The 55741-nt window shown below is 73.5% G+C and carries 57 protein-coding genes (2 of these 57 cut by a window edge); 24 read left to right on the plus strand and 33 right to left on the minus strand.

Features of this window, described 5'->3' with window-relative positions; translation table 11 throughout:
• The 3 genes from ACSMXO_RS23895 to ACSMXO_RS23905 all read left to right on the plus strand — a co-directional run.
• Positions 1-690: the 3' portion of a S1C family serine protease gene (locus tag ACSMXO_RS23895; RefSeq protein WP_455413843.1), read on the plus strand. It extends 219 nt beyond the left edge of the window; only the last 690 of its 909 coding nucleotides appear in the window; its start codon lies beyond the left edge, outside the window; it ends in the stop codon at positions 688-690.
• Between the two features lie 9 nt (positions 691-699).
• Complete coding sequence (locus tag ACSMXO_RS23900) at positions 700-1380, plus strand: response regulator transcription factor (protein WP_455413844.1); 681 nt, start codon at positions 700-702, stop codon at positions 1378-1380.
• Between the two features lie 77 nt (positions 1381-1457).
• Positions 1458-2684, plus strand: coding sequence for a sensor histidine kinase (locus tag ACSMXO_RS23905; RefSeq protein WP_455413845.1), 1227 nt, complete (start codon positions 1458-1460; stop codon positions 2682-2684).
• A 102-nt stretch (positions 2685-2786) separates the two neighbouring features.
• On the opposite strand, the gene ACSMXO_RS23910 is transcribed toward ACSMXO_RS23905, so the two are convergent.
• From ACSMXO_RS23910 to ACSMXO_RS23925, 4 genes are all read right to left on the minus strand, one after another.
• Positions 2787-3527 carry a D-Ala-D-Ala carboxypeptidase family metallohydrolase gene (locus ACSMXO_RS23910; protein ID WP_455413846.1) on the minus strand — a complete coding sequence of 247 codons (741 nt, stop codon included), beginning with the start codon at positions 3525-3527 and terminating at the stop codon, positions 2787-2789.
• A gap of 190 nt (positions 3528-3717) precedes the next feature.
• Positions 3718-5814: an MMPL family transporter gene (locus tag ACSMXO_RS23915; protein ID WP_455413847.1), complete on the minus strand. Its 2097-nt coding sequence runs from the start codon at positions 5812-5814 to the stop codon at positions 3718-3720.
• A 128-nt stretch (positions 5815-5942) separates the two neighbouring features.
• Positions 5943-6665: a response regulator gene (locus ACSMXO_RS23920; RefSeq protein WP_455413848.1), complete on the minus strand. Its 723-nt coding sequence runs from the start codon at positions 6663-6665 to the stop codon at positions 5943-5945.
• Positions 6666-6892: 227 nt separating this feature from the next.
• Positions 6893-8014 (minus strand): sensor histidine kinase, encoded by a 1122-nt coding sequence (locus tag ACSMXO_RS23925; protein ID WP_346256381.1) that lies wholly within the window; start codon positions 8012-8014, stop codon positions 6893-6895.
• Positions 8015-8167: 153 nt separating this feature from the next.
• On the opposite strand from ACSMXO_RS23925, the gene ACSMXO_RS23930 reads away from it, so the two are divergent.
• The 3 genes from ACSMXO_RS23930 to fmdA all read left to right on the plus strand — a co-directional run bounded on the left by ACSMXO_RS23930 (position 8168) and on the right by fmdA (position 10108).
• Positions 8168-8452, plus strand: coding sequence for a DUF427 domain-containing protein (locus ACSMXO_RS23930; RefSeq protein WP_346256380.1), 285 nt, complete (start codon positions 8168-8170; stop codon positions 8450-8452).
• Between the two features lie 100 nt (positions 8453-8552).
• Positions 8553-8834 carry an FmdB family zinc ribbon protein gene (locus ACSMXO_RS23935; RefSeq protein WP_346256379.1) on the plus strand — a complete coding sequence of 94 codons (282 nt, stop codon included), beginning with the start codon at positions 8553-8555 and terminating at the stop codon, positions 8832-8834.
• Positions 8835-8854: 20 nt separating this feature from the next.
• Entirely contained in the window at positions 8855-10108 is a 1254-nt protein-coding gene (fmdA, locus tag ACSMXO_RS23940) for a formamidase (RefSeq protein ID WP_346256378.1), read from the plus strand.
• Between the two features lie 17 nt (positions 10109-10125).
• Here fmdA and ACSMXO_RS23945 read toward each other — a convergent pair whose 3' ends face one another.
• From ACSMXO_RS23945 to ACSMXO_RS23955, 3 genes are all read right to left on the minus strand, one after another.
• Positions 10126-11085, minus strand: coding sequence for a hypothetical protein (locus ACSMXO_RS23945; protein ID WP_455413849.1), 960 nt, complete (start codon positions 11083-11085; stop codon positions 10126-10128).
• A 169-nt stretch (positions 11086-11254) separates the two neighbouring features.
• Positions 11255-12310 (minus strand): SPFH domain-containing protein, encoded by a 1056-nt coding sequence (locus ACSMXO_RS23950; protein WP_346256376.1) that lies wholly within the window; start codon positions 12308-12310, stop codon positions 11255-11257.
• A 134-nt stretch (positions 12311-12444) separates the two neighbouring features.
• A complete protein-coding gene (locus ACSMXO_RS23955) occupies positions 12445-13146 on the minus strand; it encodes an SDR family oxidoreductase (protein ID WP_455413850.1) in 702 nt (233 codons plus the stop codon).
• A gap of 91 nt (positions 13147-13237) precedes the next feature.
• On the opposite strand from ACSMXO_RS23955, the gene ACSMXO_RS23960 reads away from it, so the two are divergent.
• On the plus strand, positions 13238-13816 hold the full coding sequence (locus ACSMXO_RS23960; RefSeq protein ID WP_346256374.1) for a TetR/AcrR family transcriptional regulator: 579 nt from the start codon (positions 13238-13240) through the stop codon (positions 13814-13816).
• Positions 13817-13986: 170 nt separating this feature from the next.
• Here ACSMXO_RS23960 and ACSMXO_RS23965 read toward each other — a convergent pair whose 3' ends face one another.
• From ACSMXO_RS23965 to ACSMXO_RS23975, 3 genes are all read right to left on the minus strand, one after another.
• Positions 13987-14742: an ABC transporter permease gene (locus ACSMXO_RS23965; protein ID WP_455419296.1), complete on the minus strand. Its 756-nt coding sequence runs from the start codon at positions 14740-14742 to the stop codon at positions 13987-13989.
• A 178-nt stretch (positions 14743-14920) separates the two neighbouring features.
• Positions 14921-15904, minus strand: coding sequence for an ATP-binding cassette domain-containing protein (locus ACSMXO_RS23970; protein WP_455413851.1), 984 nt, complete (start codon positions 15902-15904; stop codon positions 14921-14923).
• Between the two features lie 114 nt (positions 15905-16018).
• Positions 16019-19378: an AfsR/SARP family transcriptional regulator gene (locus ACSMXO_RS23975; RefSeq protein WP_455413852.1), complete on the minus strand. Its 3360-nt coding sequence runs from the start codon at positions 19376-19378 to the stop codon at positions 16019-16021.
• 209 nt (positions 19379-19587) lie between these two features.
• On the opposite strand from ACSMXO_RS23975, the gene ACSMXO_RS23980 reads away from it, so the two are divergent.
• The 3 genes from ACSMXO_RS23980 to ACSMXO_RS23990 all read left to right on the plus strand — a co-directional run bounded on the left by ACSMXO_RS23980 (position 19588) and on the right by ACSMXO_RS23990 (position 22060).
• A complete protein-coding gene (locus ACSMXO_RS23980; protein ID WP_346256370.1) occupies positions 19588-20109 on the plus strand; it encodes a 2Fe-2S iron-sulfur cluster-binding protein in 522 nt (173 codons plus the stop codon).
• Entirely contained in the window at positions 20106-21095 is a 990-nt protein-coding gene (locus ACSMXO_RS23985; RefSeq protein ID WP_455413853.1) for an FAD binding domain-containing protein, read from the plus strand. The genes ACSMXO_RS23980 and ACSMXO_RS23985 overlap by 4 nt, the downstream gene beginning before the upstream one ends.
• A 125-nt stretch (positions 21096-21220) precedes the next feature.
• On the plus strand, positions 21221-22060 hold the full coding sequence (locus tag ACSMXO_RS23990) for an aldo/keto reductase (protein ID WP_346256368.1): 840 nt from the start codon (positions 21221-21223) through the stop codon (positions 22058-22060).
• A 65-nt stretch (positions 22061-22125) separates the two neighbouring features.
• Here the strand turns inward: ACSMXO_RS23990 and ACSMXO_RS23995 are convergent, their stop codons facing one another.
• From ACSMXO_RS23995 to ACSMXO_RS24005, 3 genes are all read right to left on the minus strand, one after another.
• A complete protein-coding gene (locus tag ACSMXO_RS23995; protein WP_346256367.1) occupies positions 22126-22593 on the minus strand; it encodes a hypothetical protein in 468 nt (155 codons plus the stop codon).
• Between the two features lie 70 nt (positions 22594-22663).
• Complete coding sequence (locus ACSMXO_RS24000) at positions 22664-23278, minus strand: FMN reductase (RefSeq protein ID WP_455413854.1); 615 nt, start codon at positions 23276-23278, stop codon at positions 22664-22666.
• The gene (locus ACSMXO_RS24005) at positions 23275-24375 is read right to left on the minus strand and encodes an LLM class flavin-dependent oxidoreductase (protein ID WP_346256365.1); all 1101 of its coding nucleotides are present in this window, start codon (positions 24373-24375) and stop codon (positions 23275-23277) included. The genes ACSMXO_RS24000 and ACSMXO_RS24005 overlap by 4 nt, the downstream gene beginning before the upstream one ends.
• Before the next feature lie 216 nt (positions 24376-24591).
• Between ACSMXO_RS24005 and ACSMXO_RS24010 the strand changes: the two genes are divergently transcribed.
• The 4 genes from ACSMXO_RS24010 (at position 24592) to ACSMXO_RS24025 (ending at position 28948) form a co-directional block, all read left to right on the plus strand.
• Positions 24592-25947 carry a sensor histidine kinase gene (locus tag ACSMXO_RS24010; RefSeq protein WP_455413855.1) on the plus strand — a complete coding sequence of 452 codons (1356 nt, stop codon included), beginning with the start codon at positions 24592-24594 and terminating at the stop codon, positions 25945-25947.
• Positions 25948-26020: 73 nt separating this feature from the next.
• Positions 26021-26752, plus strand: a complete 732-nt coding sequence (locus ACSMXO_RS24015) for a response regulator (protein WP_455413856.1) — start codon at positions 26021-26023, stop codon at positions 26750-26752.
• Positions 26753-26921: 169 nt separating this feature from the next.
• Entirely contained in the window at positions 26922-27806 is an 885-nt protein-coding gene (locus ACSMXO_RS24020) for an ABC transporter ATP-binding protein (RefSeq protein ID WP_455413857.1), read from the plus strand.
• A gap of 59 nt (positions 27807-27865) precedes the next feature.
• A complete protein-coding gene (locus ACSMXO_RS24025) occupies positions 27866-28948 on the plus strand; it encodes an ABC transporter permease (protein ID WP_455419297.1) in 1083 nt (360 codons plus the stop codon).
• Between the two features lie 19 nt (positions 28949-28967).
• On the opposite strand, the gene ACSMXO_RS24030 is transcribed toward ACSMXO_RS24025, so the two are convergent.
• From ACSMXO_RS24030 to ACSMXO_RS24055, 6 genes are all read right to left on the minus strand, one after another.
• The gene (locus ACSMXO_RS24030) at positions 28968-30065 is read right to left on the minus strand and encodes a CapA family protein (protein WP_455413858.1); all 1098 of its coding nucleotides are present in this window, start codon (positions 30063-30065) and stop codon (positions 28968-28970) included.
• A gap of 100 nt (positions 30066-30165) precedes the next feature.
• Positions 30166-30792 carry a bifunctional 4-hydroxy-2-oxoglutarate aldolase/2-dehydro-3-deoxy-phosphogluconate aldolase gene (locus ACSMXO_RS24035; RefSeq protein ID WP_455413859.1) on the minus strand — a complete coding sequence of 209 codons (627 nt, stop codon included), beginning with the start codon at positions 30790-30792 and terminating at the stop codon, positions 30166-30168.
• Positions 30789-31541: an IclR family transcriptional regulator gene (locus ACSMXO_RS24040; protein WP_346256360.1), complete on the minus strand. Its 753-nt coding sequence runs from the start codon at positions 31539-31541 to the stop codon at positions 30789-30791. The genes ACSMXO_RS24035 and ACSMXO_RS24040 overlap by 4 nt, the downstream gene beginning before the upstream one ends.
• 15 nt (positions 31542-31556) lie before the next feature.
• On the minus strand, positions 31557-32555 hold the full coding sequence (locus ACSMXO_RS24045; protein WP_455413860.1) for a sugar kinase: 999 nt from the start codon (positions 32553-32555) through the stop codon (positions 31557-31559).
• 163 nt (positions 32556-32718) lie between these two features.
• Positions 32719-33081: an ArsR/SmtB family transcription factor gene (locus tag ACSMXO_RS24050; RefSeq protein ID WP_346256358.1), complete on the minus strand. Its 363-nt coding sequence runs from the start codon at positions 33079-33081 to the stop codon at positions 32719-32721.
• A gap of 50 nt (positions 33082-33131) precedes the next feature.
• Positions 33132-34193, minus strand: coding sequence for a DUF2332 domain-containing protein (locus ACSMXO_RS24055; protein ID WP_455413861.1), 1062 nt, complete (start codon positions 34191-34193; stop codon positions 33132-33134).
• A 385-nt stretch (positions 34194-34578) separates the two neighbouring features.
• Between ACSMXO_RS24055 and ACSMXO_RS24060 the strand changes: the two genes are divergently transcribed.
• Positions 34579-35859 (plus strand): multidrug effflux MFS transporter, encoded by a 1281-nt coding sequence (locus ACSMXO_RS24060; protein WP_455413862.1) that lies wholly within the window; start codon positions 34579-34581, stop codon positions 35857-35859.
• Positions 35860-35933: 74 nt separating this feature from the next.
• On the opposite strand, the gene ACSMXO_RS24065 is transcribed toward ACSMXO_RS24060, so the two are convergent.
• Positions 35934-36788 (minus strand): pentapeptide repeat-containing protein, encoded by an 855-nt coding sequence (locus ACSMXO_RS24065; RefSeq protein WP_455419298.1) that lies wholly within the window; start codon positions 36786-36788, stop codon positions 35934-35936.
• A gap of 301 nt (positions 36789-37089) precedes the next feature.
• On the opposite strand from ACSMXO_RS24065, the gene ACSMXO_RS24070 reads away from it, so the two are divergent.
• A complete protein-coding gene (locus ACSMXO_RS24070; RefSeq protein WP_455413863.1) occupies positions 37090-38295 on the plus strand; it encodes an esterase-like activity of phytase family protein in 1206 nt (401 codons plus the stop codon).
• A gap of 56 nt (positions 38296-38351) precedes the next feature.
• Here the strand turns inward: ACSMXO_RS24070 and ACSMXO_RS24075 are convergent, their stop codons facing one another.
• On the minus strand, positions 38352-39170 hold the full coding sequence (locus ACSMXO_RS24075; protein WP_455413864.1) for an ArsR/SmtB family transcription factor: 819 nt from the start codon (positions 39168-39170) through the stop codon (positions 38352-38354).
• A 190-nt stretch (positions 39171-39360) separates the two neighbouring features.
• Here ACSMXO_RS24075 and ACSMXO_RS24080 point away from each other — a divergent pair, with 190 nt between their 5' ends.
• Complete coding sequence (locus ACSMXO_RS24080; protein ID WP_346256353.1) at positions 39361-39585, plus strand: DUF2188 domain-containing protein; 225 nt, start codon at positions 39361-39363, stop codon at positions 39583-39585.
• Positions 39586-39771: 186 nt separating this feature from the next.
• Here the strand turns inward: ACSMXO_RS24080 and ptsP are convergent, their stop codons facing one another.
• The 8 genes from ptsP to ACSMXO_RS24120 all read right to left on the minus strand — a co-directional run bounded on the left by ptsP (position 39772) and on the right by ACSMXO_RS24120 (position 46546).
• On the minus strand, positions 39772-41418 hold the full coding sequence (gene ptsP, locus ACSMXO_RS24085) for a phosphoenolpyruvate--protein phosphotransferase (protein WP_346256352.1): 1647 nt from the start codon (positions 41416-41418) through the stop codon (positions 39772-39774).
• Complete coding sequence (locus ACSMXO_RS24090) at positions 41411-41695, minus strand: HPr family phosphocarrier protein (RefSeq protein ID WP_107256135.1); 285 nt, start codon at positions 41693-41695, stop codon at positions 41411-41413. Before ACSMXO_RS24090 ends, ptsP begins: the two co-directional genes overlap by 8 nt.
• Positions 41696-41710: 15 nt before the next feature.
• Complete coding sequence (locus ACSMXO_RS24095; protein ID WP_346256351.1) at positions 41711-42751, minus strand: zinc-dependent dehydrogenase; 1041 nt, start codon at positions 42749-42751, stop codon at positions 41711-41713.
• Positions 42748-43197, minus strand: a complete 450-nt coding sequence (locus tag ACSMXO_RS24100) for a PTS sugar transporter subunit IIA (protein WP_455419299.1) — start codon at positions 43195-43197, stop codon at positions 42748-42750. The genes ACSMXO_RS24095 and ACSMXO_RS24100 overlap by 4 nt, the downstream gene beginning before the upstream one ends.
• Before the next feature lies 1 nt (position 43198).
• Complete coding sequence (locus tag ACSMXO_RS24105; protein WP_203856323.1) at positions 43199-43507, minus strand: PTS sugar transporter subunit IIB; 309 nt, start codon at positions 43505-43507, stop codon at positions 43199-43201.
• Between the two features lie 33 nt (positions 43508-43540).
• Complete coding sequence (mtlA, locus tag ACSMXO_RS24110; protein WP_455413865.1) at positions 43541-44716, minus strand: mannitol-specific PTS transporter subunit IIC; 1176 nt, start codon at positions 44714-44716, stop codon at positions 43541-43543.
• 127 nt (positions 44717-44843) lie between these two features.
• On the minus strand, positions 44844-45788 hold the full coding sequence (gene pfkB, locus ACSMXO_RS24115; protein WP_455413866.1) for a 1-phosphofructokinase: 945 nt from the start codon (positions 45786-45788) through the stop codon (positions 44844-44846).
• Positions 45785-46546, minus strand: coding sequence for a DeoR/GlpR family DNA-binding transcription regulator (locus ACSMXO_RS24120; protein ID WP_346256348.1), 762 nt, complete (start codon positions 46544-46546; stop codon positions 45785-45787). Before ACSMXO_RS24120 ends, pfkB begins: the two co-directional genes overlap by 4 nt.
• A 554-nt stretch (positions 46547-47100) precedes the next feature.
• On the opposite strand from ACSMXO_RS24120, the gene ACSMXO_RS24125 reads away from it, so the two are divergent.
• The 3 genes from ACSMXO_RS24125 to ACSMXO_RS24135 all read left to right on the plus strand — a co-directional run bounded on the left by ACSMXO_RS24125 (position 47101) and on the right by ACSMXO_RS24135 (position 48409).
• Complete coding sequence (locus ACSMXO_RS24125) at positions 47101-47571, plus strand: ribonuclease domain-containing protein (RefSeq protein ID WP_455413867.1); 471 nt, start codon at positions 47101-47103, stop codon at positions 47569-47571.
• Positions 47572-47668: 97 nt separating this feature from the next.
• Entirely contained in the window at positions 47669-48082 is a 414-nt protein-coding gene (locus ACSMXO_RS24130) for a barstar family protein (RefSeq protein ID WP_455413868.1), read from the plus strand.
• 30 nt (positions 48083-48112) lie between these two features.
• Positions 48113-48409: a mycothiol transferase gene (locus ACSMXO_RS24135; RefSeq protein WP_455413869.1), complete on the plus strand. Its 297-nt coding sequence runs from the start codon at positions 48113-48115 to the stop codon at positions 48407-48409.
• Positions 48410-48458: 49 nt separating this feature from the next.
• Here the strand turns inward: ACSMXO_RS24135 and ACSMXO_RS24140 are convergent, their stop codons facing one another.
• Positions 48459-49076, minus strand: a complete 618-nt coding sequence (locus ACSMXO_RS24140) for a TetR/AcrR family transcriptional regulator (protein ID WP_455413870.1) — start codon at positions 49074-49076, stop codon at positions 48459-48461.
• Entirely contained in the window at positions 49069-49869 is an 801-nt protein-coding gene (locus ACSMXO_RS24145) for an SDR family NAD(P)-dependent oxidoreductase (protein WP_455413871.1), read from the minus strand. The genes ACSMXO_RS24140 and ACSMXO_RS24145 overlap by 8 nt, the downstream gene beginning before the upstream one ends.
• A gap of 103 nt (positions 49870-49972) precedes the next feature.
• Here ACSMXO_RS24145 and ACSMXO_RS24150 point away from each other — a divergent pair, with 103 nt between their 5' ends.
• The 4 genes from ACSMXO_RS24150 to ACSMXO_RS24165 all read left to right on the plus strand — a co-directional run bounded on the left by ACSMXO_RS24150 (position 49973) and on the right by ACSMXO_RS24165 (position 54598).
• Positions 49973-50125: a hypothetical protein gene (locus ACSMXO_RS24150; RefSeq protein WP_455413872.1), complete on the plus strand. Its 153-nt coding sequence runs from the start codon at positions 49973-49975 to the stop codon at positions 50123-50125.
• 134 nt (positions 50126-50259) lie between these two features.
• Positions 50260-51999 (plus strand): DEAD/DEAH box helicase, encoded by a 1740-nt coding sequence (locus ACSMXO_RS24155; protein WP_455413873.1) that lies wholly within the window; start codon positions 50260-50262, stop codon positions 51997-51999.
• Between the two features lie 89 nt (positions 52000-52088).
• Positions 52089-52844, plus strand: a complete 756-nt coding sequence (locus tag ACSMXO_RS24160; RefSeq protein ID WP_455413874.1) for a class I SAM-dependent methyltransferase — start codon at positions 52089-52091, stop codon at positions 52842-52844.
• Between the two features lie 386 nt (positions 52845-53230).
• Entirely contained in the window at positions 53231-54598 is a 1368-nt protein-coding gene (locus tag ACSMXO_RS24165; protein WP_455413875.1) for a glycoside hydrolase family 6 protein, read from the plus strand.
• Between the two features lie 113 nt (positions 54599-54711).
• On the opposite strand, the gene ACSMXO_RS24170 is transcribed toward ACSMXO_RS24165, so the two are convergent.
• Positions 54712-55062 carry a DUF1801 domain-containing protein gene (locus ACSMXO_RS24170; protein WP_455413876.1) on the minus strand — a complete coding sequence of 117 codons (351 nt, stop codon included), beginning with the start codon at positions 55060-55062 and terminating at the stop codon, positions 54712-54714.
• Between the two features lie 31 nt (positions 55063-55093).
• Positions 55094-55741, minus strand: partial view of an SGNH/GDSL hydrolase family protein gene (locus ACSMXO_RS24175; protein ID WP_455413877.1) — the 3' end only. The gene runs 657 nt beyond the window's last position; only the last 648 of its 1305 coding nucleotides appear in the window; the start codon falls outside the window, past its right edge — the gene reads right to left on this strand; it ends in the stop codon at positions 55094-55096.

A 55741-nucleotide genomic window follows, 5' to 3' on the forward strand; every position in this document is an offset into this window, starting at 1 on the left:
TACGTGGCGGCGGACGAGCCGCCACCGGCGGCGGAGTTGGCCGGTCCCCCGCCGGCCACTCCGTTGTCGCCGGCGCCCGCGCCGAGCGGCGGAGCGGTGCCGAACGACCTGGTCGGGGCCGCCGCCACCGCGCTGCCGGGGGTGCTGTCGGTGCGGGCCGGCCGGGCCGGCGGATCCGGTTTCGCCGTCGACGAGCGGCACGTCATCACCAACAGCCACGTGGTGGCCGGCGCCACGACGGTGAGCCTGGTCGGCCAGGACGGCCGGCGGCTTTCCGCCGAGGTGGTCGGCCGCGATCCGGGCAGCGACATCGCGGTGCTCCGGGTCAGCTCGGCCGGGGCGTTGCGGCCGCTGCGGCTCGCCGCGACCGACGTCCGGGTCGGCGAACCGGTGCTCGCGGTCGGCTCCCCGCTGGGGCTCTCCGGCACCGTCACCGCCGGCATCGTCAGCGCGCTGGACCGGCAGGTGCGGCTCGGCAACAGCGGCGCCCGGCAGAGCGCGATCCAGACCGACGCCTCGATCAACCCCGGCAACTCCGGCGGGCCGCTGGTGAACGCCCGGGGCGAGGTGGTCGGGGTCAACACCGCGATCGCCACCCTGGACGGCAGCGGCAACATCGGCATCGGCTTCGCGATCCCGATCGACCGGGCCCAGCGGGCGGCCGAGCGGATCATCAGGAACGGCGGATAGCGTCGGATCATGCGGTTACTGGTGGTGGAGGACGAGGAGGACCTGGCCGACGCGGTGCGGCTCGGCCTGGCCCGCGCGGGGTACGCGGTGGACGTCGCCACCGACGTCGCCGGGGCGTACGAGCGGTTGGCGGTCAACGCGTACGACCTGATGCTGCTCGACCTGAACCTGCCCGATGGCGACGGGTTCGCGGTCTGCCACGCGATCCGCCGGGGCGAGGTACCGGTCGAGGGCGGCAGCGACCTGCGGGTACTGATGCTCACCGCCCGGGGCGCGCTGCACGACCGGGTACGCGGGCTGGACGAGGGCGCCGACGACTACCTGGTGAAGCCGTTCGCCCTGGCCGAACTGCTGGCCCGGGTACGCGCGCTGCTGCGCCGGGACTCCGGCGGCGGGTCGGCGGTGCTGCGGGTCGGCCCGCTCCATCTCGACGTGGCCCGGCAGGAGGCGAGCCGGGACGGCACCCGGCTGCACCTGACCCGCAAGGAGTTCGGGGTGCTGGAATACCTGATGACCCGCCCCGGTCACGTGGTCTCGGCGGAGGAACTGCTGGAGCACGTCTGGGACGCCAACGCCGACCCGTTCACCCAGACCGTCCGGGTCACCGTCGGCACGCTGCGCCGCAAGCTCGGCGGCGAGGCGATCGAGACCGTCGTCGGGCGCGGCTACCGGCTGCGGGAGACGGCGTGATGTCCGAGCCGGAGGTCCTGGTTGCGGGAGACGGCGTGACGTCCGGGCCGGGGACACCGGCTGCCGGAGGTGGTGTGATGTCCGCGCCGGGCCGGCGGTTGCGCCGCTGGCTGCCGTTCGTGCAGTCGATCCGGTTCCGGCTCACGGTGCTCTACTCCACGCTGCTCTTCGCGCTGGCCGGGGCGGGGCTCGCCGTCACCTACCTGGCGGTGGAATACAGCACCAACCCGAAGCCGATCACCAACCAGTACGAGGCGGACGTGGTGAAGCACGGCCGAACGGTCGGGACGCTGACGGTGGCCGAGGTGGACGAGATCGAGTCGGAGGTCAACTTCCGCACCCTGGAGACGCTGCGCAAGTACTCGCTGATCGCGCTGGCCGGGCTCTTCGTGGCCAGCCTCGGCATCGGCTGGGTGCTCTCCGGGCGGGCGCTGCGGCCGGTGGGCGCGATCGCGCGTACCACCCGGGAGATCCAGGCCACCGACCTGTCCCGGCGGATCCGGCTGGCCGGCGCCCGGGACGAGCTGCGCGAGCTTGGCGACACCATCGACTCGATGCTGGACCGGCTGGAGGAGGCGTTCCGGACCCAGCGCCAGCTCATCGACGACGCCTCGCACGAACTGCGCAGCCCGCTGGCGATCATCCGGGCCAACCTGGACGCCTCGCTGCTCGACGCACCGGACGCCACCGAGGCGGAGCGGGTCCGGGCGGTCGCGGTCATCGACCGGGCCACCAACCGGATGTCCCGGCTGGTCGAGGACCTGCTCGCCACGGCACGCCGCCGGGCCGACGCGCTCGCCGACACCGACGTGCTGCTCGGCGAGGTCGCCCGGGAGGCGGGCGAGGAGTTCGCGGCGGTCGCCGCCGCCCGCCAGGTCTTCATCGCGTACGACGTCAGCCCCGACCTGCTGCTGATCGGCGACCACGACGCGCTGCGCCGGGCGGTCGGCAACCTGCTCTCCAACGCGGTACGGCTCTCCCCGGCCGGCGGCACGGTCACGGTGGCTGCGGGCCGGATCGGCGGCTGGCTCTGGGTCGGCGTCGCCGACGAGGGACCGGGGATCGCCACCGCCGACCAGTCCCGGGTGTTCGACCGGTTCTGGCGCGGGCGGGCCGATCCGGCGGCCGGATCCGAGCGGCGTACCGGGCTGGGGTTGGCGATCGTCCGGCAGATCACCGAGTCGCACGGCGGGCAGGTGGCGCTCTTCTCCTCGGTCGGCCGGGGCAGCACCTTCGTGCTGTGGCTGCCGGCGGCGGACCGCACCGACGACGCCGAGCCGCCGTCGTCGGATCCGCTGTCCTGATCCCTGGCGCGCGGGCGGGGCCCATCCGGGTCGGAAGGGCCCCGCTGTCAGCGCTGGACCGCCGCTCCCCGTCCCGCCGCCGACGGGTGTGCGGCGGCGCGGTCAGGAGACGCCGCAGGAACTCGCCGACCAGGTACGGATCGGGTCGTGCGCCACGTGGGTGTGGTCGCTGTGTCCGGGGTAGCCGGGGCCGAGGATCTCCCGCCAGCCGTGGTTGCGGGCCTGCTGGGCGAGCCGGCACAGGCTGTGCGGCGAGACGCCGAGATCGACCGCGTCGCCGTAGAGGTGCCGACTGCTGGGCGACCCGCCGACGGCGTTGTTGCAGGCGTGGCTGCGGAACGCGCTGGTGACCCGGATCCGCTCGTCGCCGAGGGCGTGCCGCATGGCCTGGAGCTTCCACATGTTCACCAGGGCGTTGAACCGGGCGGTGGCGGCCGGGACCGCGCCGCCGGACCAGTCCGAGTTGCAGTTGTTCAACTCGGCGTAGGTGAAGTTGACCGGGGTGCAGTCGTCGTCCTGGAGCGCGTAGATCCGGTTGAACGTCAGCTGGCCGGCGATGCCGTCGGCGCCGAGCCCGTACGCCTGCTGGAAGCGGACCACCGCGGCCCGGGTGGCCGGCCCGAAGACACCGTCGATGACGAGTACCGCGTTGAAGCCGGGGTAGCCGGCGACCCGGATCTGCAACTGCCGTACGTCCTCACCGGACATTCCCTCGGAGAGGGTCCGGCCCCAGGTGTAGCAGCCGTCGGCCTGGGCGGGGCCGGCGGTGGTCACGGTGGCGACGAGGGTGGCCGCGGCCGCCATGGTGAGCGCCGCGAGGATTCTGACGGTACGTCTGAACAAGGGGTCCTCCATACCGAGCGGGGGTTTGAATATCGACGAGGATGGCTGCTTGTCGATCACAAGTCAATATCTGCCGACAACCTTTTGCGATACGGCAGTTTCCTTCACCCGTCGGAGGCACCTCGTTCACCGCCCCGCCGCCATCGGACCCTGGTGACGGCGAGGCGGTGCCGGGCCGGAGCCCGGGCGGCTACCGGACCAGGGCCGGGGCGGGCTCCGGCGGTGCCGGCTCGGCCTCCCGCACCTCGATCCGGGCGTGCAGCCGGCGCAACGGCCCCGGAGCCGACCAGTTGTACCGGCCGAGCAGCGTCATGGTGGCCGGCACCAGCAGCATCCGGACCACGGTGGCGTCCAGGGCGATCGCCAGCACCAGGCCGAGCCCGATCGCCTTGACCGGGGCGAAGCCGCCGACCAGGAACCCGGCGAAGACCACCACCAGCAGCAGCGCCGCCGAGGTGACGATCGCACCGGTCCGCTGCAACCCCTCGGCCACCGCCCGCTGCGGATCGGCGCCGGCGAGCCAGCGCTCCCGGATCCGGGACAACAGGAAGACCTCGTAGTCCACCGAGAGCCCGAAGGCGATCGCGCCGACCAGTACCGGCACGGTGAGGTGGGTCGAGTCGAGCCGTACCGTGCCGAGCAGTCCGGCCAGGTGGCCCTGCTGGAACACCCAGACCACCACCCCGAGCGCGGCGCCGAGGCTGAGCACGTTGGTCAGGACGGCCTTGATCGGCAGCAGTACCGAGCCGGTGAGCGCGAAGAGCAGCACCAGGGTGGCGAGCACGACCACCAGGACCGCCCAGGGCAGCCGGTCGGCGAGCATCTGCCGGTAATCCACCAGCCGGGCGGCGTTGCCGGTGACCACCACCTCGAAGGGCGCGGGCAGCGCACGGATCGCGGTGACCGTCTCCCGGGCCGCCGCCTCCACCGGCGGTGCGGCGGGCGCCGCGCGCAGCACGGTCAGCTCCGGACCCGCCGGTACCGCCTCGACCCGGGTGACTCCGGGCACGGCGGCGACCCGGTCCTGCCACCGGGCCAACTCCGGATCGGTGGACGGCACCGAGGCCAGCACCACGATGTCGCTCGGGGCGATACGGTCCGGGAAGTGCGTGCCGAACGCGTCCCACATCTGCCGGGTCTGGGTGCTGGTCGGCAGCAGCCGGGGGTCTCCAGTGGACAGCCGCAGGTCCAGCACCGGTACGGCGAGCGTGCCCATCACCCCGACCGTGGCGACCAGGGTCAGCACCGGCCGGCGCTGCACCAGCCCGGCCACCCGGGCGAACACCCCGACCCGGGTACGCGGCTTCGCCGCCGGGATCCGCCGGCCCACCAGCACCAGCAGCGCGGGTAGCAGGGTGAGCGCCGCCAGCATGTCCACCGCGACCACGGCGGCACCGGCCAGCCCCATCGAGCGGAGGAACGGGTCCGGGAAGACCAGCAGGCCGGTGAGCGCCACCGCCACGGTCAGCCCGGCGAACAGCACGGTACGGCCGGCGGTGGCGACCGTCCGGGCGACCGCGGTCGGCACGTCCGGTGCGGTGACCCGCTCCTCGCGGAACCGGCTCACCATCAGCAGCGCGTAGTCGACCGCGAGCCCGACCGCGAGCATCGTGGTGACCTGCACGGCATAGACCGAGACGTCGGAGACCAGGCTGAAGGCGTAGAGCAGGCCGAAGGTCCCGCCGATGCCGACCACCGCCACCAGCAGCGGCAGCCCGGCCGCGACCAGGCCACCGAAGATCAGCAGTAGCAGTATCAGCACCGCCGGCATGCTCAGGGCCTCCGCCCGGGCCACGTCCCGCTGGGCCTGCGAGTTGAACTCCTGGTCGGTGATGGGCCCGCCGCCGACCACCACCGACGGCGCCTCGATCCGGTGCAGCCGGGCCGCCGCCGCCTCGGCCGCCTCGGTCTCGTCGTCCCCGGGAGTCAGGGTGACCGAGATCAGCAGCGCCTGCCCGGTTGTCGTGGACGGCACCGGGTCGGAGACCTCGGCGATGCCCGGCATGGTGCGTACCTCGGCGATCGCGGCGGCGGCGCTGGCCCGCACGGCCGGATCGGTGGCGGGTCTGCCGGTGACGACGGCGGTGATCCGGACCGGCTCGGGCGGGGCGTCGGCCAACCACTGCTCGGCGACGTCGGACTCGCTGCCCGGCACGCCGCCGACGTCGGAGACCAGGCGGTCGAACACTCCCACTCCGACTCCGAACCCGCCGACCAGGACGGCCAGCCAGAGCAGGAGTACGACGACGGGTCGCCGGATGACGTACCCGGTGATCAGACGTGACATGGCACTCTCCAATGTGGACCTCCCGACTCCGGGAGCTGCCATGATGGTGGTCCGGGAGGCGGTCGCGCCGGATCGCCGTACGGAGTGGATCTCCGGTCCGCCGCTCGGGTGGGTCGCCCCCGGTCACCTCACTCCGCGGAGCGAGCCGCCACCGGACCGGCCTCCCCCGGTACGCCGAGATCGCCGGGCAGCACCAGACCCGACTCGTACGCCAGCACCACCGCCTGCACCCGGTCCCGCAGCCCCAGCTTGGCCAGCAGGTTGCTGACGTGCGTCTTCACGGTGTGCTCGCTGACGAAGAGCGCGGCGGCGATCTCGGCGTTGGAGAGTCCCCGGGCGACCTGGCGCAGTGTCTCCGTCTCCCGGGTGGTGAGCACCGCCAGCCGGTCCGGGGCGGGATCGGGTCGGGCCGGCCGGCCCCGGGACACCACGTCGGCGATCAGCCGGCGGGTCACCGTCGGCGCCAGCAGTGCCTCACCGGCGGCCACCACCCGGACGGCGTTGACCAACTCCTCCCGGCGCATGTCCTTGAGCAGGAAGCCGCTCGCCCCGGCCCGCAGCGCGTCGTAGACGTACTCGTCGAGGTCGAAGGTGGTCAGCACCAGTACCCGGGCCGGCGTCTCGGCGCAGATCCGGGCGGTCGCCGCGATACCGTCCATGTTCGGCATCCGGATGTCCATCAGCACCACGTCCGGGCCCAGGTCGCGGGTCCGGTGCAGCGCCTCGGCACCGTCGGCGGCCTCGCCGACCACCGTGATGTCCGGCTGGGCGGCCAGGATCATGCCGAAGCCGTCCCGCACCAGTGCCTGGTCGTCGGCGATGAGCACCCGCAGTGTGCATCCCTCGGACATCTGCCCCTCCCCCGCGCTGGCCGGCCCGCCGGCACCGCACCGGCGCGGGCCGTCCGTCGTGTCGCCACCGTCGTCACCGTTGCCACCCACGGTCCGGCGGCGGTCCGCCGCAGTAGTCCGCCGACGGGTCGCCCGGCGGTAGTGGTCCGGCGACGGGTGGTGGTGGTCGGCCGGCAGTGGTCCGGCGACGGGTGGTCGGCCGGCAGTGCTCCGGTGGTGGTGCGTTCCTACCGTAGTGGCAGCGTCGCCGCGACGCGGAACCCCGTGCCGTCCAACCCCGGTCCGGTGCTGAGGGCGCCGCCGACCGCCGAGACCCGCTCCCGCATGCCGATCAGCCCGAGCCCGCCCGGCCGGCCGTCGCCGGACGGCCCGCGCCCGTCGTCGCTCACCTCCAGCCGGAGCGCGGCGTCGGCCCAGTCGATCCGGACCCGCACCGCGCCGGCCCGCGCGTGCCGCAGCGTGTTGGTCAGCGACTCCTGCACGATCCGGTACGCCGTCACCCCCAGGTCCGCCGGCACCGGCCGCCGCTGCCCGTACTCCTCCAGGGTGGCGACCAGGCCGGCCCGCCGGGCGCTCTCGACCAACGGCCGTACCGCGTCCAGGTCCGGCACCGGCGCCCGGGCCGGCCCATCCGAGCGGAGCACCCCGAGCGCGCGGCGGAGCTGCACCAGCGCCTCCCGGGCGGTGTCGGAGATGGTGTCGAAGACCTCCTCGGCCTTGCCCGGATCCGATCGGACCACCACCGGACCGGCCTCGGCCTGCACCACCACCAGGCTCATCGAGTGCGCCAGGATGTCGTGCACCTCCCGGGCGATCCGCTCCCGCTCCCGGGCGGCGGCGGCGTGCTGCTCCTCGGTCAGCCGGTGGGCCCGCTCCTCCAGCATCGCGATCCGGTCCCGGCGTGCCCGGGCACTGGTGCCCATCGCGTAGGCGACCACGAACGCGATCGCGGCCGGCCCGAAGGAGAGCAGCTCGCCCTTGGGTAGCGAGATGCCCACCCCGACAAGGGTGCCGAGCAGCAGGACGGCCCGGTGGGACAGCGGGCAGATCGCCGCGAACGTGTAGGTGGCAACCAGTTGGGCGACCGGGATCTCGCCGATCGCGTGCTCCAGGGCCAGCCAGGTCGTGCCGATTCCGGTCAGCAGAGTGACCCAGAACGGATACCGCCGGCGCCAGATCAGCGGGATCGCGTTCAGACCCGCGAGGACGAACACCCACCATTCGGCACGGTCCTTGGTGAAGGCGTTGATGATGATGATCAGATAGCAGGCGACCGCGACCAGCGCGTCCACGACCAGCGGCGGCGTGGACCGTCCCCACTCGGTCAGCCGGTCCCACCAGGCGCGCATCGCCCCAGTATCGCCAGCCGCGCCCGCCGGCACCTCCCTCCCGGGAGCGAGTTCCGGGCCCCCGAGGACCACCCGCGCGAGCTGCGGCACCGGCACCGTCCCGCCCCGGGTGCACCGCCGGCCGCCCCGGGGCGGCCGGCATAGTCTGGGGACATGCCGAAAGCCATCTGGAACGACCTGGTCATCGCGGAGAGCGCGGACACCGTCGTGGTCGAGGGCAACCACTACTTCCCGCGTACGGCCCTGCGCGACGATCTGGTGCGGGACTCGGACACGCACACCGTCTGCCCCTGGAAGGGCACCGCGTCGTACTACACGCTGGAGCACGAGGGGCGGCGCAGTGTCGACGCCGTCTGGTACTACCCGGAGCCGAAGCCGGACGCCGAGATGGTCCGGGACCGGGTCGCCTTCTGGAAGGACGTCGAGGTCGTCGACTGATCCCCCGCCGTCCCGGCCGAGGTGACGGAGACCGGCACCGAAAGGCGCTACTTGTGGCAATAGCCTGCGGAGTCGCCGCAGCGGGCACGATCCTGAAGCCGTGGCGACGTACGAGTACCGGTGTCCCCGGGACGGAATCTTCCCGGCCCGGTTTCCGATCGGGCAGGCCCCCGCGCGGGTCCGCTGCGTGACCTGCGCGGCGGAGGCCGCCCGGATCTTCTCGGCGCCGTCGCTGCGCGCCATGCCGCGGCCACTGGTCGCGGCCCTCGACCGGGCCGGCCGCAGCGCCGAAGCGCCGGAGGTGGTGACCCGGGTTCCCGGCCGACGCGGCGCGGCGGCCCGGCCGGTCCATCCCGGGCACGCCCGTCTGCCACGACCCTGACGGGTGAAAGGGAAGCCGCGATGCCCGAGCTGTTGTTTCCGCTGGACTCGACGAAAAAGTTCACCGAGCAGGAGCTGCTCGGCCACAACCGGTGGCATCCGGAGATCCCGCCGGTCGTCACCGTCCGGCCCGGCCAGACGTTCCGGGTGCACTGCCGGGAGTGGTTCGACGGCGCGATCCACAACGACGACTCGGCCGACGACGTCCGGGACGCGCCGCTGCCGATCGTGCACGCGCTCAGCGGCCCCTTCTCGGTCAGTGGTGCGGAGCCCGGCGATCTGCTGGTGGTCGACATCCTCGACGTGGGGCCGATCCCGCAGGAGGACTCGGGTCCGCTCGCCGGGCAGGGCTGGGGCTACACCGGCATCTTCCCGAAGCAGAACGGCGGCGGCTTCCTGACCGACTACTTCCCGGACGCGTACAAGGCGATCTGGGACTTCAGCGGGCAGCAGGCCACGTCCCGGCACGTTCCCGGGGTGACCTTCACCGGGATGATCCACCCCGGGCTGATGGGTACCGCGCCGTCGGCGGCACTGCTGGCGAAGTGGAACGAACGGGAGGGAGCGCTGCGGGCCACCGACCCGGACCGGGTACCGCCGCTGTCGCTGCCGCCGCTGCCGGACGGGGCGATCCTCGGCTCGCTGACCGGCGGCGACTTCGACCGGGTCGCGGCAGAGGCGGCCCGGACCGCGCCGCCCCGGGAGAACGGCGGCAACCAGGACATCAAGAACATGACCAAGGGGACCCGGGTCTTCTATCCGGTGTACGTCCCCGGCGCGAACCTCTCCGTCGGAGACCTGCACTTCTCCCAGGGCGACGGTGAAATCACCTTCTGCGGCGCGATCGAGATGGGCGGCTTCGTCGATCTGCACGTGGACGTGATCAAGGGCGGGATGACCACGTACGGGGTGTCGGAGAACGCGATCTTCCTACCCGGGATCGTGGCTCCGCAGTACAGCCAGTGGCTGGCCTTCTCCGGCATCTCGGTCACCACCGACGGGGAGCAGCGATACCTCGACGCGCAGCTCGCGTTCCAGCGCGCCTGCCTGCACGCGATCGACTACCTGACCCGATTCGGCTACAGCCCCGAGCAGGCGTACCTGATCCTCGGCGCCGCCCCGATCGAGGGGCGCTTCTCTGCGGTGGTGGACATCCCGAACTCGTGCGCGACGGTCTACCTGCCAACCGCGATCTTCGACGTCGACGTACGCCCCTCGGCTGCCGGGCCGACCCGGGTCAGCCCGGGCCAGGGCGCCCCGAAGTCGACCTTCTGACTCCGCCGGGGACGCTGTCAGCGACGGCGACGGCGACGTTGCGTCGGGTGCCGCGAGGGGTCGGTCGGCACGGACGCCGGCTCGACCAGGCGTAGCCGCCGGGTGGCCGGGCCGACGGTCAGCCGCTGCCCCCAGGCCATCGTCAGGTGGTCGGTCTCCAGCCCGTCGGCGAAGACCACCAGCCGCTCCCGTTCCGCCACGATCTCCAGCGTCTCGTCCGGGCCGAGTCGCCCGGCGGTCAGCGACGCGCCGGTCGCCGGGGACGGCCACGCCTCCCGGACGAACCAGCACAGTGCCGGTTCGTCCGGCGCCGGCAGCGGCGGCGCGGCGGTGCGTTCCCGGGCGATCGAGGCGCACCAGCCCGTGGCGCCGGTCCCGGTGCCGACCACCAGCCCGGAGGAGGACTGCCGTTCCCGTCGGCCGTCGGCGGTGGAGAGCAGGTACCGCGCGGACTGGTGGCCCGGGTGCCCCGCGTAGACCTCGTTGAGCCCGATCAGCTCCTGGCCGTCGTCGAGCGCGGCCCGGACCATGGTCCGCTCGCGGACCGGAGCCCGCCCGGCGACCACGGCGGGCAGCAGCCGGCTGACCGCCTCCGGCCCGAACCGGACGAGTACTCCGGCGTTCTGTCCCGGCTCCGGGTCCACCCCGATCACCGGCTGCCCGTCGAGGTATTTGGCGACGTTGGCGACCAGCCCGTCCTGGCCGACCGCCACCACGATGTCCTCGGCCGCGAACGGGAACCGGGTCAGGTCGTCCCGATCCGCCTGACCGCGCCGCCAGTCTGCCGGGATGGCCGCTCCGACGGTGGTCAGCGCCGCCTGGAGCGCCTCGTGCCGGGTCACCACCTCGGCCAGGTCGCGCCCACGCTGGCGCAGGTAGTAGCCGGCGGCCGCCCGGGTGCCGTGGTGGGCCAGCAGCTCGTCCAGCTCGCTGCGCCGGCTCACCACGACGACTCTCGGCGCGAGGGTGGCGCTCACCCGGCCCACCCCACTGCTCTCGACCCAGGGCTGTCCAACCTCGACGCACGACGGTCCGGTCTCGACCGGCGACTCCCCGGCGCCGACGCATGGCTGCGCATCCTCGACCGGCGGCCGTCCAGCGCCGACGGGCGGCTGCCCGGCCTCCTCGTGACCGGAGCGGTGCCGGTCACCGGGACAGCCGGCCCAGCAGGCCGGTCAGCACGTCGGGGGTGACGGTGAGCTGGCCGATCTCGGGCAGGTGCCCGGCGACCTCGCGGAGTGCGAGCGCGTGCAGCACCTCCGGCGGCAGGTCCCGGTACGCCGCCAGCCGGGCCGCCTCCGCGTCGGCCTCGGCGAGCCCGACCACGCGTACCCCGTCGGCCTTGGCTCCGGCGAGGATGCGCTCCTTCTCCGCCTCGGCGGCGGCCAGCACCCGGGCCCGCTCGGCGGCCGCCGCGTTCGCCACCTTCTCCCGCTCGGCCTTGCCCTGGGCGACCGCCAGCTCGGCGGCGGCCTCCAGCTCGACCTTGCGCCGGGAGTTGGCGCCGTGCTGCTCCACCAGTTGCTGCTCCCGGCGGGCCAGCTCGATCTTGTTCTGCAACTCGTTCTCGGCGATCGCCCGCTCCTGCTCGACCGCCTGCGCCCGCCGGGCGTAGGTGGCCCGGTCGGCCTCGACCTGCACCGTCTCCCGGGTCGGCGTCTGGAGTGCCCGCTCCATCTCCGGTTCGGGCCGCACCGCCACCACCCGGGCGCTGACCACCGCGACACCGACGTCGGTCAGCCGGGCCTCGTCGCGCAGTGCGGCCGAGACCGCCTCGCGGACCGCGGCGATGTCGGTGAGCGCCTCGGCCAGCGGCACCCGGGCCAGCAGGTCGAGCGCCGGCTGCTGGGCCAGCTCGGCCAGCAGCGTGGCGACCTGGTCGAGTGGGCGGGCCCGGGCGACGCCCTTGTGCGGGTCGACCGAGAAGTCCAGCCGGCTCGCCGCCAACGCCGGGTCGGCGATCCGGTACGTCACCGTCGCCTGCACGGTGACGTCGGCAAAGTCGCTGGTCCGGGCGTGGAACAGCAGCGGCAGCTCGCGGTCGTCGACCGGCACCTCGCTCAGTACGCCGACCAGCGGCCGGTACCAGAAGGACTGCCCGACTCCCTCGTGCCGGACCCTGCCCCGCACGGAGTGCCGGACCCACGTGGTCGGCGCCCCGCGCAGGTGTCGCAGGAACAGCCGCCTGGTCACGTCGGCCATGACGCGCCACCTCCCCTGTTTTCGTCGCCACGACGATAAAGGGCGGATCCATTTCGCGTCAAGTCGCCGATAAATCCGGTCGAGTACCCCCCGTCGACCTCGGCCAACTCCTCCCCGGACGACCCGGGGCCGGATCAGGCGCCGGCGAGTTGCGGATAGAGCGCGGCCAGGTCGGCCGAGAGTCCGGCCTTCACCCGCCGGGTGACGTCGTCGGCGAGCACCTCGAAGGCGCCGGCCTCGACGCCGTCGAGCGCCTGCCGGGCCACGTCGTCCGGTGCGACCTTCGGCGCGTCGACGTGCGCGACCATGTCCGTGTCGACGTACCCGACATGCACCCCGGTCACCCCGACCCCGCTGCCGAGCAGTTCCAGCCGCAGCGAGTTGCTCATCGACCAGAGCGCCGCCTTGGAGGCGGCGTACGAGCCGGACATCGCCACCCAGGAGAGCACCGAGTGGATATTGAGGATGTGACCGCCACCGGCGGCGACCAGGCCCGGCACGAAGGCCCGGGTCACGGCGAGCGGCCCGAAGAAGTTCGTCTCGAACTCGCGGCGGACGTCCTGCACCGGAGAGTCCAGGAAGTTGGCGGCGACCAGGCCGGCCGCGTTGTTCACCAGGACGGTGACGTCGGGTGCCTGCCGGGCGGCCTCGGCGACGGACTCGGGATCAGTCACCTCCAGGGCCAGCGGCACGACGTCCGGGTTGGTGACCGTACGGGGATCGCGGGCGGTGGCGTAGACCTTGCGAGCGCCCCGGGCCAGAGCCTCGGCGGCGATGGCCCGGCCGAGCCCCCGGTTGCCGCCGGTGACGAGTACGACGGCATCTTTGACCTGCATGGTGGGACCTCCGAGGAGTAGGAAACCGATCGGTTTCCACCACCGTAAACCGATCGGTTTCCACTCGCAAGTCCCGGGGTAGGCTGCGAACATGACCTCGACCACCGACCAGGCGACGCCCCGAGACCGGCTACTGCGGGCGGCGGCCGAGCTGTTCCACCGGGAGGGCATCGCGACCACCGGGGTCGAGCGGCTCTGCCAGGTCGCTGGGGTCTCCAAGCGGACCATGTACCAGCTCTTCGAGACCAAGGACGCCCTGGTGGCGGAGAGCCTTGCCGCGTGCGGCCCGGCGGTGGTCGCGGCACACCTGCCGGACGAGACGTCCGGACTCGGCCCCCGCGACCGGATCCTCGCCGTCTTCGCCCACCTGGACGAGCTGTCCGGGTCACCGGAGTTCCGGGGCTGCCCGTTCCTGAACACCGCTGTCGAACTCCGGGACCCGCACCATCCGGCCAGCGTGATCGCCCGGGACTACAAGCAGCGGCTGACCGACTTCTTCGCCGGCCAGGCCCGGCTCGCCGGTGCCCGCGACCCGGAGACGCTGGCCAGGCAGCTCACCATCGTCTACGACGGGTCGGCCAGCCGGGCCGTGACCCAGGGCGCCGGACTGGACGGGCTGGCCACGCTCACCGCCTCGGCCCTGCTCGACGCCCACCTCGGCGCCTCCTGAGCCGCTCGCGACACCATCTCCCGCCCGCACCGGCTTCCCAGCGGCGGTGACCGGCGCCGCCGCCCGCACGCGGTCCGGCCCGTACCCGCCAGACGTGCGGATACGGGCCGGATCCCCCCGTGCGCCCTCCGAGCGCTATCCCCCGGCGCGCGGCGGTACGCGGTCCGCTGTCAGCGGCTCAGCCGCTGGTAGCGCCGGACGGCCAGCGGCGCGAAGATGGCGATCAGGAGCAGCGGAAAGCCGACCGCCAGGATTGTCGGGTGCTGCGCCGCCCAGGAGTCCCCACCGGTCCCGGGATTGCCGAACAGCTCCCGGCTGGCCGCCACCGTCGCCGACAGCGGGTTCCACGACGAGACCGCACCCAGCCAGTCCGGCATCAGGTCCGGTGCGACGAAGACGTTGGAGAGCGCGGTCAGCGGAAAGGCCAGCGGAAAGACGATCACCCCGACCGTGTCCGGATTCGGCACCATCAGGCCGAGGAAGATGCCGACCCAGGTGAGCGCGAGCCGCAGCAGCAGGATCAGCCCCACCGCGGCGAGGGCGTCGAGCACGCCGTTGCGCCACTGCCAGCCCACCAGCAGGCCGCAGACCACCAGGATGGTCATCTCCAGCAGCGCACGGAGCAGGTCGGCACCGGTCCGCCCGGTGACCAGCGCGGTCCGGGCCATCGGCATGGACCGGAACCGGTCCACCACACCCCGGCTGACGTCCATGGCGATGCCGCTGGCGGTGGCGCCGAGGCCGTACAGCATGGTCATCACGAAGACCCCCGGCAGGAGGTACTCCCGGTAACTGCCCGCGCCGGGCACCGCCATGCCACTGCCGAAGACGTAACCGAAGACCAGCACGAATATGATCGGCAGGCTGAAGTAGATCACGATCTCCTCGGGCGACCGGATCACGTGCGCCATGTTCCGGCCCGTCATCACCCAGCCGTCGGCCACCGCCCAGCGGAACCGGGTCAGCGGCCCGGCCGCCCGCCCGGCGGTCCGCCCGGCCGGGGACACCTCCGGCGTCCGGTGCTGCGCCTGCAAGGTACTGGTCATGCCGTCACCTCGTTCCGCTCGTCGTCGTACCCGCCCGGCCGGCCCGCGCCCCGCCCGGTCACGCCGGCACCTCCGCCGAGGTCGGCCGCGCCGCCGCAGGCTGGTGCCCGGTCAGGTGCAGGAAGGCCTCGTCGAGGGTGGGCCGGCGCAACCCGATGTCCTCGACCGCGACCCCGGCGTCCCGCAGCGCCCGCATCACGTCGCCGAGCGCCGCCACCCGGTCCACGACCGGGGCGCTGAGCTGGCGGATCTCCGCGTCGAGCGTCACCGGCCCGGCGGAGGAACGTTCGACGATCCCGGCGGCGGTGCCGAGCTCCGCCGCGTGCCGGACCACCACCTCGATCCGGTCCGCCCCGATCCGCGCCTTCAGTTCGGCCGAGGTGCCCTCCGCGACCACCCGCCCGGAGTCGACCACCAGGATCCGGTCGGCGAGCTGGTCCGCCTCGTCGAGGTACTGGGTGGTGAGCAGCACCGTGGTGCCGTCGGCGACCAGACTCCGCACCGCGGACCAGAGGTGGTTGCGGCTGCGCGGGTCGAGCCCGGTGGTCGGCTCGTCGAGGAAGAGCACCCGGGGCGCCATGATCAGGCTGGCCGCCAGGTCCAGCCGGCGGCGCATCCCGCCGGAGTACTCCGCCGCCGACTTGCCCGCCGAGCCGGTCAGCCCGAACTGCTCCAGCAGCTCGTCCGCGCGGCGCCGGGCCGCCCGCGCCGGCAGGTGGTGCAGCCGACCGAAAAGGATCAGGTTCTGCCGGCCGCTGAGCACCTCGTCGACCGCCGCGTACTGCCCGGTCAACCCGATCACCCCACGGACCAGGTCGGGCTGGCGAACCACGTCGTACCCGGCCACCCAGGCCCGGCCGGCGTCGAAGCGCAGCAGCGTGGAGAGGATCCGGACCGCCGTGGTTTTGCCGGCGCCGTTCGGTCCGAGCAGCCCGCACACCGTGCCGGCCGGCACACTGAGGTCGAACCCGTCGAGGGCCCGGGTCGCGCCGTACCGCTTGTGCAGTCCCTCGGCCACGACCGCTGATGTCTGTGTTGTCATGCCCCGACGGTCGCCGGCCGCGCTGACCGGTCACGCACCGATCGCTGACGGCCCCGCTGACCGGCCACGCACCACCACCGCCGCCTCGTCCGCCGCCGGCGCCATCGCCTCCGGTCAGGCTCTGTCGAGCGTCGCGAGCGCCTCTTCCCGGGTCAGGGCCGCGCCCCGGGCCAGCACGCGCTGGTACGCCGGGTCGCCGAGCCGGGCGCGGGTGGCGGCGGCGACCGGCGCGGCGTCGATCGCCCCGGCGCTGCCGACACCGACCTGCAACACCGCGATGGCGCCGAGCAGCAGGCCGGCCCGCTCGGCGTCGCCGCGGCGAAGCACCGGTCCGACCAGGCCGTCGACCGCGATCGTGAGGGTACTCAGTTCCCAGACCCCCACGGTGGCGCGCAGCACCTGACGGAACTTCGCCTGGGCCCCGACCGTGTCACCGATCGCCGCCAGGATCTGCCCCAGGGCGACCAGCGCGGCGAGCCGGATCCCCTCCGCGCCGAACCAGCCGGTCGGGCACTCCGCCAGCGCCTGCTCGCACAGCCGGCGTGCCCGGTCCAGGTCGCCGCGCCGCCGGGCGATCTCGCCGAGCCCCAGGTGAGCGGCGGCGAGCAGCTCCGGCGCCCCGGCCGGCGGGGCCAGCTCCACCACCTGCTGGTAGTCGCCATCCGCCCCTTCCAGGTCGTCGACGCTGAGCCGGCCGTCCCCCCGGGTACGCAACAGCTCGGTCATGTCGAGCGTCGAGCCGAGTTCGTCGGCCAGCCGCAGCGCCTCGTCGACCAGTTCCGTGTGGGCGTGGTCGCGGCGCCGGTAGGCCAGCTCGGTCAGGGTCGTCAGCACCAGGATGGTCCCCCAGCGCTCTCCGAGGCTCCGGAAGTCGGCCAACGCCTCGCCGAGCTTGGCGTGCGCCGCCTCGTACCGGCCCCCGAGCATCCAGACCGTTCCCAGGCCGAGCGCCCCCAGCGCCCGGCTCCACGGGTCGGTTCCGAGCAGTCCGGCCCAGCCTTCCGGGGTGGCGAGCATGGTCTCCACCAGCTCCGGTGGTGGACCGTTGGCCACCCCGGACAGATAGAGCAGAAACGGCTGCCGGGGCGGCCGGCCCAGGTTCCACAGGATGGTGGCGGCCGGCTCGACGCCCTGCGGGCCCGAGCCGTACCCGCCGAGCGAGGCGTGCAGCAGGCAGAGCGCGTACTCCTCGGCGAGGTCGGGTGGCGGGGTGCCGTCGAGCTGCTCGACGAGTTGGGCAGCCAGCGCCGCCCCCTCACCCCGCAGGCCGCGCAGCCACCAGTAGAACGACAGCGCGGAGACCAGCTTCAGCGCGGTCGCGACGTCCCCGCCGGCCATCGCCCGGCGCAACGCGGCGTGCAGGTCGTCGCGGTCGCCGTCCAACCGGCGCAGCCAGTCCAGTTGGTCCGCGCCCCGCAGCCGCAGGTCGCCGGCACGGGCCAGTTCGAGGAAGTACGCCGCGTGTGCCCGGCGCAGCTCGTCCGCCTCGCCAGCCTCGGCCAACCGTTCGGCACCGAACGCGCGCACCGTCTCCAGCATCCGGAAACGCCCGCCCCCCGCCTCCACCAGGGACTTGTCGACCAGGCTGGAAAGCAGGTCGAGCACGTCCGCGTCGAGCGGCTCGCAGACCCGCTCGACGGCGTCCAGGTCAGCGCCGCCGGCGAAGACCGTCAACCGGCGCGCCAGCCGTTGTTCGGCCTCGTCCAGCAGGTCCCAGCTCCACCGCACCACCGCGCGCAACGTCTGGTGCCGGGGCTGGGCGATCCGGCTGCCCCGGGTCAGCAGCCGGAACCGGTCGTCGAGCCGGGCCGCGACCTCGGAGACCGGCAGGGCCCGCAGCCGGGCCGCGGCCAGCTCGATGGCGAGCGGCAGGCCGTCGAGGGTACGGCAGATCCGCAGTACCGCGGGGAGGTTGTCGGGACCGACGGCGAATCCCGGCGACACGTCAGCGGCCCGTTCGACGAAGAGCCGGACCGCCGCGTACGCCGGGGCCGCCTCGGCGGTCGTCTCGGCCGGTGGCAGGGTCAGCCCGGAGACCGGGCACAGTGCCTCGCCGGTGAGCCCGAGCGGCTCCCGGCTGGTCGCCAGGACCCGCACCTTCGGGCAGGCGCCGAGCAACCGGGCAGCGAGCCGGGCGGCGTCGGCGACCAGATGCTCGCAGTTGTCCAGCACAAGCAGCAGGCTCCGCTCGGCGAGCGCCGTGACCAGCCGGTCGGCGGCGTCCCGGGGACCACCCTGGCCGCGCAGCGCGGCGTCCCGCAGGTGCAGCGCGGCCAGTACCGCCGAGGCGACGTCCGCGCCCGCGGTCACCGCCGCGAGTTCGACCAGATAGACCTCGCCGGGCTGCTGACCGGCCGCCTCGATCGCCAACCGGGTCTTGCCGGCGCCACCGGGACCGTGCAGGGTGACCAACCGCGCCTCACCGAGCAGCTTGCCGACCCGGCCCAGCTCCTCCTCCCGCCCGACGAAGCTGCTGAGCTGCCCGGGCAGCCCGACGGCCGGACGGGACGGCTCGGCAACCGGACCGGGCGGCCCGCCGACGGGGGCCGCCGCGCCGGCAGGCACCGGACCGGCGACCGTCCCGGCGGGCGCCGGAGCGGAGACCGTCCCGGCGGGCGCCGGAGCGGCGATCGTATCGGCAGGGGTCGGACCGGCGGGCACCGGCCGGGCCGGGCCGGGGCGGCGCCCGGCCGGGAGCAGGGCGGGATCGTCCCGCAGCACGGCCACGTGCAGCGCGGCCAGCTCCGGCGACGGGTCGGTGCCGAGTTCCTCCGCGAGCAGCCGGCGGGCCTCCTCGAAGGAGGCCAGCGCCTCGGCCCGCCGGCCACCGGCGTGCAGGGCTCGGATGAGCTGGCCGCGCAGCCGCTCCCGCAGCGGGTACGCCGCCACCAGCTCGCGCAGCTCGGCCACGGAGGGTCCGGGCCCGGCAAGGTCGAGTTCCGCCGCCACGCGGTCCTCGACGGCGGCCAGCCGCAGCTCGTCGAGGCGGACCGCCTGGGCCCAGGCGAACGGCGCCTCCCGGACGTCGGCCAGCGGCTCCCCGCGCCACAGCCGCGACGCCGCGCGCAGCAGCTCGACGGCGTGCCGCAGGTCACCACCGGCCAGGGCGCGCTGACCCTCGGCCACCAGCCGGGTGAACCGGTGCAGGTCGACGTCCTCCGGGTCCACCGCGATCCGGTACCCCGCCGGATGGAACTCCACCAGTGGCTCCGACCCGCCGTCGACGCCTGGCTCCGGCCCGCCGACGCCGGAGAGCACCTGGCGCAACCGGGAGACCTGGGACTGCAACGCGTTCGCGGCCCGGGCCGGCGGGCTGTCGCCGTACAGGCCCTGGATCAGCCGGTCCGCCGAGACCACCCGGCCGGCGTCGAGGAGCAGCAGCACCAGCAGGGCGCGCAGGCGCGGGCCACCGACGACGAGTCGCCGGCCGTCGCCCGCGTACACCTCGGTCGCGCCCAGGATGCCGAACCGCATGGCGTCGATTGTCGCCTACCCCCGCCCGGCGCCCGCCACACGCTCGGTCGGCACCGTGGCCGGGGTGCCGGGGCGAACGGTCGGCACCGCCGCGCCGAAGGCGTACGGAGCGTTGCGAGTGGCTTTGCGCATTTCGCCCCTTTGCCGCATTGGTGTCGTTAGTTTGGGGGTGTTCATCCGCGACTCGATCCCACGAGGAGGCCGGAAGGATGGATGCCGAGGTCAACCTCCGGGTGGACGGGGCCGATCACCGGCTGACCGTCGACACCCGGACCACCCTGCTCGACACCCTGCGGGAGCGGCTGGGCAACACCAGCCCGAAGAAGGGCTGCGACCACGGGCAGTGCGGCGCCTGCACGATCCTGCTGGACGGGCGGCGGGTGAACAGTTGCCTCGCCCTCGCGGTGGCACACGACGGGGCTGAGATCGTCACCGCCGCCGGCCTGGCACCCGACGGCGAACTGCACCCAATGCAGCGCTGCTTCATCCAGTACGACGCCTTCCAGTGCGGCTACTGCACGCCGGGGCAGATCGTCTCGGCCGTGGCGATGATCCGGGAAGCCGAGGCGGGCTGGCCGAGCGCGGTGACCGTGGACGGTGCATCCGCCGGCGACGGGGGCCGGGCGAGGCTGGACGCCGACGAGATCCGGGAACGGATGAGCGGCAACCTCTGCCGCTGCGCCGCGTACGCGAACATCGTGCCGGCGATCCAGGAACTGGCCCGTCGATGAGGCCCTTCCGGTACGCCCGCGCCGACGACGTGACCGGTGCGGTGGCGCTGCTCGCCGGCTCGCCGAACGGCGCCTTCCTCGGCGGCGGGACCAACCTGGTCGACCTGATGAAGCTCGACGTGGCCACGCCGGACCTGCTGGTGGACGTACGCCGGCTCACCTCCGACGAGGTCGAGGAGCTGCCCGACGGCGGCATCCGGATCGGCGCCGCCACCCCGAACAGCGAGCTGGCGGCGCATCCGCTGGTCCGGGGGCGCTATCCGGTGCTCTCCCAGTCACTGCTCTCCGGCGCCTCCGGCCAACTGCGCAACCTGGCGACCGCCGGCGGAAATTTACTGCAACGCACCCGGTGCGTGTACTTCCAGAACGTCACCACCCCGTGCAACAAGCGGGATCCCGGCACCGGCTGCTCGGCGATCGACGGATATCACCGCGAACTCGCGATCCTCGGCACCTCGCCGGAGTGCGTCGCCACCCATCCGTCGGACTTCGCGGTCGCACTCGCCGCGCTGGACGCCACCGTGCACACCGAGGGTCCGGCCGGCGCGCGGCGCATTCCCATGGCCGAGCTGCACCGGCTGCCGGACGGCGAACCGCACCGGGACACCGTACTGGCACACGGTGAACTGATCACTGCGATCGAGGTGCCAGCACTCTCCTTCGGCACCCGGTCCCGCTACCGCAAGGTACGCGACCGGGCGTCGTACGCGTTCGCGCTGGTCTCGGTGGCGGCGGCGGTCGACGTGGCGGACGGGACGGTCCGGGACGTCCGCATCGCGCTCGGCGGGGTGGCGCACAAGCCGTGGCGGGCCAGCCGGGCCGAGGAGCTGCTGCGCGGCGGCCCGGCCCGGGAGGACCGGTTCCGGGCGGCCGCCGAGGCGGAACTCGCGCAGGCCCGGCCGCTGCCGGGAAACGCCTTCAAGGTGCCGCTGGCCCGCAACACCCTGACCCGTACCCTGCTCGACCTGGTCGACGGGCCCGCCTGACCTCGGCTCCCCGGCACCGCCACCCCGACGGCCGGTACGCCGGCGCGAGTAGGTTGATCTGGAGGAACGCCGCACCGCACCGGCCCGCACCCCTGGGCCGGACTGGACCGCAGGAGATCAACCAGATGAACGCAGAGCCGACCGTGCCGACCCTTCCGCTGGCGAACGGTGCCCGGATACCGCAGCTCGGTTTCGGGACCTGGCCGCTGTCCGACGCCGAGGCCGAGCGGGCCGTCGCCGAGGCGATCGGGGTCGGTTACCGGCTGATCGACACCGCCTACAAGTACGGCAACGAGGTGGGCGTCGGCCGTGGCCTGCGCGCCTCCGGGGTGCCCCGGGAAGAACTCTTCGTCACCAGCAAGCTGAACGGCGAGTGGCACGGTCGGGACAGGGTGCGGGAGGCGTTCCAGGACAGCATCGGCAAGCTCGGCGTCGACTACCTCGACCTCTATCTGATCCACTGGCCGATGCCCTGGCAGGACCGGTACGTCGACGCCTTCCTGGGCCTGTCCGACCTGCTCCGGGACGGCCGGGTACGGGCCGTCGGGCTGTCCAACTTCAAGCCGGCACACATCGACCGGATCCGCGCCGCGACGGACGTGACGCCGGACGTCAACCAGATCCAGTTGGACCCGACGCTGACCCGGGACGCCGCCCGGGCGTACCACCGGGAGCACGGCATCGCCACCCAGTCCTGGGGGCCGATCGGGCATGGCGGCGAACTCCTCGCCAACCCGGTGGTGACCGGGCTGGCCGACCGGTACGGCCGGACGCCCGCGCAGGTCGTGCTGCGGTGGCACCTCGACCTGGGGCTGGTCCCGATCCCGAAGACCGCCTCGCCGGACCGGATGAAGAGCAACATCGACGTCTTCGACTTCACGCTCGCCCCGGAGGACGTCGCCGCGCTCTCCGCGCTCGACCGCGGTGAACAGGCCGCCGCCGACTCCGACACCGTCGGACACTGAACCACCCGGTCAGGCCGGGCGGTGGCCCGGCCTGACCGGTACCGAGGCAGCGCATCGGCACCGGGTCACGGCAGTTCCATCGTCTCCGCGACGGCGATCTCGGACAGTGCGGCGGCCAGGTAGTCGCCGGCCGCTCCGCCGGTGACGGCGAGCAGGTCGGCGACGAGCAGCGGGGCGTGCCGGGCCACCGCCGCCGGATCGGGCGGCGGTGCCTCGTCCGCCATCTGGTGTACGCCGAGCGCGCCGGTCAGCAGCAGCGCCAGCACCCCGACGTCCAGCCCCGGCAGCCAGCCGGCGTTGCTCCGGGCACACCGCACGAGCACGGCCTGCACGTCCTCCCCGGCCAGCCCGTCCGGGTGCGCCTGCTCCAGCAGCAGTCGCAGCACCGCGCCGAGCACCAGCCCGACCTGTTCGCCGGGGAGCAGGGCGAGGTCGCCGGCCGCCTCGTCGAGCGCGTCCGGGTCCTGCGCCCGGACCGCCTCGACGGCACGGACGGTGGCCTGCGTGATGGCCCGGGGCACCGGTGGGATCATCAGGACATTCAACCGGACGTACCCGCACCGGCCGGGCCCCGGGCACCCCCGTCAGCCGGGCCGGCGGGGCTCAGTCGCCGGTCAGCAGTTGGTCGAAGGTCGTGGTGAGCCGGAACGGGTCGACGGCCTCGGCCGGTTCGCGGCGGGCGACCTGCTCGGCGAGTTCCCGGGCGGCCCGGTCGATCCGGCCGCGCAGCGTGCCCTGGGCGCTGCCGCCGGCCCAGTCCTCCGGCGCGGCGAAGACCGAGGTCGGCACCACCACCGCGCGCAGATAGCTGAACATCGGCCGCAGCGCGTGTTCGAGCGCCAACGAGTGCCGGGCGGTGCCGCCGGTCGCGCCGATCAGCACCGGCCGGTCGACCAGGGCGTCGTCGCCGAGCACGTCGAAGAACGCCTTGAACAGCCCGCTGTAGGAGGCGTTGAAGATCGGGGTCACCACGATCAGACCGTCGGCGGCGGCGACGGTCTCCAGTGCCCGGTTGAGCGCCTCCGGCGGAAAGCCGGCGAGCAGGTGGTTCACCACGTCGTGGCCGAGGTCGCGCAGCTCGACCACCTCGGTCCGGACCGGCACACCCCGGCGGTCGAGTTCGGCGCCGGTGGCCGAGGCGAGCTGGTCGGCGAGCAGCCGGGTGGAGGACGGCACCCGCAGCCCGGCCGAGACGACCACGAGGGTCCGGGCCGTCATCGGACCGCCCCCGCCTCGGCCGCCGCGTCCCGCTCGGCCTTCATCGACGCGTGCGTCGGTGCCTCGGGTACGTGCGCGGGGCGGAGCGCGGCGAACTCCCGCCGCAGCACCGGTACGACCTCCTCGCCGAGGATGTCCAACTGCTCCAGTACGGTCTTCAGCGGCAGTCCGGCGTGGTCGACCAGGAAGAGCTGCCGCTGGTAGTCGCCGACGTAGTCCCGGAAGGTGAGGGTGCGGTCGATCACCTGCTGCGGGCTGCCGACGGTCAACGGGGTCTCCCGGGTGAAGTCCTCCAGCGACGGGCCGTGCCCGTAGACCGGCGCGTTGTCGAAGTACGGCCGGAACTCGCGTACCGCGTCCTGCGAGTTGCGCCGCATGAACACCTGGCCGCCGAGGCCGACGATGGCCCGGTCGGCGTCGCCGTGGCCGTAGTGCGCGAACCGCTGCCGGTAGAGGCCCACCATCCGCTGGGTGTGCTCCTTGGGCCAGAAGATGTGGTTGGCGAAGAACCCGTCGCCGTAGTACGCGGCCTGCTCGGCGATCTCCGGGCTGCGGATCGAGCCGTGCCAGACGAACGGCGGGATCCCGTCCAGCGGCCGGGGCGTCGAGGTGAACGACTGCAACGGGGTGCGGAACTTGCCCTCCCAGTCGACGACGTCCTCCCGCCACAGCCGGCGCAGCAGGTCGTAGTTGTTGATCGCCAGTGGGATGCCGTTGCGGATGTCCTGCCCGAACCACGGGTACACCGGCCCGGTGTTGCCCCGACCCATCATCAGGTCGACCCGGCCGTCGGCCAGGTGCTGGAGCATGGCGTAGTCCTCGGCGATCTTCACCGGGTCGTTGGTGGTGATCAGGGTGGTCGCGGTGGAGAGCAGCAGCCGGCTGGTCCGAGCCGCGACGAACCCGAGCATGGTGGTGGGTGAGGAGGGCACGAACGGCGGGTTGTGGTGCTCACCGGTGGCGAAGACGTCGAGACCGACCTCCTCCGCCTTCAACGCGATGGCGACCATGGCCTTGATCCGCTCCGCCTCGGACGGCTCCCGTCCGTTCGTCGGATCGGTGGTCACGTCACCCACGCTGAAGATCCCGAACTGCATCGCCAGCTCCTCACTCGGTCCCGGGCGCCAGTCCCCGGATCGCCCCGCACAACATACTTGCCGAGTCAACTATTCCGGGGTCCAGCGGGACCGGGGCGGCGGAGATCGCCCGGGACAGTGGCCCGCGACGGACAGCAACCCACTACCCTCCGTGATATCCGCCATGCCGGCAGGTCGAAGATGCGCGGGACGCGGCCGATACGTTATTCATGTCGGGTGGAGGCTGGCAGCGCGCGACAGGACGACCCGGCACCGACCGGCGGGCCGGACAGCGACCCGGCGCGCCCGTGGGCCCGCCCCGGGCCGACCCGGCAGCAGCGCCAACGGGACCTCTACCTGGGCCTGTCGATGGCGGCGCTCGGCCTGCTCAGCGTGGTGCTGTCGAACAGCATGGGCAGCTTCCCGCTCGGCAGCCCGCCGTCCTGGCCCGAGCAGCTCGGCTGGGCGGTCGCGGGCGGCCTGCCGCTGATCTGGCGACGCAGCCATCCGGAGATCAGCACCAGCGTGCTCGCCGCGATCTTCATCACCGCCCAGGTCCGGCACGTTCCGGAGGTATGGGTCGCCTCCGCGACGCTCTTCGTCGCCGTCTACAGCCTCGGCGCCTGGGGGCGGGACCGCCGGCTCTCGGCCTGGATCAGGGTCGGGGTCATCGTCGCGATGTTCGTCTGGCTGGTCATCGCGGCGGGGCTGAGCATCGCGTCGGCGGAGTCGAACTTCCCGGGCGCGGCCGGCCCGATCTCCCCGCTCGTCGCCGTCGCGATCACCACCGTGCTGTTCAACGGCGCCTTCTTCCTGCTCGCCTACCTGCTCGGCAACCGCACCTGGACCTCCGCGCTGCGGCAGCACGAGCTGGAGGTGCAGGCCGAGGAGCTGCGCCGGTCCCGGGCCGAGAACGCCGAGCGGGCGGTCAACCAGGAACGGGTACGCATCGCCCGCGAGCTGCACGACGTCGTCGCCCACCACGTCTCGGTGATGGGCGTGCAGGCCAGCGCGAGCCGGCGGGTCATGGACAAGGACCCGAACAAGGCCAAGACCGCGCTCGCCGCGGTGGAGCAGAGCGCGCGTACCGCCGTCGACGAGTTGCGCCGGATGCTCGGGGTGCTCCGCGACGCGGGCGCCGCCGACGGGGCCCTCGGCTACGGGCTGGAGCAGGTCGACAGCCTGCTCCAGGGGGCCCGGGACGCCGGGCTCGCCGTCGAGTACAAGATCTACGGCACGCCGGTGCCGGTGCCGGAGTCGGTCTCGCTGGCCGGCTACCGGGTGGTCCAGGAGGCGATGACGAACACCATCAAGCACGCCCGGGCCAGCGCGGTCGACGTACGGATCCGGTACCTGCGCCGGGAGGTCGAGGTGGAGGTGACCGACGACGGCCGTACGGGGCTGGCCGCCGTACCGGGCCGGTCCGCTGGGGGCGGTGGGCTCGGCCTGATCGGCATGCGGGAACGGGTCGCCGCGCACGACGGCAGCCTGGAGGTGGGCGCCCGGGCCGACGGCGGTTTCCGGGTACGGGCCCGGTTCCCGATCGCCCCGGCCGGTGCCGCCGACGCCTCCCCCGCGACGGCGACGGCGTGACCGGGCGCAGCGCCGGCCTCGGCCGGCCCGCCCCGGCGGCTCGGCGGGACGACGAGCGACCGGAGCAGTGGTCATGACGGAGCCGAACACCCCGATCCGGGTCCTCCTCGCCGACGACCAGCACCTGGTCCGGGCCGGCCTGCGGATCATCCTGGAGACGGAGGAGGACTTCGAGGTGGTCGGCGAGGCGGCGGACGGCCGCCGGGCCGTCGAACTCGCCCTGGCCGAGCGGCCCGACGTCGTCCTGCTCGACGTGGAGATGCCGCACCTGGACGGGTTGGCGGCGACCCGGCAGATCGTGGCGGCCACCGGGGCGGACGGGCCGGCGGTGCTGATCCTGACCACGTTCGACCGGGACGACTACCTGTTCGCCGCGCTACAGGCCGGGGCCAGCGGATTCCTGCTGAAGAACGGCTCACCGGAGGATCTGGTCGAGGCGGTGCGGATCCTCGCCCGGGGCGACGCGCTGCTCGCCCCGCAGATCACCCGTCGGGTGATCGCGACCTTCGCCACCCCGGCCGGACCGGGCTCCCCGACCGCCGGCCGGCCCGGCGCGGGCGGCGGACCGTCCGACCTGGACCGGCGCCGGCTGGCCGAGCTGACCGAGCGGGAACGGGAGGTGCTGGTGCAGCTCGCCGGGGGCGCCTCCAACGCCGAGATCGCCGAGCGGCTGCTGCTCGGCGAGGCGACCGTGAAGACGCACGTCTCCCGGGTACTGATGAAGCTCGGGCTGCGCGACCGTACCCAGGCGGTGGTCTTCGCGTACGAGCACGGGGTGGTGACCCCGGGCGGTGCCGGCGGCTGACCGGCCCGGCCGCCGGACGCGGTGCCGGCTCATCCCGGCGGCGCACCACGCGGTAAGTGGATCATCCTTGCGGTTCCGCCGCGCGACGGACGTCAGCGGCGTCCCGCCGGACTAACCTCGTCCCCGCCGGTGCGGGTGCGCCGGCGGGAGACCTGGCGAAGGAGGCCGGATGCTGCGCGTGGCGTCCGTCGATCGGTCGTTCGGCGGCCGGAGAGTGCTCGACGACATCTCGTTCGAGGTGGTCCCGGGCCGGATGACCGGGTTCGTCGGGGCCAACGGTGCCGGCAAGACCACCTCGATGCGGATCATCCTCGGCCTGCTCGCCGCCGACTCCGGCACGGTGACCTGGCACGGTGAGCCGGTCAGCCGGGCCGTCCGGCAGCGCTTCGGCTACATGCCCGAGGAACGCGGCCTGTACCCGAAGATGAAAGTCCGGGAACAGCTCGTCTACCTCGGCCGGCTCTACGGGCTGACCGCGCCGGCCGCCCGGCGCAGCGTCGACGAGCTGCTGGACCGGATCGGTCTGGCCGAGCGGGCCGGCGATCCGCTGGAGAAGCTCTCCCTCGGCAACCAGCAGCGGGCCCAGATCGCGGCGGCGCTGGTACACGACCCCGAGGTGCTGATCCTGGACGAGCCCTTCTCCGGGCTCGACCCGATCGCCGTCGAGGTGATCGCCGGGGTGCTGCGGGAGCGGGCCGCCCGAGGGGTACCGGTGCTCTTCTCCAGCCACCAGCTCGACGTGGTGGAGCGGCTCTGCGACGACCTGGTGATCATCGCCGCCGGGGCGGTACGCGCCGCCGGCAGCCGCACCGAACTCCGCACCAGGTACGCGGCTCCGCGCTACCAGCTCGTCCTCGACGCCGACGCCGGCTGGGTCCGCGACCTGCCCGGAATCTCCATCGTGGACCTCGACGGCGCACGGGTCGTGATCGAACTCGCCGATCCCGCCGACGACCAGGCGGTGCTGCGGGCGGCCCTCGCCCGGGGCCCGGTACGCGCCTTCGGCCCCATCGTCCCCTCGCTCGCCGAGATCTTCCGGGAGGTAACCCAGTGACGACGCTCGCACCGTCCCGCGACCGGCAGCAGGCCGGACCGACCGCCACCGGCACCTCGCTGTGGAGCGCCACAAAGCTGGTCGCCGGCCGGGAGATCACGGTCAAGCTCCGGGACCGGACGTTCCTGATCAGTACCGTCCTCTTCCTGGTGATCGCGGCCGGCGCCACGGTGCTGCCGGCGCTCTTCGGCAACGGCAGCTCGACGGTGGCCGTGGTCGGCACCGGCGACGCCGGCGGCCTGCTGGACCGGGCCGGCATGGAGGTGGTGGCCGCCACCGACGTCGCGCAGGCGGAGCAACTCGTCCGGGACGGCGACGTGGACGCCGCCGTGGTGCCGGGGGACGGGGCCGGCGGCATCCGGGTGCTGGCGATGGACCGTACGCCGGACTCGGTGGTCCGGGCGCTGAGCAGCGCTCCCCCGGTGCAGCTCCTCGACCCGGACGCGGTCGACCCGGTGCTGGCCTTCCTGGTGCCGATGTCCTTCTCGATGGTCTTCTTCTTCCTCTCCATCACCTTCGGCGTGCAGATCGCGCAGAGCGTCACCGAGGAGAAGCAGACCCGCATCGTGGAGATCCTGGTGGCGGCGGTGCCGGTCCGGGCCCTGCTCGCCGGCAAGGTGCTCGGCAACGGCGCGCTCGCGCTCGGCCAGGTGGTGCTGATCGCGCTGGTCGCGGTCGTCTCCATGCAGGCCGTCGGCGGCGACACCGGCCTGCTGGGGCAGCTCGGTCCGGCGATCGCCTGGTTCATCCCGTTCTTCGTGGTCGGTTTCGTGCTGCTGGCCTCGCTCTGGGCGGTCACCGGCGCGCTGGTCAGCCGGCAGGAGGACATCAGCGGGGCGTCCGGCCCGGCCCAGTTGGTGATCATGGTGCCGTTCTTCCTGGTGATCTTCCTCAACGGCAACCCGACGGCGATGACGGCGCTCTCCTACGTGCCGTTCTCCGCGCCGACCGCGATGCCGCTGCGGCTCTTCTTCGGCAACGCCGCCGGCTGGGAGCCGGTGCTGGCGCTGCTGCTCCTGCTCGGCGCCGCCGCGCTCTGCATCACGCTCGCCGCCCGGCTCTACGAGGGGTCGCTGCTGCGTACCAACGGGAAGACCTCGGTGCGGGCCGCGTGGCGGGAGCGGGAGACCCGGGTCTCCTGAGCACCCCCGTCGGCCAGGATCAGGATCGTTTCGCGGCGAGGCCGGAACAGCGCCTCGCCGCGGCGATCCGGTCCTCGATCCGCTCCCGGGCGGCGCCGGAGACGAGTACCGGCTGGCCGGTCCGGGAGACCGTGGCGGGCAGGAACTCGTTGCGGATCACCGTACGGCCCCGGACGGTGAGCCGGAGTACTCCGGAGTCGGTGCTCTTGGAGTCGCCGTACCAGAGGAAGTTGCCGAGCCCGTAGTGCAGGTACGTCCGGCCGAGCCAGCCGTCGCCGAGCAGGGTGTGCGCGTGCGTACCGAGCACGATGTCGGCACCGGCCCGGGACATCCGGCCGGCGAAGCTCTTCATCTCGCCGCTCGGGCAGGAGTTCCCCTCGATCCCCCAGTGCATGAAGACGATCACCAGGTCGGCCCGCTCCCGGGCGGCCCGTACGGCTGCGGTGGCCCGGGCGGTGTCGAACGCCATCGCCACCCCGGGCCGGGTCGCGGTCGGCTTCCACTGCCCGGCCAGCTCGTGCACCTGCGACATGCCGAGTACGGCGATCCGCACCCCGCGCACCGTGGTCAGCCAGGGCGCGTACGCCGTGTCGGCGTCGCGGCCCGCGCCGAAGACCGGGAAATCCGCCTCCGCCGCCGCGTCGAGGGTGTCCCGGAGCCCTACCTGCCCGTAGTCCAGTACGTGGTTGTTGGCGACCGAGGCGGCGTCCACCCCGGCGGCCCGCAGCGCCGGGTAGGCGCTCTTCGGCGCCCGGAAGTGGAAACGCTTCGGCTGCGGGGTGCCCCGACCGGTCACCGCCGTCTCCAGGTTCAGCAGGGTCAGGTCGGCGTCCCGCAGGGTCGACGCGATCCGGCCGAACGCCGTCGCCGGCTCGTCGAGCAGCCGCAGCGTACGCCCGGTGAAGTGGACGTCACCGGCAAACGCCAGCCGCAGCTCGACCGGCGCGGCCGGGGTCGGTGCCGCCGCCGGGCTGGTCGGCGCCGGAGCGGGTGCGCTCGCCGAGGTCCCGGGTGTCGCCGGACCGGTGTCCGGCTGCGCCGAGCATCCGGCCAGGACGGCCCCGGCCGTGACCGCCGCCAGCATCGCCCGCCACGCCCGCACCGCGCCGCCGCCCATCCGGCGAGGGTACGCGGCGGCGGGCCGGCCCGCCGCCCGGCGCCCGACCGCGGACGGCGTGTCGACGTTCCCCGCCCCAGTCGACGCCCTCGTCCGGGGGTTACCGGCGGACGAGCCGGCCGAGCAGGTCGAGTTGGCGGGAGTCCTGCAACGCGGACCCGACCGCCACCACCCGGGCACCGGCCGCGAGGAAGTCGTCGGCGTTGTCGGCGTCCAGCCCACCGGTGGCGACGAACTTCACCGCCGGGAACGGGCCGCGCTGGGCCCGCAGCCAGCCGGTGCCGAGTTCGCTGGCCGGAAACGCCTTGACCCAGGTGTGCCCGGTGCGCAGCGCCCGGCCGATCTCCGAGGAGGTGGCGACTCCGGGCAGGTGGGCGAGGCCGAGCCGGGAGCACTCGGCGGCCACCTCCGGGTCGTACCCGGGGGCGACGGTGAAGACCGCGCCGGCCTCGTACACCGTGTGGACCTGTTCCGGGGTGAGCACCGTGCCGGCGCCGACCGGCCGGTCCCGCTCCCGGCCGGCGGCGATGGCGGCGTGCAGCGCGGGCAGCGCGTCCGGGCTCTGCACCGGTACCTCGACCACGTCGATGCCGGCGTCCCAGGCCCGCTGGCAGAGTTCGACGGTCCGGTCCGGGTCGAAGCCACGGAGGATCGCCATCACCGGCTGGCTGGCGAAGAGGCTGTCGAAGAAGGTCGTCGAGGGGTTGGGCACGGTCGCTCCGTTCATGATCGGTGTTCTCCGGTCCAGCCGAGGTCCCGGGAGATCGCGGCGCAGGTTCCGGTCAGCTCCGGCAGGTGTTCGCGGAGGCGCTCCAGCGGGGCCAGGGCGCGCAACGCGGTGATCGACACCGCGCCGGCCACCCGGCCCCGGGCATCCCGGACCGGTACGGCGACACAGCTCACGAAGTCCTCGAACTCGCCGTCGTCCTCGGCCCAGCCGCGCTCGGCGATCCGGGCCAGCTCCGCCCGGAACTCGGCCGGGTCGGTGATCGAGGTGTCGGTGTGCCGGGGGTACGTCAGCCGGGCCAGGAAACGTTCCCGGGCCGGCTCGTCGAGGTGGGCCAGGATCGCCTTGCCAACTCCCGAGGTGTGCGGGTCGACCGGCTGGCCGACCCGGGACCGCATCCGCAGCGCCCCGCGACCATCCACCTTGGCCACGTAGACGATTTCGTCGTCGACGAGCTGGGCGAGGTGCACGGTGTGGCCGTACCGGTCGCCGAGCCGGACCAGGTGCGGGTGGGCGACCGGGTGCAGGTCGAGCTGTTCCACCGCGTGCTGCGCGATCGCCACCATCCGGAACCCGATCGTGTAGCGGCCGTCGACCGGGCGGGCGAACCCGCCCCGTTCGAGGGTCTGCACCAGCCGCAGCGCGGTCGACTTGTGCACCCCGAGGTCGTCGGCGAGCTCGCCGAGCGAGCGGGGTCGCTCGGCGAAGAGTTCGATGATGCGCAGTGCGCGCTCGACGGTCTGGGACATCCTCGACTCCCCGGCTCAGGCCGGTCCGGTGGGCCGGTGCCAGTCGTCCGGCGTGATGTCCAGCACCGCGCAGATCGTCGGCACCGGCGGCAGTTCGGCGAAGTCCGAGACGGAGCCGAGCGCGGCACCGGCGACCAGGTGCCCGAGCCGCAGCCGGGCGGCGGGGGCGAGGCCGCGCAGCGCGCCGGAGAGCCAACCGGCGGCGAACGCGTCGCCGGCACCGACCGGCTCCACCACCTCGACCGGCCGGGCCGGCTCGACGGTCACCCCGTCGGCGGAGAACGCGACCGCCTCCACCGCACCGTTCTTCACCACCAGGGTCCCGGGCCGGTCGACCAGGGCACGGACGTCCTCCGGCTCCTTGACGTCCCAGAGCCGCGCCGCCTCGTCCAGCCCGACGAAGACCACGTCGGCGGCCTGGGCCAGCCGGAGCAGCTCGGTGGCGGCGGTGGAGAGGTCGGGCCAGAGTGCGGGCCGGTGGTTGACGTCGAAGGAGACCAGCCGCCGTCCCGCCGGTCGCGTGCTGATCAGCCGCTCGACCAGCGCGCGGCAGCTCTCCGAGAGCGCCGGGGTCACGCCGCTGAGGTGCAGTACGGCCGCCGGCACCGCGTCGACCCGGGCCGCGTACCCCGGATCCATGCTGGCGGCGGCGGAACCGCGCCGGTAGTAGTAGACCTTCGTGCCGTCCGGGCCGGGGTCCTTGAGGTAGACGGCGGTCGGCCGGGTCGGGTCGACCTCGACCAGCGAGGTGTCCACCCCGGTCGCCCGGACCTGCCCGACGACCAGCTCGCCGAGCGGGTCGGCACCGACCCGGCTGGCCCAGCCGACCCGGTGGCCCAGCGCGGCGAGGAACATCGCGACGTTGGACTCGGCGCCGCCGGCCCGGAGCACGAAGGTCGACTCGGCGTCCAGCCGCCCGCCGGGGGTCGGGGTCACCATCACCATCGTCTCGCCGACGCACACCGCGTCGAGCACCGTCGCCGGCTCGGCGTCGGTCGTCGTGACCGGGCTCACCACATTCCCCTCCGTTGCATATGTTGCAACTGCCGCCTCATCATCTGCACCCACCGCTGGACACAGGCTAGATCAGCGACCGCGGCACCGCGACAGCCGGAGCGGATGGAGCGCCGACGAGTGGCGATGAACACTGCCCGGGCGGGTACTCGGCGGCACGGGTTCAGTCGTGGTCGGGTGCGCCGGTGAGGTGGTGGTCGGCGGCGTACAGCACTTCGGCGACGAGCCGCCGGACGTGGCCGCCCCGCGCCCGGTAGACCGCCCGCCGGCCGTCCCGCCGCACGCTGACCAGCCCGGCGAGCAGCAGCTTCGCCAGGTGCTGGGAGACCGCCGGCCGGGCCGCCCCGACGGCCAGGGCCAGGCTGCCCACGTCGTACTCGTCGTCGCGGAGCAGCCACAGCAGGCGGAGCCGGGTCGGCTCGGCGAGCATCCGCAGCGCGGTCACCGCCGTCTCGATCTGGGCGTCGGTGGGCAACTCCTGCCCGCTGCCGGCGGTCGGTGCCTCGTCGGGTGCGTACACGAGCACCTAGTCTGCTGTCGCCGCGCTGGCCGCGTCCACTCCGCCGGACCACCGGCTCAGTCGGGCGGGTGCAGCGGGCCCAGCCAGCGCAGGTGACCGTCGACCCGGAGCAGCGGTACGACCACGCCGTCCGGACCGTGCATCGCCAGCTCGCCGCGCGGATCGGCGACGTGCCCGCCGTGCGGCGCGGACGGCGGCTCCTGCCAGACGTGGTAGAGCGGGCCGCCCTCCCCGATCGAGTCGATCGCGCCGTCGAAGGCTGCCCGCCGACCGGCCGGAACGTGCATCCGGGTCGCCGCGTGGAACACCACCCTCGGCTCACCGGGTGGCAGGCCGCGGCCCAGTGCCGGGCAGACCTGCACCGCGTCACCGCCGACGACGGCGGGCGGCTCGGCCGCCACCGCGTCCAGGGCGGCGTCGAGCAGCGTCGCCGCGTCCTGGTTCTCCGGCCAGACCAGCGCCCGCAGCCAGCGCCGCGCGTGCGCGTCGGTGACGTCCACCGGATTCAGGTCCACCCCGGTCCGGCTGGCGATCGGCGGTACGTCGTCCAGGTCCGGCAGCGGCGTACGGCCCAGCCACCGGCTGTCCAGCGTGACGGTGGCATCGACGGGTCCGAACACCCGGTCGCCGACGAGGTAGCGGTAGCGGTCGACGTACAGGTGGATGCCGGCGCTCGACCCGACCTCGACCAGGTGCACCGGGCCGGCGCAGCGCTGCCCGATCACCCAGAGCGCGTACCGCAGCGCGACCGCCCGGCGTACGACGTTGGTCTGCACCAGGCGGGTGCGGACGAGTTCGCCGAGTTCGGTCCGGTACCGGCGGCAGAAGTCCCGCAGCACCGGCCCGGCGCCCGCCGGCTCGGCGGCTGACGAGCCGACCAGCGACGGGTAGAAGTCGCGCAGCGGATGCCGTGCCCCGGCCAGCAGCAGGTAGTGTGCCGCCCCGAAGAACAGGTACGACGCCTGCTGCCCCGGCCGCCGGCCGGTCAGCAGTTCGAGAGTCGACCAGTCCCCCGCCACCACCGGGCAGAGCGCCCGGTAGAGCGGGGAGGTGGTGAAGGTTGCCGGCGCGGCGGCGAAGTGTTGCGCAAGCTCGTCGATCTCCCGCGCCGTCGCCATGTCCCTCGTTCCGCGTCCACGTCCGCCGAGTAGTCCACATCCACCGGGTAGCCCAGGTCCACCGGGTCCGCGTCCGGCGATCCGGGTCCGCGTCCGGCGATCCGGGGGTCGCGTCCGCCGATTCGGTCGCCGTCCGAAGCTACCCGGGTGGTCCGGGAAGCCGCTCCGGCGAGGTTGCGGCCCGGTCGTACCGGTTGGGTGCCAGCCGTGGTGATTCTGCCGGTTCCCGGACGTCGTACCAGTATCCGGCCTGCGGCGGGCCGGCGGATGTGAGCTGAGGCACCGTTTGATCAAGCGGGAATGTGCCGGAGCGCCAGCGGTTGGAGGCAGGTGTGATCTTCGCTGTCCGCGTCCAGACCCACGACCACCCGCTGGGAAGGCTCTCATGACCGCCACCGCCACGCACGTCGAGGCGTCCGGGCCGCCCGCCACGCCCGGCGACCTGATGACCGGGCGGGAACGGCTGCGGCTCGTCCTCGTACTCGGGTCGTTGATCGCGATCGGGCCGTTGACGATCGACATGTACCTGCCGGCGCTGCCGGCGATCACCGCCGACTTCCGCACCGCCGAGGCCGCGGTGCAGTTGACCCTCACCGGCACCCTTGCCGGGCTCGCCCTCGGCCAACTGCTGATCGGCCCGTTCTCGGACGCGGTCGGCCGGCGGGTCCCGCTGCTCGCCGGCCTGGTGCTGCACGTGGTCGCCTCCGTGCTCTGCGTCGTCGCCCCGAACATCGGGACGCTGGGCGTGCTGCGGGTGTTGCAGGGGCTCGGCACCGCCGCCGCCTCGGTGGTGGCGATGGCCGTGGTACGCGACCTGTTCAGCGGTACCGCCTTCGCCAAGATCTTCTCCCGGCTGATGCTGGTGATGGGCGCCGCCCCAGTGCTGGCGCCCACCCTGGGCAGCGCGGTGCTGGGTTGGACGGACTGGCGCGGAGTCTTCATCGCGCTCGCCGTCTTCGGGATCGTCCTGGTCACCCTCGCGGCGTTCAAGCTGCCCGAGACGCTGCCGGTGCACCGGCGGCGCAGTGGCGGCGTACGCGGCACCGCCCGGGTCTACCGCTCGCTGCTGCGGGACCGGACGTTCGTCGGGCTCGTCCTGGTCGCCGGGCTGGCGATGGCGGCGCTGTTCGCGTACGTCTCCGGCTCGTCCTTCGTCTTCCAGGAGGAGTACGGCCTCGACGAGCAGCAGTTCGGGATCGTCTTCGGCGCCGGCGCGGTGGGGCTGATCTCCGCCTCCCAGCTCAACGTCCGGCTGCTGCGCCGGTACGCCCCGCAGCGGATCCTGGTCACCGCACTGGGCGTCGGCACGCTGGCCGGGTTCGCATTGCTCGCCTTCGCCGCGACCGGATTCGGTGGGCTGCCCGCCGTGCTGGTGTCGCTCTGGGTGGTGCTCGCCGCCTCGGGCCTGGCCATGCCGAACGCCCCGGCGCTGGCGTTGAGCCGGCACGGCGAGGCGGCCGGCACCGCGGCGGCGCTGCTCGGCGCGGTGCAGTTCGGCATCGGCGCGCTGCTGGCGCCGCTGGTCGGCGTACTCGGCAACGGCAGCGTCGGGATGGGCCTGGTGATCGCCGGTGGCATGGTCGCCGCGCTGACCGTGCTCTTCCTGGTCGTCCGCCCGGCCCGCCTCTCCGCCACCCCGGAGGTCGCCCCCGCCGTCGCACACTGAGTCGACCTCATGATCCGGGAGCATCCGGCTCGCCCCGACCGGCCGGGCGCTCCCGAATCATGCCGGCGCTCGGATCATCTGGGGCGGCGGCGGTTGCGGGCGCGGGTGGGTGCGCCGTGGTGGTGGGAGGGGGCGATGGTCAGGCGCCAGTGGTCCGGGTGGCGCAGGGCCGGCGGGAGGCCGGTCCGGACATCCCCGGCCGCCGCGTCGACCTGGGCCTGGGTGAGGAAGAGGCTGCCGGTCAGGTCGGCACCGCGCAGGTTGGCGCCGCGCAGGTCCGCCCCGGTCAGGTCGGCCAGGGTCAGGTCCACACCGCGCAGGTCGGCGCCGATCAGGTACGCCCCGCGCAGGTTGGCGCCGGTCAGGTCGGCACGGCGCAGGTCGACGCCGATCAGCTCGGCTCCCCGCCGGTCGGCTCCGTTCCGTCCGGTGCGGGACCGGATCTGCTCGCTGGCCCGCAGCAGCACCTCGTTGACGGTCCGGCGGTGGGTCGCGACGTCCAGGGCGACGAGCGAGGACGGCTCGCCGTCGGCGAGCCGTTCGGTGGCGGCGCGGGCGGCGGCCAGTTCGGCGTGCAGCGGTTCAGCCGGGCGCAGCGCCAGCGCCTCGGTCAGATACCAGAGCAGTTCGTGGAGCTGCCGCACCACCGGGAACACCTCGAACATCCCCGCCGCGATCTCCGGGTCGGCCCGCCAGTCCCGTCCCTGGTAGGTGACCTGGGCGACCTGCTGGCCGGCGCCGAAGCAGTCGAAGACCGTACACCCGGCGAAGCCGCGCTCCCGCAGGTCACGGTGGATGCCGCAGCGGTGGTCGGGCCGGAGGTTGGGGCAGGCCCGGCCGGCGGGCTTGTCGATGGCGAAGTCCGACGAGGCGGCGAAGGCCGGCACCACGCAGCACAGCCCGAAGCAGCGCTGGCAGTCGGCGCGCAGCTCACGCCGCCGCCCGGCCTCCGCGCTCGGCCGGGCGGCCGGGCTGGTCGGGGCTGATGCTGGCTCGGAGGTGCCGGACACGATAGTTGATCTCCAATGAGCGGGCCGATCGGCGGGCCCGCACCCCGTCCGGGCGGGCCTACCTCATCGTTGAGCTGGGTGAAGGGTACCTACCGGGCAGCCGGGGCCGAGGACGTCGGGCGGCCGCCGGAGCGTTTCGGTAATGAGTGCCCGGTGGACAGCCCGCATTAACCGGCCGCACCTAGCCTCCCCAGCGAGTTCCGCTACGAAAGAAGGACCGATGGGAATAGTGAAGCGGGTCGGCATGGGTGTCGCGGTGGCCGCCCTGGCGATCACCGTGCCCGGGGTGGCCTCTGCCACCGACCGGAGCACCTGGGACCGCGCCGAGTTGTTGAAGTTCGCCGCGCTGCCGGCCGAGACCTTCGTGCCGGGCAGTGAGCCGTCCGGATCCCTGCTCGGCGGTACGCCCAGCAACGGCGTCGTCCCGCCCTTCGCCGACCAGCCGGTGCAGGGCTTCAGCGGCGTACTGCGCAACAGCGACGGCAGCTTCGACGTGCTCTCGGACAACGGGTTCGGCAACAAGGGCAACAGCGCGGACTTCCTGCTCCGGATCCAGCGGGTCGACCCGGACTTCGGCTCCGGCACCGTCGACGTGGTCGGCGGGATCACTCTGACCGACCCGGACGGCAGGGTGCCGTTTCCGCTGACCCGCCCCGACCGGGTACTCACCGGCGCCGACTTCGACGTCGAGTCGACCAGCCGGACCGCCGACGGGACGTACTGGATCGGCGACGAGTTCGGGCCGTGGCTGCTGCACTTCGACCGGGCCGGCCGGCTGCTCGCGGCTCCGGTGGCGCTGCCCGGGGTCTTCGCGCCGGAGAACCCGACCCGGGGCGAGACTCCGGCCAACCTGAACAGCAGTAAGGGTTTCGAGGGCATGGCACAGTCCCCGGACGGGCGTACCCTCTACCCGCTGCTGGAGGGCACCGTCGCCGGTGACCCGGCGGGCACGCTGCGGCTGCACGAGTTCGACATCGCCGCGAACGCGTACACCGGGCGGCGCTGGACCTACCTGCTGGACGCCCCGGGCAACGCGATCGGCGACGCGATCGCGGTCGACAAGGACCGGTTCCTGATCATCGAGCGGGACAACGGCGAAGGGGCGACGGCCAAGGTCAAGAAGATCTACCTGGCCGACCGGCGGGACCGTAACCGCGACGGCCAGCTCGACAAGACACTGGTCGCCGACCTGATGGACATCGCCAACCCGAGGCGGGTGGGTGGCTTCGACCGGACCTTCACCTTCCCGTTCCAGACCATCGAGGATGTGGTGATTCTCGACGACCGCACCATCGCGGTGCTCAACGACAACAACTTCCCATTCTCCAACGGAAGGGTGCCGGGGCAGCCGGACGACAACGAGTTCATCGTGCTCAAGCTCGACCACGAGCTGGACGCCGACAAGCGGGTGCTGCGCCGGTACTGAGACCCCGCCGGCCCGCCGCCATCCGGCGGCGGGCCGGGCCACCGGCCGGGCGGGGGTCAGCCGGCGGCCGGGGTGGCCGGCTCAGGCTCGTCCCGCGGCAGCGGCTCGCCGGTCTCCAGCAGCGTCTTGAGGCTGGAGAGGAGCTCCGGCCAGCCCTCGCTGACGCTGTCGAGCACCGGGCTGCCCGGCGCGAAGCCCTCGTGTACGACGGTCAGCCGCACCGCCCTGCCCCGAGGCTCGATCTCGAAGGTCACCTTGCTGCGCGGCTCCTCGGCCAGCTTGGCCACCTCGGCCGGATCCGTCCCGTACGCCCTGGCGAACTCCGGGCTGAAGTCGTGCCAGGCGTACGACAGCCGGCGGTAGGGCTCGGCCTCCAGCACCACCTGCTCCGGGCCGGGGACCCGTACGCCGTTGTGCACCCAGACCATCTCCGAGCCGACCTGCCAGTCGGTCTCGAAGGTGACCCCCCAGTACCGGCTGGTGAAGGCGGGATCGGTCAGCGCCTGCCAGAGTCGTTCCGGAGTCGTGTTGATGTGGCTCGTGTAGACGAATTCGCGCTCGCCCATGGGTTCCTGCTCCAATGCCCTCTTGAGGTCGGCGAGTGCGTGCACCCGCCCCCGGTCGTACCGGTTGATCCAGCGGTCCGCGATGGCGTTGATCGGCTCGGCGTTGAGGTAGTGCAACTTCTCCCGGCCACGCCAGAGCGTGGTGACCAGGTTGGCCGCCTCCAGCACCGCGAGGTGCTTACTGACCGACTGCCGGGTCATCGCAAGCCCGGCGCACAGCTCCCGGAGACTCTGCCCGTTTCGGGTGTTCAGGCTGTCCAGCAGCCGCCGGCGACTGCCGTCGGCGAGTGCCTTGAACACCTCGTCCATCCTCGCCATCCTCCCGAATATGCAGCTAACTGGTTGCCTAAACCATAGGCAGCCAGTTAGCTGCATGTCAACTGCCCGGCCGATCACCACGACGACCCGCCGAGGATCTCCGCCGGCAGGATCAGTGGTTTCCGATCCCGTGTTCCGGGTAGCTCTCCCTCCATAACCGACAGTCGACCAGGAGGCACAGATGGCAGCACGGACCGAGTACCACGTCGTTCCCGAGGCCAACGGCTGGAAGGTCGAGCATGGTTCCACGGTGGTCGGTCACTACGACACCAAGGAGAGCGCGCTCGGCGCCGGCCGTGACGCGGCCAAGGCGAACCAGCCGAGTCAGGTCGTCGTACACAAGCAGGACGGCCGGATCGAGACCGAGCACACCTACCGCGACGACCCCTTCCCGCCCGCCGGCTGAGAGCAACCGCCGGAGGACGACGGCACCGGATCGGCGCCGTCCCAGGCGGAGTTCCCGCGCAGCGGCCCACGCCAGCACAGCGGCGTGGGCCGATTCGCGGGTCAGGCAGCGTCGCGGGTCAGGCAGCGTCGCGGGTCAGGCAGCGTCGCGGGTCAGGCAGCGTCGCGGGTCAGGCAGCGTCGCGGGTCAGGCAACCGCCTTGCGGGCCCGCTCGGCGTCGTCGGCGTCCACGGCCAGCCGGGCCAGCCGGGCGCAGTCCGCGTACGACCGCCCGGCAAGTGCCGCCCGCACCGGGGCCAGCGAGCGTCCCGACATCGACAGGCTGGTCATCCCGAGGCCGACCAGGACCGGGGCGAGCAGCGGGTCGGCCGCCGCCTCGCCGCAGACGCCGACCGGCTTGCCGGCGGCACGTCCGGCGGCACCCACCTCGGAGATCAGGCGCAGTAGGGCCGGCTGCCACGGATCCAGCAGCTCCGCCAGCAGACCGGACTGCCGGTCGGCGGCGAAGGTGTACTGGCTGAGATCGTTGGTGCCGATGCTCAGGAAGTCGACGACCTCCAGCAGCTGACCGGCGCGCAACGCCGCCGCCGGCACCTCGACCATCACCCCGGCCTTCGGCAGTCCAGCCGCGTGCACCGCGTCGGCGAACTCGGCCGCCTCGGCCCGGGTGGCGACCATCGGTGCCATCACCCAGACCTCCGCCCCGGTCTGCTCGGCCGCCCGGGCGATCGCCGCCAACTGGGTCCGCAGCAGCTCCGGGCGCTGCCGGACCAGCCGCAGGCCGCGTACCCCGAGCGCCGGGTTCGGCTCCTCGGCCTGGTGCAGGAACGGCAGCGGCTTGTCGGCGCCGGCGTCCAGGGTGCGGATCACCACCCGGCGCCCGGCCAGGGCCGCGAAGACCTCCCGGTACGCCTCGGCCTGCTCGGCCAGCCCTGGTTCCCGGCTCCGGTCGAGGAAGAGCAGTTCGGTGCGGAACAGCCCGACACCCTCGGCGCCGTCCGCCGCCGCCAGGTCGCGGGCCGAGCCGATGTTGGCCAGCAGGGCGACCGGGTGCCCGTCCGAGGTACGCCCCGGGCCGGAGGCCGCCGCAACGGCCGTGCGGTGCTCCCGGTCGGCCGCCTCGGCGGCGGCCACCTCCGCCGGGTCCACCTCCACCCGGACCAGCCCGGTCGCGCCGTCGACCAGTACCGGGGTGCCGTCGGCGAGGTCGCGGGCGCCGGAGCAGGCGACCACGGCGGGCAGCCCGAGCGCGCGGGCCAGGATCGCGGTGTGGCTGGTCGGGCCGCCGGACTCGGTGACCAGCGCGACCACCTGCTCCGGGTCCAGGTCGACGGTGTCGGCCGGGGCCAGGTCCCAGGCGGTGAGCACGTACCGGTGCCCCGGCGAGGGCACCCCGGGCATCGGCCGGCCGAGGCAGACCGCCACCGCCCGGTCGCGCAGGTCGTCCAGGTCGGCGACCCGCTCGGCCAGGTATCCGCCAGCCGCCTCGAACGCGGCGCGGTGGGTGGCGAAGGCCGCGTCGATCGCGTGCGGCCCGTCCGAGCCGGCCAGCACCTTCGCGCGTACGGCGTCGAGCAGCACCGGGTCCTCGGCCATCATCGCCTGCGCCCGGAGTACGTCGACCAGGGTCTTCTCCCCGGACCGCTCGGCCCGCCGGGTCAGGTCGGCGACCACCTCGCGCAGCGCCGCCACCGCCCGGTCGGCCTCGGCCGCCGGATCGGTCACCGGGGCGGGTGCGGGCAGCGCCGGCACCCCGGCGACCCGGAGCACCGGTCCACCGGCGACGCCCGGACTGACCCCGATCCCGTGCAGCGGCCCGGCCGGCTCAGGCATCGGCCGGCTCCTCCGCGTCCAGGTCCCGGGCGAGCAGCTCGGCGAGACCGTCCAGGGCCGCCTCGGCGCCCTCGCCGTCGGCCTCCAGCACCACCTCGGTGCCCTGCTTGGCGCCGAGCGAGAGCACCGAGAGCATGCTGTTGGCGGGTACCGCCCGCTTCTCGCCGGTCCGGATGGTCACCGGGACCGGTGCCGCCCCGGCGGCCGCGACGAAGAGCGCCGCCGGGCGGGCGTGCAGGCCGCTGGCGGAGCCGACCGTGACCGTACGGGTAGCCATGATGGCCTTCCTCTCTCAGGGTTCGATCGTGACCTTGATGGCCTCGCCCCGGGCGACCACGCCAAAGGCGTCGATGGCCCGCTCCAGCGGAAGCCGGTGGGTGATCAGGTCGGACACCGGCACCGAGCCGGTGGCGATCAGGCGCAGCGCCTCGGCATTGTGCGCCGGGCTGGAGCCGTTGGCGCCGACGATGGTCAACTCGCGGTAGTGCACCAGGTTGGAGTCGAGCGAGATGATCGGGTTGTCCTTGGGCAGGCCGCCGAAGAAGCTGATCCGCCCCTGCCGGGCGGCCATCTGCACCGCCTGCTCCTGGGCCGCGCCCGAGGCCGCCGCCGTGATGACCACGTCGGCGCCGCGCCCGTCGGTCAGCTTCAGCACCTCGTCGACCGGGTCGACCTCGGCGCCGCAGATCGCCGCGTCCGGCCGCACCAGCGCGGCCGCCAGCTCCAGGCGCTCCCGGTTCAGCTCGACCAGGAAGACCCGGGCGGCGCCCCGGGCCCGGGCCAGCCGGACGTGCAGGCAGCCGATCGGCCCCGAGCCGACCACCACCACGTCGTCGCCGGGGCCGACCCGGGCCAACTCCTGCCCGTTGAGTACGCAGGCCAGCGGCTCGGCCACCGACGCCTCGGCGAACCCGACCCCGTCCGGGATCCGGTGCAGCCCGTCCACCGCCAGTACCTTCGCCGGGACCACCAGGTATTGCGCGAAGCCGCCCTCGTAGTGGTAGCCCATCGACTCCTGGTTGGGGCAGACCGTCATCCGGCCCCGCCGGCACTCCGGGCAGGTGCCACACGGGATCGCCGCGATCACCTGCACCCGGTCCCCGGCCGCCCAGCCGGTGACCTCGGAACCGGTCTGCACCACCTCGCCGGCGATCTCGTGCCCCATCACCCGGGGCGGGTGGATGTGGTGGTGCCCGAACTTCGAGATCTTCACGTCGGTGCCGCAGGTGGAGCAGTTACGTACCCGGATCTTGACGTCGCCGGGGCCCGGGCTGGGCTCGGGGACGTCTTCGATGCGTACGTCGCCGGGGGCGTGGAATCGAACGGCCTTCATGGGTTGCTGTCCTCCCGTGCCGGCGTGAGCAGGGCCAGCACGTCTTCGGGGTCGGTGGCCTCGCGCAGCGCGCGGGCCCGGTCGGGGTCGAGCAGGATCTCGGCGAGGCTGGCCAGCAGCTCGACGTGGCCGTCGCCGCGGGCGGCTATCGCCACGCAGACGGTGACCGGCTGGCCGCCCCAGTCGACTCCGGTCGGAAACCGGAGCACCGCCAGCGCGTCCCGGTGCACCAGGTCCTTGCCGGCGAGCGTGCCGTGCGGGATCGCCACCCCCTCGCCGACGTAGGTGGAGACGGAGCGTTCCCGGGCGAGCATGGTCTGCACGTACTCCGGGTGGACCGCGTCGATGTCGACCAGGGCCTCGCCGCAGCGCCGGATCGCGTCGTCGCGGTCGGCGGCCACCTCGGTCAGCCGGATCGCCCGCCGGTCGAGGAGGTCCCCGGTCAGCTCAGCCACTGACCTCACCACCGGACTCGATCGCCTTGACCACGGCGGTCACCGCCGGGTCGCCGAGGAAGACCTGGAACGGCACGACGATCTTGTCAGGCGCGGCGGCCCGGGCCCGGGCGGCCAGCCCGTTGTGCGTGATCACCACGTCGGCGTCGCCCGGGATCGAGTTGACCGGGGTGTGCTCCACCGTGACCGAGTACTTCTTGAGCTGCTTGCGAAGTTGGCTGGCGAGCATGACGCTGCTGCCCATCCCGGCGTCGCAGGCGACCACGACCTTGTGGATGTCCTTACCGTTGATGCTGCCCATGGCAGTACCCCTCTCGTTCGTACGGTGGTCCGGTCAGCTCTCGGTGGTGACGGAGCGGGCCACGGCCGGGCTGGTCTCGCGGTCGCGGCCCTCGGTGGTGGGTTGGGCCGCTGTCGGGTCGTCGGCTTCGCCGCCGGTGACCTCGTCGGTCTTCGACTCGCCGTTGAGCTTGCCGAAGCCGAGCAGCGCCGAGGCGACCACGAAGGAGACCGCGGTGGCGATCAGGACGCCGAGCACCATGCCGAACCAGCCGCCGCGCGGGGTGACCGCCGCGTAGGCGAAGATGCTGCCCGGCGAGGGGGTGGCGACCAGACCGGCGCCGGTGATCATGAAGGTGCCGACTCCGGCGGCGCCACCGGCGATGGTGGCGAGGATCAGGCGCGGCTTCATCAGCACGTACGGGAAGTAGATCTCGTGGATGCCGCCGAGGAAGTGGATGATGCCGGCCGCCGGCACGCTCGGCCGCAGCGAACGCGGCCCGAAGAGGAAGAACGCGAGCAGCAGGCCGAGGCCCGGGCCGGGGTTCGACTCGATCATGAACAGGATCGACTTGCCGGTCTCCTGCGCCTGCGCCACCGCCAGCGGCGACAGTACGCCGTGGTTGATCGCGTTGTTCAGGAAGAGCACCTTGGCCGGCTCCACCAGTACGGAGGCGACCGGCAGCAGGTTCTGCCCGATCAGCCAGTCCACTCCGCTGCCGGCCCAGTCGCTGAGCCGGCCGACCACCGGGCCGGCACCCCAGACGCCGAACAGGGCCATGGCGCCGCCGACGATCCCGGCGGAGAAGTTGTCGACCAGCATCTCGAAGCCGGGGCGGATGCGGTCCTCGACCAGCCGGTCGAAGAGCTTGATCAGGTAGGCGGCGGCCGGACCCATGATCATCGCGCCGAGGAACATCGGGATGTCCGCACCGACGATCATGCCGACGGTGGCGACCGCGCCGACCACCGCGCCGCGCTGACCGTGCACGATCCGGCCGCCGGTGTAGCCGATCAGGATCGGCAGCAGGCTGAAGATCATCGGGTCGACCAGCTTGGCCAGGTCTTCGTTGGGCAGCCAGCCGGTCGGGATGAAGAGCGCCGTGATCAGGCCCCAGGCGATGAACGCCCCGATGTTGGGCATGACCATTCCGGCCAGGTGACCGCCGATCCGCTGGACCTGGGCTCTGAAGCCGCTGCCCTGGACCTCCGGGGTGTACGACACGGCCATGAGGGGGACTCCTTCGCAGAGGTACGGCCCGCGTTACCGAACGCGGCCCGGGTCGGATGTCATGCCGTCGGCTCCGGGGGTCGGCCGACGTCCGGGATGCTGTCGCTGTGTTGCTGGCATGACCGGCTCACCCCTGCGGCAGCAACGGCCGGACCAGGTCCGGTCGGGGGTGGAGTCGGACGGTGTTCCGGACCAGGTCGCCAGGGCCGGGCATCAGGCTGCCGGGCAGGCTGACCGCGGCGGCGCCCCAGGCGAGCCCTTCGGCGAGGGCGTCCGGGCCGCGCGCGCCGGCGGCCAGGAAACCGGCCAGCAGCGCGTCGCCGGCCCCGACCGTGCTCTTCGGCTGCGCCACCGGCGACTCCCCGGTGACCACGCCCGCCGCGTCGACCAGCACCGCGCCGTCGGCACCGAGGCTGGCCAGCACGGTGCCGGCGCCCCAGCTCCGGAGCCGGGCAGCGGCGTCGACCACGTCGCCGAGGGACCGCAGCGGGGCGCCGACCGCCTCGGACAACTCCTCCCGGTTCGGCTTGACCAGCGCCACGCCGGCCTCGGCGGCGGCCCGCAGCGCCGGCCCGCTGGTGTCGACCGCCAGCCGCACCCCGGCGTCGACCAGCCGGGCGCAGAGGTCGCCGAAGGCCGCCACCGGCAGCCCCGGCGGCATGCTGCCGCAGGCCACCACCCAGTCGGCCGCGCCGGCCGCCGCCAGCACCGCCCTGGTGACCTCGGCGAACTCCGTCCCGGTCAGGACCGGGCCGGACTCGTTGATCTTGGTTACCGTGCCGTCCGGTTCGGCGAGGGTGATGTTCGACCGGGTACGGCCGGCGATCGGCACCACCAGCAGCTCGACGCCCTCGCCCTCCAGCAGCCGGACGAGCTGGGCCCCCTCCTCGCCACCGACCGGCAGCACGGCGCGGGACGGCACCCCGTTGGCCAGCAGTGCCCGGGAGACGTTGACGCCCTTGCCGCCCGGGTCGAGGTGTGCGGAGGAGGCCCGGATCACCTCGCCCCGGACCAGCAGGTCGATCTCCATCGCCCGGTCCAGGCTGGGGTTGAGCGTGACGGTGAGGATCATGCCCGCACCACCCGTACGCCGGCCGCCTCGACGTCGTCGGCCAGTTCTTCGTCGACTCCGTTGTCCGTGATCAGCAGGTCGAGGTCGGCCAGGGTGCCGAACCGGGCCAGATAGTCATTGCCGATCTTGGTGTGGTCGGCGAGCAGTACCACCCGGCGGGCGGCACCGATCATCGCCCGCTTCACCGCCGCCTCGGCCGGATCCGGGGTGGTCATCCCCCGCTCGACCGAGCAGCCGTTGGTGCCCATGAAGGCGACGTCGACGTAGAGCTCGGCGAGCGGGCGCAGCGCCCAGTCGTCCACCGTGGCCAATGTCTTGCCGCGCAGTCGGCCGCCGAGCAGCAGCACCGTGAGGTTGGGCTTCAGCCCGAGCGCGGAGGCCAGCACCGGAGAGTTGACCACCACGGTCAGCTCGCGGTCGGAGGGCAGCAGGTGCGCCAGCCGGGCGGTGGTGGTGCCGGCGTCGAGGATGACGGCACCCTCGTCGGGCAGCTCGGCCAGCGCCGCCTTGGCGATCCGCTCCTTCTCGGTGATGAGTACGGCGTCCCGGGCGGCGAGTGCGGGCTCGAACCCGATCCGCTCGACCGGGATCGCCCCGCCGTGCACCCGGCGGAGCACTCCGGCCCGCTCCAGCACGGTCAGGTCCCGGCGGATCGTCTCCGCGGTCACGTTCATGCCCTCGGCCAGCGCCATCACGTCGACCCGGCCCGCCTCGCGGGCCAGACGCAGGATCTCCTGCTGACGTTCCTCGGCGTACATCTGTTGGATCTCCCGCCCGGTTGCTTTTGCTTATCCTTCTGTTTACGCCCGTTTCTGTGGGCAGTCAACATCCAGCCGTAACAGTTTGGTCATCTGGTCGACGCAGCAGGGCGTGATCCAGGACATTCCGCCCGCGTGGCACGGGCTCCCTTCTGGGCCGCCGTCCGGTTGACTGCGTGGCGGCTGGGTGAGTGACGCCGGAACCAAACCCACAGAGATCTCCGTTTGTGTGGTTTCGCCGCACCCGTCTCCGGGCCGGCGCCGGCCACCGCCCGGTCCGGTATCCAGAGCGCCGGACCGTCTCCGGCCCCGATCCGCCGCGGAGCGCAGTGAACCTTTTTCAACCTCCCCTTGCGGTCCGGCGGACCGCAAGGTCGGACGCGGTGCGTGAGCGCCGCGCGGTCCAGGTGGAAAAAGGTTCAGTGATCGTCGGCGGGAACAGCCGGTGGCGCATCGATTAACTTCACCGCCAGCCCCTACCGGCGGGGACCTCGGCTGCCGAGGATGGAGCCGACCCGCACACCCCGCGGGCTCCGTCCGAACTGGAGGACACCTTGGCCGTATCCGCCGCCCCCCGCTGGACCGTCCGTCCCGTCCCGGCCACCCCGGCCCGGGCCCACCGGTTCCTGACCAGCTTCGCGATGCTGGTCACCCTGGTCGCCGGCCTGCTGGTCGGACCGGCCGTGGTCGCGCCGACCCAGACCGACTCCGCGTCGGCCGCCGTCTACAGCTCGTGCACCATGGCGCGCTGTGCGGACGCCCGGGCCGCCCGCAGCGGCTGGGCGAGCCGGGGCTTCCCCACCGCCCGCAACTGGTACTCCTGGAGCGGCGGGCTCTACAACTACGCCGGTGGCCAGCACTTCAACCGCGAGGGCCAGTTGCCGACCAACGCCACCTACTACGAGTACGACGTCTACCCGCGCAACCGCGGTGCGGCCCGGGACGCGTACCGGATCGTGGTGAACAAGGCGACCGGAGCGACCTGGTTCACCCCGAACCACTACACGGACTTCTACCGACTCTGACGACCGCACCGGACGCCCGGCCTCCCGCCCTCGGCGTACCGTCGCCCTGGCAGCAGCAGCCGTCCGGTCGGGAGGCCGGACCGACCGAGGGACCACCATGCCCGACCAGTCCGGCCCGGTACTTCCGTCCTGGCTGACGGTCTCGGCCGACCCGCCGGCCCGGGACTCCACCGTGCTCGCCGGGGCCGGAAGCCGTACCCGGGCCGCCCTGTTCACCGAGTGGGCGGCCCGGCTGGGCTTCCCGGACTACTTCGGCCGGAACTGGGACGCCTTCGAGGAGTGCCTCACCGACCTCGTCGCGGGGCGGCCCCGGACCCTGGTGGTGACGGACGCGGCGGACCTGCTCGCCGACGAGCCACCGGAGCAGCTCGGCATCCTGCTCGGCGTACTCGGCACGATCGCGGCCGGTGCGGCCGCCCCGACCGCCGGGCCGGCGTTGCGGGTGCTCCTGCACCCGGGCCCGGCCGATCCCGACGTACTCCGCCGCCGGGTCGGGACCGTGCTCGCCTGATGGCGCGGGCGTGGGTGGCGTTTCCAGGCGGTGGTCGCCGGGAACTTCCCGGGAAGTCTCTACACGGCAACCGATGACGACGACGAGGACTTCAACGACCTCGACTCCGCCACCGGCGAGACCGCGTTCGCGATCTGGCGGGCCGAGGTCGCGCAGTCCCGCCGGATCACCGCCGCGCGTCCGCTGGAGGCGCTGGGCACCCACCCGGTCACCGGTCAGACACTCACGCTCCGCTGGGTGCTCAACCACATGATCGACGAGTACGCCCGGCACAACGGCCACGCCGACCTGATCCGGGAGGCCATCGACGGCCAGGTCGGCGAGTAGCGGTAGGCCGGGCGGTGCCTTCCGGGCCGTTGCGCCGCGGCCGGCTCGGTCAGCGGGGTCCCGGGTCGGCCAGCAGTGCGGCGACGGTGCGGGTCATCACCGCCCGGGCCTGCTGCACGCCCAGCCCGAGCCCGTCGCGCAGCATCGACCAGCTCGGCCACATGCTGCTGGCCACCAGCGCGTGCACGAGTTGCTCCCGGCCGGCGCCGGCCCGGTCGAGTTCGTCGGCGAACAACTCCTCGACCTCGGCGCGGACCCGGTCGACGTGCCTGAGGCGGTTGCGGCGCAACGCGGCGGAGACCGGCTCCCGCAGCTGCGCGGCCCGGGCGGCAGGCTCGATCAACTGGAGCAGTCGGGCCCGTTGCCGGCAGTACGCGTCGACCCGCTCGGCCAGGGGCAGCGCCCGGGAGATCGGCCGGTGGGCCGCGTCCTGCTGCCGGAGCACCTGCTCGCCGCTGGCCTCGAAGAGGGTCTCCATGTCCTTGAAATTGGTCCAGAGTGTCCGCAGCGACACCCCGGCCCGCTCGGCGATCCGCTCACCCGTCGGCCGGAGGTCGCCCTCGCCGATCAGCGCGAGGTGCGCCTCGACGATGGCCGCCCGGGAGCGCTCCGCCCGCGCGTTGCGCCCGTCGACCCGGACCGCCGCCGATGAAGCCCGGTCAGTCATCGGCCGGCCGTTCGAGATCGCGCTGCACCCGGTTCATCCCGTGCAGCCAGCGGTCCGGGTCGGCGGCCCGCCGGGTGTAGTAGGTCGCCACCTCCGGATGCGGCAGCACCAGGAACCGGTCGTCGGCGAGTGCCGCCACCACCAGCTCGGCGACCTGCTCGGGGGTGACCGCCCCGGCGGCGAGCAGGGCGGCGCCGGGCCCTTCGCCCCGCTCCAGCATCGGAGTGCGGACCCCCTGCGGGCAGAGCGCCTGCACGACGATGCCCCGGTGGGCGTAGCTCGCCCGCAGCCACTCGGCGAACGCCACCGCCGCGTGCTTGGTGACCGAGTACGGGGCGGCGCCGAGCAGGGTGAGCAGACCGGCCGCCGAGGCGGTGACGAGGAACCGGCCACGCCCGGCCGCCAGCCAGTCGGGCAGCAGTTCGCGGGCGGCGTACACCTGGGACATGGTGTTGACCCGCCAGGCGTGCTCCCAGGTCTGGTCGGCGGCGTCCAGCCCTCCGGTGCCGGGCACTCCGGCGTTGGCGCAGAACAGGTCGATCCGGCCGAACCGGTCCCGGGCGTACCGGACCAGCGCGGCCACCGCGGTCGGGTCGGCCATGTCGGCGGGGAAGACCTCGCCGCCGATCCGGGCCGCGACCGCCCGGGCAGCGTCGGCGTCGAGGTCGTTGACCAGCACCCGAGCGCCCTCCGCTGCGAACCGGGTGGCCAGCGCCGCGCCGATGCCGGAACCCGCCCCGGTCACCACCACGGCCGCGCCGGGCAGGACGAAGCCCTGGATTTTCGCATTCACGATGCAAATACTATCCCGATCCCGCCCCGCCACGTCGATGCCTCCCCCGGCCGCGCCGCCCCCGTACCCCGACCTGCCGGAGCCCGATGGCGGAGTACGGGCGGTGTCCAGCTCCTACCGCACCTGCGTCAGTGTGGTGGTGGCCACGGCCCTGGCCCTGGCCGCCGCCGTACTGACCGGCGGGGAGTTCGGCGACGAGGAGATCCGGATGCTCCGGCCCGTTCCGCCGCCGGTCGGTTCGGCCCCGGGGCGCTAGGGCGCCATCGTGCGCCGGGGGCCGCCGCACGATGGCGCCCCGGGCGACGAGAAAGACCGTCCGGCGGGCGATGGCCGGCCGAGATCCGCCGGTCGCCGCATCGCCCGGTTCGGCGTGGTGAAAAGCTGATGGGTATGAGTTCCGACAGCGCACCACCCGCTCCGCCGGTCAGCACCAGCCCGAACGACCCCGACGACTCCGGCACCTTCGCCGACCTCGGGCTGCGGACCGAACTCCTGGACGCGCTCGGCACACTGGGCTACGAGGAGCCGACCGCCATCCAGCGGACCGCCATCCCGCCCCTGCTGGCCGGCCGGGACCTGCTCGGCCAGGCCGCCACCGGGACCGGCAAGACCGCCGCCTTCGCGCTGCCGCTGTTGCACCGGCTGCCGGAGGGGCGGCGCTCCGGGGCGCCGGCGGCGCTGATCCTGGTGCCGACCCGGGAACTGGCCGTGCAGGTCTCCGAGGCCATCCACCGGTACGGCCGGGACCTCGGCGTACGGGTGCTGCCGATCTACGGGGGCCAGCCGATCGCCCGGCAACTGCGGGCGCTGGACGGCGGGGTGGACGTGGTGGTGGCGACCCCGGGGCGGGCCCTGGACCACATCGCCCGGGACACCCTGCGGCTGGAGGGCCTCGGCACGGTGGTGCTGGACGAGGCGGACGAGATGCTCGACATGGGCTTCGCCGAGGACATCGAGGCGATCCTGCAACACGTACCCGAGCAGCGGCAGACGGTGCTCTTCTCCGCCACCATGCCGGCCCGGATCGACGGGATGGCCCGGCAGTACCTGCGGGACCCGGCCCGGATCGAGATCGGCCGGCAGCCCGCGCCGACCGGCACCGCTCCGTTGGTCCGGCAGACCGCGTACGTGGTCGCCCGGTCGCACAAGCCGGCCGCCCTCGGCCGGGTACTCGACGTCGAGGCGCCGACCGCGGCGATCGTCTTCTGCCGCAGCCGGGAGGAGGTCGACCGGCTGACCGAGACCATGAACGGTCGCGGCTACCGGGCCGAGGCGCTGCACGGCGGGATGACCCAGGAGCAGCGGGACCGGGTGATGGGCCGGCTCCGGGCCGGCACCGCCGACCTGCTGGTGGCGACCGACGTGGCCGCCCGGGGACTGGACATCGAGCAGCTCACCCACGTGGTGAACTACGACGTGCCGTCGGCGCCGGAGTCGTACGTGCACCGGATCGGACGGGTCGGCCGGGCCGGTCGGCAGGGGGTGGCGATCACCCTGGCCGAGCCCCGGGAACACCGGATGCTCAAGACCATCGAGCGGACCACCGGGCAGCGGATCTCGATCGACAAGATCCCGACCGTGGCCGACCTGCGGACCCGGCGGCTGGAGATGACCCGGGCGGCGCTGCACGAGAGCCTGCTGGAGGACGACCTCGAGCCGTTCCGGGTGATCGTGGAGACCCTCACCGACGAGTTCGACGTGATGGAGGTGGCGTTGGCGGCGGTGAAGCTGGCGCACGAGTCGGCGGGCGGCGGCCCGGTCGACGAGGAGGAGGACATCCCGCAGGTGGCGTTCCGGACCGACCGGGACGGTCGGGCCCGGCGCGACGGTGGCCGGGACGACCGGCGCGGCGGCCGGCCCCGCTCCGGCGACATGGCCTGCCTGTTCATCGGGGTCGGTCGGCGGGCCGGCATCCGGCCGCAGGACCTGGTCGGGGCGATCACCGGCGAGACCGGGGTCAGCGGCCGGGAGATCGGCTCGATCGAGATCGCCGACCGGTTCTCGCTGGTCGAGGTGCCGAGGTCGGCGGCGAACGAGGTGATCACGCGGCTCCGGCAGAGCACCATCAAGGGCCGCAAGGCGACGGTACGCCGGGACCGCGAGGTCGGTCGCGACCAGCGCGACGGCTGAAGCAGGGTGCCAGCGGGCTCCCCGCCGCTGTGCGGGAACGCGCCCGTCGGCGCCGGCCGGCCCGACGGACGTCATCGGAGGAGGGGTGGGTGGACGGGGCGGATCCGGACCGCTGGTCGGCGGTCGCGGCCGGCTGGGCCGAACTGTGGGGCGGCTTCGCCGAGCCGGTCTGGCGGGCGGTCGTGGCGGCGAGTGGGATCGGGCCTGGTTCCCGGGTGCTCGACGTCGGCTGCGGCGGTGGTGACCTGCTCGGATATCTCGACCGGCTCGGCGCGGTGACCGCCGGGGTCGACCCGGCGCCCGGCATGCTGGCGCTGGCCCGGTCCCGGGTGCCGGCCGCCGACCTCCGGGTCGGCGACGCCGAGCGGCTGCCCTGGCCGGACCACACGTTCGAGCTGGTCACCTCGGTCAACGCCGTGCAGTTCGCCGAGGACACCCTGGACGCACTGGCCGAGTGCGTCCGGGTCACCCGGCCCGGTGGCCTGGTCGCGATCGCCAACTGGGCGGAGGGGCGGCACAACGATCTGGACATCGTCGAGCGGGCCGTCGCCGACGCCGCTGGCGACGAGCCGCTGCCCGACGGCGAGTTGCGGCAGCCCGGTGGCCTTGAGCGGCTGCTCGCCGACGGTGGGCTCGACGTGGTCGTGGCGGGGTTGGTCCCGGTCCCCTGGTACGCGCCCGACGACGACGCGCTGGTGCGTGGCGTGCTGCTCGGCGAGGACCCGGAGACGATGGCCGCCACCGCGTCGACGGTGCGCGACGCGGCCCGCCCGTTCCGGCAGCCGGACGGCGGCTATCGCCTGGACAACGCGTTCCGGTACGCCGTCGGCCGTACCCCCGGCTGACCGTCCGGCGCCCGGCCGAGTAGATGATGAACACGCCGGCCGCGCCGAGGAGCCGGGCCCACCGTGGCTGCGCGGGCCGGTCTGGTGCCTTCCCCCACTGAACCCTTTTCGACCTCCCCTTGCGGTGCGGTGGACCGCAAGGTCAGACGCGGTGCGTGAGCGCCGCGCGGTTGTCCTGGGCGCTTCCGTGCGGGTACCGGAGCCTATCGAGCGGCGCGGCTGCGGACCGTCCGGGATGGACACTCCGGCTACCCGATCGTCCAGCGTCCGGCCTGTCCCGGAGAGGTGACCGGACGATGGCGGCACCCCGCCGACCGGGCGGACCGGATAGTATTATCAATTCACAATCATCAATAGCCGTCTCCTGGACGGCTGGATCTCGCGGGGTGAGCGAAACCATGACACTGCCGCTACCCGTACCTGCGTCGGCGGGACCGCGTCGGGCCCTGACCATGCTGACCGCGCTGGCCCTGCTGGCCGGCTCGGCCGCCTCCCCCGCCCGCGCCGCCGAGGTCGAGCGAGGTTCGGTGGACAACCCCTACGTCGGTGCGACGGCGTATGTGAACCCGGAGTGGTCCGCCCGGGCCCGCGCCGAACCGGGCGGGGCGGCGGTCGCCGACCAGCCGACCGCGGTGTGGCTGGACCGGATCGCCGCCATCGACGGCACGTCCGGACGGATGGGGCTGCGCGCCCACCTGGACACGGCCCTGGCGCAGGGCGCCGACCTGGTGCAGCTGACCCTCTACAACCTGCCCGGGCGGGACTGCAACCGCCGGGTCAGCTACGGCGAGCTGGCCATCGACGAACTCGACCGGTACCGGACCGAGTTCGTCGACCCGATCGTGGCGATTCTCGCCGACCCGAGCTACGCGGGGCTGCGGATCGTCACCGTCGTGGAGCCGAACTCGCTGCCCAACCTGGTCACCCACACCTCGCCCCGCCCCGCCGCGACAGCCGGCTGCGACCAGGTCAAGGCCCGGGGAAGCTACCTCGCCGGCATCGGCTACGCACTGGCCCGACTGGCCACCGTACCCAACGTCTACGCCTATCTGGACGCCAGCCACCACGGCCAGCTCGGGTGGTCGACGGACGGGGCCGCGACGGCGGCGCTGCTGTACCAGGCGGCCACCACCGCCGGCAGCACTCCCTCGGCCGTACACGGCGTCACCGTCAACGTGGCCAACTACTCGGTGCTGCGCGAGCCGTACCTCGACGCCGACGACGTGGTCAACGGCCAGCCGGTACGGGACACGGCCTGGATCGCCGGCAACGCCTACGTCGACGAGTTGCCGTACGCCCAGCAACTGCGCCAGCTCCTGGTCGCCAGCGGCTTCTCCCCGCGGATCGGCATGCTGGTCGACACCTCGCGCAACGGGTGGGGCGGCCCGGACCGGCCCACCGGCCCCGGACCGTCGACCAGCGCCGAGGAGTACGTCGAGGCGGGCCGGACCGACCGGCGCGGCTACCTCGGCAACTGGTGCAACCAGGTCGGCGCCGGACTCGGCGTACGGCCGGTCGCGGCGCCGGAGGCCGGCATCGACGCGTACGCCTGGATCAAGCCGCCCGGCGAGTCCGACGGTGCCAGCGACGTGCTCGGGGCGCACCGGCCGTACGAGCCGATGTGCGACCCGACGTACCGCCCGCACCTGTTCCCCACGGTGACCAGTGGTGCGATGCAGAACGCCCCACCGGTCGGCGAGTGGTTCCCGGCGCACTTCCGGCAACTGCTGGCCAACGCGTGGCCGCCGCTCTGACCGGCAGGGCACCGGACGGAGCACCGCCGTACGCCCTGCGCGGCGGTGCTGGCGTCACGCGGCGGCCCGGTCACCGCGATCCGCCCGCCGCCCGGCCGGGGCAGCCCGGCGGCTCACCGCCCGTCCAGCGCCACCGCCTGCCGGATGTAGTCGCGTAGCGCGCCGAGGGGCACCGCGTCCGGCTTCTTGATCTTGATGTGCCGGGTGGCCTTGCCGACTCCGGCCAGCAGGCCGTGCCGGTCGGTGAACTCCGCGCCCCGGGCGAAGGCGAAGGTGAGGTGGGTCCTGCTCGGGCTGACGATCGCCAGGATCCGCTCGCCCCGCCAGGCGAGCGACCCGCTGCTGATCACCTCCCGCGCGCCCGGTGCGGCATCCATCATCAGGTCACGCAGCACGCCGATGATGGCCTGGTGTTCGGCCGAGTAGGTGGCCCGGACGTGTTCGTCGAGCTTCGCGTCGGTCATCGTTCGTCCCTCCTGGACGTAGCGGCCCGGCTCAGCGCAGCGCCCGGGCGACCGCAGTTGCGATCAGCTCCGCCCCGGCGTCGTTGACGTGCAGCCGGTCACCGGCGTCGAACTCCGGTCGCAGGGCGTCCGGGTCCGCCGGGTCGGCGAGGAGCCGGTCCAGGTCGACCAGGGCGTCGTACCCGACACCCGCGCGGAGCGAATCGTTCACCCGGTCCCGGACCTCCTCGTTCGCCGGGGTGTCGTAGCCGAGCCCCCCCTTCCATGGCGGGATTGTCAGGCCGACCACCTGGATGCCCCGCCGGTGCGCGGCCCGGACCAGCGCCCGGTGCCCGTCGACCACCTCAGCGGCGGTCACCACCGGCGAGGCGCCGCAGCCGAAGTCCGGAAAGCCGCCCCCGCCGATGTCGTTCGTGCCGAGCAGGACGACCACGGCGCGCACGCCCGGCTGGCCGAGCGCGTCCCGGTGGAACCGGGTCACCCCCCGCTCGCCGTAGCAGGGCGAATCGGCGAGCAGCTTGTTGCCGTTGATCCCGAGGTTGGCCACGCCCAGCCGGCGACCTCCGGCGACGAGACGCTCGGCCAACTGGTCCGGGTACCGGTTGTCGGCACCGGGGCTGCTGCCGTAGCCGTCGGTGATGGAGTCGCCGAACGCGACCACTGTGCCCCAGGCGGCATC

Source organism: Plantactinospora sp. DSM 117369 (assembly GCF_053764795.1).

Bases quoted from the DNA above. Each gene is read 5' to 3' on its own strand.
- ACSMXO_RS23900 (WP_455413844.1), top strand. From the start codon at position 700: ATGCGGTTACTGGTGGTGGAGGACGAGGAGGACCTGGCCGACGCGGTG.
- ACSMXO_RS23905 (WP_455413845.1), top strand. From the start codon at position 1,458: ATGTCCGCGCCGGGCCGGCGGTTGCGCCGCTGGCTGCCGTTCGTGCAG.
- ACSMXO_RS23915 (WP_455413847.1), bottom strand. From the start codon at position 5,814: ATGTCACGTCTGATCACCGGGTACGTCATCCGGCGACCCGTCGTCGTA.
- ACSMXO_RS23920 (WP_455413848.1), bottom strand. From the start codon at position 6,665: ATGTCCGAGGGATGCACACTGCGGGTGCTCATCGCCGACGACCAGGCA.
- ACSMXO_RS23925 (WP_346256381.1), bottom strand. From the start codon at position 8,014: ATGCGCGCCTGGTGGGACCGGCTGACCGAGTGGGGACGGTCCACGCCG.
- ACSMXO_RS23930 (WP_346256380.1), top strand. From the start codon at position 8,168: ATGCCGAAAGCCATCTGGAACGACCTGGTCATCGCGGAGAGCGCGGAC.
- fmdA (WP_346256378.1), top strand. From the start codon at position 8,855: ATGCCCGAGCTGTTGTTTCCGCTGGACTCGACGAAAAAGTTCACCGAG.
- ACSMXO_RS23950 (WP_346256376.1), bottom strand. From the start codon at position 12,310: ATGGCCGACGTGACCAGGCGGCTGTTCCTGCGACACCTGCGCGGGGCG.
- ACSMXO_RS23955 (WP_455413850.1), bottom strand. From the start codon at position 13,146: ATGCAGGTCAAAGATGCCGTCGTACTCGTCACCGGCGGCAACCGGGGG.
- ACSMXO_RS23960 (WP_346256374.1), top strand. From the start codon at position 13,238: ATGACCTCGACCACCGACCAGGCGACGCCCCGAGACCGGCTACTGCGG.
- ACSMXO_RS23965 (WP_455419296.1), bottom strand. From the start codon at position 14,742: ATGACGGGCCGGAACATGGCGCACGTGATCCGGTCGCCCGAGGAGATC.
- ACSMXO_RS23970 (WP_455413851.1), bottom strand. From the start codon at position 15,904: ATGACAACACAGACATCAGCGGTCGTGGCCGAGGGACTGCACAAGCGG.
- ACSMXO_RS23975 (WP_455413852.1), bottom strand. From the start codon at position 19,378: ATGCGGTTCGGCATCCTGGGCGCGACCGAGGTGTACGCGGGCGACGGC.
- ACSMXO_RS23980 (WP_346256370.1), top strand. From the start codon at position 19,588: ATGGATGCCGAGGTCAACCTCCGGGTGGACGGGGCCGATCACCGGCTG.
- ACSMXO_RS23985 (WP_455413853.1), top strand. From the start codon at position 20,106: ATGAGGCCCTTCCGGTACGCCCGCGCCGACGACGTGACCGGTGCGGTG.
- ACSMXO_RS23990 (WP_346256368.1), top strand. From the start codon at position 21,221: ATGAACGCAGAGCCGACCGTGCCGACCCTTCCGCTGGCGAACGGTGCC.
- ACSMXO_RS23995 (WP_346256367.1), bottom strand. From the start codon at position 22,593: ATGATCCCACCGGTGCCCCGGGCCATCACGCAGGCCACCGTCCGTGCC.
- ACSMXO_RS24000 (WP_455413854.1), bottom strand. From the start codon at position 23,278: ATGACGGCCCGGACCCTCGTGGTCGTCTCGGCCGGGCTGCGGGTGCCG.
- ACSMXO_RS24005 (WP_346256365.1), bottom strand. From the start codon at position 24,375: ATGCAGTTCGGGATCTTCAGCGTGGGTGACGTGACCACCGATCCGACG.
- ACSMXO_RS24015 (WP_455413856.1), top strand. From the start codon at position 26,021: ATGACGGAGCCGAACACCCCGATCCGGGTCCTCCTCGCCGACGACCAG.
- ACSMXO_RS24020 (WP_455413857.1), top strand. From the start codon at position 26,922: ATGCTGCGCGTGGCGTCCGTCGATCGGTCGTTCGGCGGCCGGAGAGTG.
- ACSMXO_RS24030 (WP_455413858.1), bottom strand. From the start codon at position 30,065: ATGGGCGGCGGCGCGGTGCGGGCGTGGCGGGCGATGCTGGCGGCGGTC.
- ACSMXO_RS24035 (WP_455413859.1), bottom strand. From the start codon at position 30,792: ATGAACGGAGCGACCGTGCCCAACCCCTCGACGACCTTCTTCGACAGC.
- ACSMXO_RS24040 (WP_346256360.1), bottom strand. From the start codon at position 31,541: ATGTCCCAGACCGTCGAGCGCGCACTGCGCATCATCGAACTCTTCGCC.
- ACSMXO_RS24055 (WP_455413861.1), bottom strand. From the start codon at position 34,193: ATGGCGACGGCGCGGGAGATCGACGAGCTTGCGCAACACTTCGCCGCC.
- ACSMXO_RS24060 (WP_455413862.1), top strand. From the start codon at position 34,579: ATGACCGCCACCGCCACGCACGTCGAGGCGTCCGGGCCGCCCGCCACG.
- ACSMXO_RS24070 (WP_455413863.1), top strand. From the start codon at position 37,090: ATGGGAATAGTGAAGCGGGTCGGCATGGGTGTCGCGGTGGCCGCCCTG.
- ACSMXO_RS24075 (WP_455413864.1), bottom strand. From the start codon at position 39,170: ATGGACGAGGTGTTCAAGGCACTCGCCGACGGCAGTCGCCGGCGGCTG.
- ACSMXO_RS24080 (WP_346256353.1), top strand. From the start codon at position 39,361: ATGGCAGCACGGACCGAGTACCACGTCGTTCCCGAGGCCAACGGCTGG.
- ptsP (WP_346256352.1), bottom strand. From the start codon at position 41,418: ATGCCTGAGCCGGCCGGGCCGCTGCACGGGATCGGGGTCAGTCCGGGC.
- ACSMXO_RS24090 (WP_107256135.1), bottom strand. From the start codon at position 41,695: ATGGCTACCCGTACGGTCACGGTCGGCTCCGCCAGCGGCCTGCACGCC.
- ACSMXO_RS24095 (WP_346256351.1), bottom strand. From the start codon at position 42,751: ATGAAGGCCGTTCGATTCCACGCCCCCGGCGACGTACGCATCGAAGAC.
- ACSMXO_RS24105 (WP_203856323.1), bottom strand. From the start codon at position 43,507: ATGGGCAGCATCAACGGTAAGGACATCCACAAGGTCGTGGTCGCCTGC.
- mtlA (WP_455413865.1), bottom strand. From the start codon at position 44,716: ATGGCCGTGTCGTACACCCCGGAGGTCCAGGGCAGCGGCTTCAGAGCC.
- pfkB (WP_455413866.1), bottom strand. From the start codon at position 45,788: ATGATCCTCACCGTCACGCTCAACCCCAGCCTGGACCGGGCGATGGAG.
- ACSMXO_RS24120 (WP_346256348.1), bottom strand. From the start codon at position 46,546: ATGTACGCCGAGGAACGTCAGCAGGAGATCCTGCGTCTGGCCCGCGAG.
- ACSMXO_RS24130 (WP_455413868.1), top strand. From the start codon at position 47,669: ATGCCCGACCAGTCCGGCCCGGTACTTCCGTCCTGGCTGACGGTCTCG.
- ACSMXO_RS24140 (WP_455413870.1), bottom strand. From the start codon at position 49,076: ATGACTGACCGGGCTTCATCGGCGGCGGTCCGGGTCGACGGGCGCAAC.
- ACSMXO_RS24155 (WP_455413873.1), top strand. From the start codon at position 50,260: ATGAGTTCCGACAGCGCACCACCCGCTCCGCCGGTCAGCACCAGCCCG.
- ACSMXO_RS24170 (WP_455413876.1), bottom strand. From the start codon at position 55,062: ATGACCGACGCGAAGCTCGACGAACACGTCCGGGCCACCTACTCGGCC.